51 protein-coding genes, 1 tRNA gene and 1 other annotated feature (1 of these 53 only partly in view) are annotated in these 57,671 nt (G+C 36.2%); of the genes, 47 read left to right on the top strand and 5 right to left on the bottom strand.

What is annotated here, in order from left to right:
* Positions 1 to 257 precede the first annotated feature (257 nt).
* Positions 258 to 401 (bottom strand): hypothetical protein, encoded by a 144-nt coding sequence (locus BMZ04_RS22245; RefSeq protein WP_177184333.1) that lies wholly within the window; start codon positions 399 to 401, stop codon positions 258 to 260.
* Positions 402 to 479: 78 nt separating this feature from the next.
* Between BMZ04_RS22245 and BMZ04_RS05555 the strand changes: the two genes are divergently transcribed.
* Positions 480 to 746 carry a hypothetical protein gene (locus BMZ04_RS05555; protein WP_093266460.1) on the top strand — a complete coding sequence of 89 codons (267 nt, stop codon included), beginning with the start codon at positions 480 to 482 and terminating at the stop codon, positions 744 to 746.
* Between the two features lie 74 nt (positions 747 to 820).
* Here the strand turns inward: BMZ04_RS05555 and BMZ04_RS05550 are convergent, their stop codons facing one another.
* Positions 821 to 1,393: an ECF transporter S component gene (locus BMZ04_RS05550; RefSeq protein ID WP_177184356.1), complete on the bottom strand. Its 573-nt coding sequence runs from the start codon at positions 1,391 to 1,393 to the stop codon at positions 821 to 823.
* A gap of 891 nt (positions 1,394 to 2,284) precedes the next feature.
* On the opposite strand from BMZ04_RS05550, the gene BMZ04_RS05545 reads away from it, so the two are divergent.
* From BMZ04_RS05545 to BMZ04_RS05500, 10 genes are all read left to right on the top strand, one after another.
* On the top strand, positions 2,285 to 3,055 hold the full coding sequence (locus tag BMZ04_RS05545; RefSeq protein ID WP_093266455.1) for a 3-hydroxyacyl-CoA dehydrogenase: 771 nt from the start codon (positions 2,285 to 2,287) through the stop codon (positions 3,053 to 3,055).
* Positions 3,056 to 3,110: 55 nt separating this feature from the next.
* Complete coding sequence (locus tag BMZ04_RS05540) at positions 3,111 to 3,896, top strand: enoyl-CoA hydratase (protein WP_093266452.1); 786 nt, start codon at positions 3,111 to 3,113, stop codon at positions 3,894 to 3,896.
* Positions 3,897 to 4,032: 136 nt separating this feature from the next.
* Entirely contained in the window at positions 4,033 to 4,905 is an 873-nt protein-coding gene (locus tag BMZ04_RS05535; protein WP_093266449.1) for a branched-chain amino acid ABC transporter permease, read from the top strand.
* A 4-nt stretch (positions 4,906 to 4,909) separates the two neighbouring features.
* A complete protein-coding gene (locus BMZ04_RS05530; protein WP_093266446.1) occupies positions 4,910 to 5,872 on the top strand; it encodes a branched-chain amino acid ABC transporter permease in 963 nt (320 codons plus the stop codon).
* Complete coding sequence (locus BMZ04_RS05525) at positions 5,856 to 6,632, top strand: ABC transporter ATP-binding protein (protein WP_093266444.1); 777 nt, start codon at positions 5,856 to 5,858, stop codon at positions 6,630 to 6,632. The genes BMZ04_RS05530 and BMZ04_RS05525 overlap by 17 nt, the downstream gene beginning before the upstream one ends.
* On the top strand, positions 6,616 to 7,320 hold the full coding sequence (locus BMZ04_RS05520; protein ID WP_093266441.1) for an ABC transporter ATP-binding protein: 705 nt from the start codon (positions 6,616 to 6,618) through the stop codon (positions 7,318 to 7,320). Before BMZ04_RS05525 ends, BMZ04_RS05520 begins: the two co-directional genes overlap by 17 nt.
* A 102-nt stretch (positions 7,321 to 7,422) precedes the next feature.
* Positions 7,423 to 8,637 (top strand): ABC transporter substrate-binding protein, encoded by a 1,215-nt coding sequence (locus tag BMZ04_RS05515; RefSeq protein WP_093266438.1) that lies wholly within the window; start codon positions 7,423 to 7,425, stop codon positions 8,635 to 8,637.
* A 170-nt stretch (positions 8,638 to 8,807) separates the two neighbouring features.
* Entirely contained in the window at positions 8,808 to 10,058 is a 1,251-nt protein-coding gene (locus tag BMZ04_RS05510; protein ID WP_177184331.1) for an ABC transporter substrate-binding protein, read from the top strand.
* A gap of 214 nt (positions 10,059 to 10,272) precedes the next feature.
* Positions 10,273 to 11,424 carry a thiolase family protein gene (locus BMZ04_RS05505; RefSeq protein ID WP_093266432.1) on the top strand — a complete coding sequence of 384 codons (1,152 nt, stop codon included), beginning with the start codon at positions 10,273 to 10,275 and terminating at the stop codon, positions 11,422 to 11,424.
* Between the two features lie 55 nt (positions 11,425 to 11,479).
* Positions 11,480 to 12,655, top strand: coding sequence for a CaiB/BaiF CoA transferase family protein (locus BMZ04_RS05500; RefSeq protein WP_093266429.1), 1,176 nt, complete (start codon positions 11,480 to 11,482; stop codon positions 12,653 to 12,655).
* A 550-nt stretch (positions 12,656 to 13,205) separates the two neighbouring features.
* Here the strand turns inward: BMZ04_RS05500 and BMZ04_RS05495 are convergent.
* A complete protein-coding gene (locus BMZ04_RS05495) occupies positions 13,206 to 14,381 on the bottom strand; it encodes an iron-containing alcohol dehydrogenase (protein ID WP_093266426.1) in 1,176 nt (391 codons plus the stop codon).
* Between the two features lie 262 nt (positions 14,382 to 14,643).
* Between BMZ04_RS05495 and BMZ04_RS05490 the strand changes: the two genes are divergently transcribed.
* From BMZ04_RS05490 to BMZ04_RS05305, 35 genes are all read left to right on the top strand, one after another.
* On the top strand, positions 14,644 to 15,597 hold the full coding sequence (locus BMZ04_RS05490; protein ID WP_255367809.1) for an alpha/beta hydrolase: 954 nt from the start codon (positions 14,644 to 14,646) through the stop codon (positions 15,595 to 15,597).
* 549 nt (positions 15,598 to 16,146) lie between these two features.
* Positions 16,147 to 17,232 carry an LLM class flavin-dependent oxidoreductase gene (locus BMZ04_RS05485; protein WP_093266424.1) on the top strand — a complete coding sequence of 362 codons (1,086 nt, stop codon included), beginning with the start codon at positions 16,147 to 16,149 and terminating at the stop codon, positions 17,230 to 17,232.
* Between the two features lie 57 nt (positions 17,233 to 17,289).
* Positions 17,290 to 17,778: a flavin reductase family protein gene (locus tag BMZ04_RS05480; RefSeq protein ID WP_177184330.1), complete on the top strand. Its 489-nt coding sequence runs from the start codon at positions 17,290 to 17,292 to the stop codon at positions 17,776 to 17,778.
* Positions 17,779 to 17,798: 20 nt separating this feature from the next.
* A complete protein-coding gene (locus BMZ04_RS05475) occupies positions 17,799 to 18,152 on the top strand; it encodes a VOC family protein (protein WP_177184329.1) in 354 nt (117 codons plus the stop codon).
* Between the two features lie 138 nt (positions 18,153 to 18,290).
* On the top strand, positions 18,291 to 19,376 hold the full coding sequence (locus tag BMZ04_RS05470) for an LLM class flavin-dependent oxidoreductase (RefSeq protein ID WP_093266417.1): 1,086 nt from the start codon (positions 18,291 to 18,293) through the stop codon (positions 19,374 to 19,376).
* Between the two features lie 25 nt (positions 19,377 to 19,401).
* The gene (locus BMZ04_RS05465; protein WP_093266415.1) at positions 19,402 to 19,800 is read left to right on the top strand and encodes a nuclear transport factor 2 family protein; all 399 of its coding nucleotides are present in this window, start codon (positions 19,402 to 19,404) and stop codon (positions 19,798 to 19,800) included.
* A 265-nt stretch (positions 19,801 to 20,065) separates the two neighbouring features.
* Complete coding sequence (locus tag BMZ04_RS05460) at positions 20,066 to 21,691, top strand: acyl-CoA synthetase (RefSeq protein WP_093266412.1); 1,626 nt, start codon at positions 20,066 to 20,068, stop codon at positions 21,689 to 21,691.
* A gap of 70 nt (positions 21,692 to 21,761) precedes the next feature.
* Positions 21,762 to 22,970 carry an acyl-CoA dehydrogenase family protein gene (locus BMZ04_RS05455; protein WP_093266409.1) on the top strand — a complete coding sequence of 403 codons (1,209 nt, stop codon included), beginning with the start codon at positions 21,762 to 21,764 and terminating at the stop codon, positions 22,968 to 22,970.
* An 18-nt stretch (positions 22,971 to 22,988) separates the two neighbouring features.
* Positions 22,989 to 23,750 carry an SDR family NAD(P)-dependent oxidoreductase gene (locus BMZ04_RS05450; protein ID WP_093266407.1) on the top strand — a complete coding sequence of 254 codons (762 nt, stop codon included), beginning with the start codon at positions 22,989 to 22,991 and terminating at the stop codon, positions 23,748 to 23,750.
* Positions 23,751 to 24,049: 299 nt separating this feature from the next.
* Complete coding sequence (locus BMZ04_RS05445) at positions 24,050 to 24,646, top strand: TetR/AcrR family transcriptional regulator (protein WP_093266404.1); 597 nt, start codon at positions 24,050 to 24,052, stop codon at positions 24,644 to 24,646.
* 181 nt (positions 24,647 to 24,827) lie between these two features.
* Positions 24,828 to 25,895 (top strand): phosphotransferase family protein, encoded by a 1,068-nt coding sequence (locus tag BMZ04_RS05440; RefSeq protein WP_255367808.1) that lies wholly within the window; start codon positions 24,828 to 24,830, stop codon positions 25,893 to 25,895.
* A gap of 233 nt (positions 25,896 to 26,128) precedes the next feature.
* Positions 26,129 to 26,202, top strand: a tRNA-Arg gene (locus BMZ04_RS05435).
* A 756-nt stretch (positions 26,203 to 26,958) separates the two neighbouring features.
* Positions 26,959 to 27,141, top strand: coding sequence for a KGG domain-containing protein (locus BMZ04_RS05425; RefSeq protein ID WP_093266399.1), 183 nt, complete (start codon positions 26,959 to 26,961; stop codon positions 27,139 to 27,141).
* Between the two features lie 221 nt (positions 27,142 to 27,362).
* Positions 27,363 to 28,457 carry a zinc-binding dehydrogenase gene (locus BMZ04_RS05420; RefSeq protein ID WP_255367807.1) on the top strand — a complete coding sequence of 365 codons (1,095 nt, stop codon included), beginning with the start codon at positions 27,363 to 27,365 and terminating at the stop codon, positions 28,455 to 28,457.
* 91 nt (positions 28,458 to 28,548) lie between these two features.
* Positions 28,549 to 29,385, top strand: a complete 837-nt coding sequence (locus tag BMZ04_RS05415) for an AhlS family quorum-quenching N-acyl homoserine lactonase (RefSeq protein WP_093266396.1) — start codon at positions 28,549 to 28,551, stop codon at positions 29,383 to 29,385.
* Positions 29,386 to 29,415: 30 nt separating this feature from the next.
* On the top strand, positions 29,416 to 30,852 hold the full coding sequence (locus BMZ04_RS05410; RefSeq protein ID WP_093266393.1) for an aldehyde dehydrogenase family protein: 1,437 nt from the start codon (positions 29,416 to 29,418) through the stop codon (positions 30,850 to 30,852).
* Between the two features lie 13 nt (positions 30,853 to 30,865).
* Complete coding sequence (locus BMZ04_RS05405; RefSeq protein ID WP_093266390.1) at positions 30,866 to 31,993, top strand: zinc-dependent alcohol dehydrogenase family protein; 1,128 nt, start codon at positions 30,866 to 30,868, stop codon at positions 31,991 to 31,993.
* Positions 31,994 to 32,650: 657 nt separating this feature from the next.
* Positions 32,651 to 32,947 (top strand): KGG domain-containing protein, encoded by a 297-nt coding sequence (locus BMZ04_RS05400; RefSeq protein ID WP_093266388.1) that lies wholly within the window; start codon positions 32,651 to 32,653, stop codon positions 32,945 to 32,947.
* A gap of 1,101 nt (positions 32,948 to 34,048) precedes the next feature.
* Positions 34,049 to 34,606, top strand: coding sequence for an integrase (locus BMZ04_RS05390; RefSeq protein WP_093266383.1), 558 nt, complete (start codon positions 34,049 to 34,051; stop codon positions 34,604 to 34,606).
* Positions 34,607 to 34,810: 204 nt separating this feature from the next.
* Complete coding sequence (locus BMZ04_RS05385; RefSeq protein WP_093266380.1) at positions 34,811 to 35,812, top strand: hypothetical protein; 1,002 nt, start codon at positions 34,811 to 34,813, stop codon at positions 35,810 to 35,812.
* Between the two features lie 123 nt (positions 35,813 to 35,935).
* A complete protein-coding gene (gene tig, locus BMZ04_RS05380) occupies positions 35,936 to 37,216 on the top strand; it encodes a trigger factor (RefSeq protein ID WP_093266377.1) in 1,281 nt (426 codons plus the stop codon).
* A gap of 312 nt (positions 37,217 to 37,528) precedes the next feature.
* The gene (gene clpX, locus BMZ04_RS05375) at positions 37,529 to 38,797 is read left to right on the top strand and encodes an ATP-dependent protease ATP-binding subunit ClpX (protein WP_093266374.1); all 1,269 of its coding nucleotides are present in this window, start codon (positions 37,529 to 37,531) and stop codon (positions 38,795 to 38,797) included.
* Positions 38,798 to 38,974: 177 nt separating this feature from the next.
* Entirely contained in the window at positions 38,975 to 41,299 is a 2,325-nt protein-coding gene (gene lon, locus BMZ04_RS05370; protein WP_093266371.1) for an endopeptidase La, read from the top strand.
* Positions 41,296 to 41,877, top strand: coding sequence for a ribosome biogenesis GTP-binding protein YihA/YsxC (yihA, locus tag BMZ04_RS05365; protein ID WP_093266368.1), 582 nt, complete (start codon positions 41,296 to 41,298; stop codon positions 41,875 to 41,877). Before lon ends, yihA begins: the two co-directional genes overlap by 4 nt.
* Before the next feature lie 279 nt (positions 41,878 to 42,156).
* Positions 42,157 to 43,521, top strand: coding sequence for a glutamyl-tRNA reductase (gene hemA / locus BMZ04_RS05360; RefSeq protein ID WP_093266365.1), 1,365 nt, complete (start codon positions 42,157 to 42,159; stop codon positions 43,519 to 43,521).
* A 145-nt stretch (positions 43,522 to 43,666) separates the two neighbouring features.
* Entirely contained in the window at positions 43,667 to 44,497 is an 831-nt protein-coding gene (gene ccsA / locus BMZ04_RS05355; RefSeq protein WP_093266362.1) for a cytochrome c biogenesis protein CcsA, read from the top strand.
* Positions 44,498 to 44,605: 108 nt separating this feature from the next.
* Positions 44,606 to 45,535 (top strand): hydroxymethylbilane synthase, encoded by a 930-nt coding sequence (gene hemC, locus BMZ04_RS05350; protein WP_093266359.1) that lies wholly within the window; start codon positions 44,606 to 44,608, stop codon positions 45,533 to 45,535.
* Complete coding sequence (locus BMZ04_RS05345; RefSeq protein ID WP_093266357.1) at positions 45,528 to 46,292, top strand: uroporphyrinogen-III synthase; 765 nt, start codon at positions 45,528 to 45,530, stop codon at positions 46,290 to 46,292. Before hemC ends, BMZ04_RS05345 begins: the two co-directional genes overlap by 8 nt.
* Positions 46,289 to 47,272, top strand: a complete 984-nt coding sequence (hemB, locus tag BMZ04_RS05340) for a porphobilinogen synthase (RefSeq protein ID WP_093266355.1) — start codon at positions 46,289 to 46,291, stop codon at positions 47,270 to 47,272. The genes BMZ04_RS05345 and hemB overlap by 4 nt, the downstream gene beginning before the upstream one ends.
* A complete protein-coding gene (gene hemL / locus BMZ04_RS05335; RefSeq protein WP_093266353.1) occupies positions 47,272 to 48,564 on the top strand; it encodes a glutamate-1-semialdehyde 2,1-aminomutase in 1,293 nt (430 codons plus the stop codon). The genes hemB and hemL overlap by 1 nt, the downstream gene beginning before the upstream one ends.
* A 391-nt stretch (positions 48,565 to 48,955) precedes the next feature.
* Complete coding sequence (locus BMZ04_RS05330; RefSeq protein ID WP_093266350.1) at positions 48,956 to 49,714, top strand: GTP cyclohydrolase II; 759 nt, start codon at positions 48,956 to 48,958, stop codon at positions 49,712 to 49,714.
* A complete protein-coding gene (gene ribD / locus BMZ04_RS05325; protein WP_093266348.1) occupies positions 49,707 to 50,813 on the top strand; it encodes a bifunctional diaminohydroxyphosphoribosylaminopyrimidine deaminase/5-amino-6-(5-phosphoribosylamino)uracil reductase RibD in 1,107 nt (368 codons plus the stop codon). Before BMZ04_RS05330 ends, ribD begins: the two co-directional genes overlap by 8 nt.
* Positions 50,810 to 51,388 (top strand): 5' nucleotidase, NT5C type, encoded by a 579-nt coding sequence (locus BMZ04_RS05320; RefSeq protein WP_093266345.1) that lies wholly within the window; start codon positions 50,810 to 50,812, stop codon positions 51,386 to 51,388. The genes ribD and BMZ04_RS05320 overlap by 4 nt, the downstream gene beginning before the upstream one ends.
* 70 nt (positions 51,389 to 51,458) lie before the next feature.
* On the top strand, positions 51,459 to 52,121 hold the full coding sequence (locus BMZ04_RS22240; protein WP_093266343.1) for a hypothetical protein: 663 nt from the start codon (positions 51,459 to 51,461) through the stop codon (positions 52,119 to 52,121).
* 226 nt (positions 52,122 to 52,347) lie between these two features.
* Positions 52,348 to 52,574 (top strand) — a binding site (T-box leader).
* Between the two features lie 45 nt (positions 52,575 to 52,619).
* Entirely contained in the window at positions 52,620 to 55,262 is a 2,643-nt protein-coding gene (locus BMZ04_RS05305) for a valine--tRNA ligase (RefSeq protein ID WP_093266338.1), read from the top strand.
* A gap of 106 nt (positions 55,263 to 55,368) precedes the next feature.
* Here the strand turns inward: BMZ04_RS05305 and BMZ04_RS05300 are convergent, their stop codons facing one another.
* The gene (locus BMZ04_RS05300; RefSeq protein WP_093266335.1) at positions 55,369 to 56,181 is read right to left on the bottom strand and encodes an ATP-grasp domain-containing protein; all 813 of its coding nucleotides are present in this window, start codon (positions 56,179 to 56,181) and stop codon (positions 55,369 to 55,371) included.
* Entirely contained in the window at positions 56,178 to 57,056 is an 879-nt protein-coding gene (locus BMZ04_RS05295; RefSeq protein ID WP_093266332.1) for an ATP-grasp domain-containing protein, read from the bottom strand. Before BMZ04_RS05295 ends, BMZ04_RS05300 begins: the two co-directional genes overlap by 4 nt.
* Positions 57,057 to 57,144: 88 nt before the next feature.
* On the opposite strand from BMZ04_RS05295, the gene BMZ04_RS05290 reads away from it, so the two are divergent.
* Positions 57,145 to 57,671, top strand: the beginning of a protein-coding gene (locus BMZ04_RS05290) for a bifunctional folylpolyglutamate synthase/dihydrofolate synthase (protein ID WP_255367804.1). 697 nt of this gene lie beyond the right edge of the window; only the first 527 of its 1,224 coding nucleotides appear in the window; its start codon is at positions 57,145 to 57,147; its stop codon lies beyond the right edge, outside the window.

The following is a 57,671-nucleotide window of genomic DNA, read 5'->3' as shown; positions in this document are numbered from 1 at the left end:
ATTCAGCAAGTATATTAAACGCTTAATCGAACGTGATATAAACGGTGTAGCGGCGTCTTTCAATGCGCCAGTAAACGATAGTATCGAAATTAGCGACGATGACGTAGGCGGTTTCCTATGATTACCAACGCTAAAATATGACGATATTATTGCGAAAATAAATAGCCTGCGATATACTACGAAAAGGGTAACGGTCAAAGTACGCTCATTGACCGTATCTGTATGCGATAGTATCAACGGTTTATATGACGTGTGGTTTAGCGTCGGTCGGGAGTTCGAATCTCTCCTGGGACGTAATTAAAACTAAAGTAACTAAATAGTATCAGTGGTTTGACGATAGTAGGTATTTCTAAAGGTATTGCAACCTTATCGAAATTTTCCTCAAAAATCGTGGATTCCAAAATCGACCTCCTAAATATATTTAGGAGGTTTTTTTATGAAAAAAAGAGTGGCTTATTTGATGTTACATTTAACAAGAGTTGTTAAGGAAAGTTGAAATAACCCCTAAAGGTACAACTATTGAACAAGCGTTATTAATAATTATTAAACAATTGAAAGTGAACGGCTATCGACCAAGAACACTTAAATGTTACAACGATATTTTTAAGAAATTTCAAGGAATAAATGATAAAACATATCTCGAGGAAATTAATACAAAAACGATTTATAAATGGCTCGATAGCTTGAATATTGCAGCAAAGCTGTTTTTGATTGACCACATGAATCTGGTTAACAATTCAAATTAAAGTAGATAAGAAGATAAAAGTAGGTGAGTCCGCATTACAGTAATATATAGTTCATATTTCAAAATATTTTAAGTTTAAACCATTAACCCGGACCTTTGTTTAGCAATCCATTGTTTCATACTATTAAAAAGGAGTAATGAAATTACCGTAATAATAACACCTTTTAATAAGTTAAATGGTAATATTCCTAAAATAATCATTGTATACAACGCATCCCCAGTAGTAGCTGGTATATTCAAGAAATATGTGTACATTGGTAAGAAAACTACATAATTTAGGAAGCTCATACCGACTGCCATAAATATCGTACCAGCGATTAGTCCGCCAGCAAGACCTTTAGTGTTGCGGTATTTATTAAAGATAAAATAGATTGGTATTACAAATAAAATTCCTGTTGCTAAGTTTGCAATTTCACCAACTGGTAAGCCAGTTGGACTTCCATTTATAAACCAGTGCAATACGTTTTTAATCACCTCAACAGCTATCGCAGCAACAGGACCCATCGTTAGTACAGCTATAACCGCGGGTACTTCACCAAAATCAAATTTTAGGAATCCTGGTAATGCTGGTAACGGGAAGTTAAATTGCATTAAGATTGTTGCGATACTCCCTAATATTGATATTACAAGCATCTTTCGTAATTTAATGTTCTTCACTTGATCCACTCCTTTTTCTATTCACTTCATAAGAGGGAAGGCATGTCTTCGTAATCTGTCAACAAAAACTTCCCAAAACGATGAAGCTTAAAGGAGTTGAAAGATACACTTAAATGAGTAACCTCTTTGTGGACAACCCAAAGAGAAGACCAAAACTTCATCTTCTCCCATCTAGACTTTACTGTCAGCTCCATAATCTCACTAGAACCAGTTTTACAGCTCGCAAACTCGGGAAAATAAATTTCCATTACCACCGGTCGGGAATAATATCTGGCTTATCTAAATTTATATTCAATTACATACCAAGAGTACAATAAAAAGATTATTCTGTAAACTATTTTTTCGTATTTATCAATCGTTCTAGGGTAATTATTTTGGACATAAAATTAATAATTGGACTATGATTTAAAATTCGAAACCAAGTTTAAAAAAACTTGCAAAGTAAAAAAAAGATTGATAGAATACCATTATGATCGGAATTTTCTGATAACTAACTTAATGTTTAAAAGGAGGGGGAATGATAGTGTCATTTTAGCAGTGGAACTTGATATTTAGCGAAAAACATTTTTGAAAATGCTGATTCTTAATATGAGAAGCGGTTAGATGTTAGATTTGCTAGTAGGTTTTATCTTTTTTCTAAAATTGTAAACTCTACCATTTTGTTATTGAATTGTGGATTTCCAAAATACACAATTTTATGTTACTGGGGTGAAAACGGAAGTTTTATTAATATGAATTGGATTTAACAAAAGTACTGTTCAGATGGATGAACGAAGCAAAGCAAAGAATTACATATTAATGTTATTGAAGTGAAGGGATCTAAATTTAATGTTGTTCATGTTGGAATAAAAAAATGCTGAAAAATGAATGGAGAGAAAAATTATGAATATCACAAATAGTATAGCTGTAGTAACTGGAGGAAGTTCAGGATTAGGAGAAGCGGTTGTTACTCTAATTGTAGAAAATGGTGGGAAAGCAGCAATTTTTGATTTGTCCGAGGAAAAAGGTATCTCATTGGTAGAAAAATTTGGCTCAGATAATGTTGTTTTTCTAAAAACGAATGTTTCAAATGAAGCAGATGTTCAGGAAGCTCTCAATCAAACGGTAGAGAAGTTTGGAAGTATTAACGTTTTAGTCAATTGCGCTGGTATTGGTACTCCTCAAAGGGTTGTAGGTAGAGAAGGCGTTCATAGTTTAGAAGATTTTAATAAAACCATTCAAGTAAATCTGGTTGGAACATTTAATGTCATTCGTTTAGCGGCGGAAAAAATGTTTTCTAATACGCCGAATGAAGAGGGTGAGAGAGGGGTTATTATTAACACTGCTTCTGTTGCAGCATTTGAAGGGCAGATTGGTCAAGCTGCTTATAGCGCGTCAAAAGGCGGAATTGTGAGTATGACCTTACCAATTGCTCGTGAATTTGCTAAGCAAGGAATTCGAGTAATGACAATTGCACCAGGTTTAATTGAAACGCCTTTATTTGACACCCTTTCAAAAGAAGCCCGACGTTCACTGGAAGAGACAATACCGTTTCCTTCAAGATTAGGGTATCCTTCCGAATATGCGAAGTTGGTACAAAGCATTGTAGAAAATCCTATGTTAAATGGGGAAACTATTCGTTTAGATGGTGCTATCCGTATGCAACCGAAATAAACTTTGAAAGACGATTAGTAGATGTCAAAACATTCAATTTAAGGAGAGGGAATAAATGGGAGAATTAGTGCGTTTTGAAGTAAAAGATGGAATAGCTACGGTAATCATCGACAATCCACCAATGAATGTATTGAGCAGACAAGTGACAACTGAGTTGGGAAAAGTATTTCATGAAATTGCCGAGGATCCTAAAATAGTCGTGGTTATACTTACAGGAGCAGGCAGTCGTGCATTTATGGCCGGAGCTGATATTAAAGAGTTTCCACAGTTGTTGGACGTAGAAAAAGAAGAATTAAGAGAGAGTCATAGGAAGTCAAATGTAGTATTAAATTTTATTGCTAATTTACCGAAACCCACAATTGCATGTTTAAATGGTTACACTTTCGGCGGCGGTTGTGAACTAGCGTTAGCTTGCGATATCCGCATCGCAGGTGATAAAACGCAACTCGGATTACCAGAAGTTAAATTAGGCCTGTTTCCAGGAGGGGGGGGAACGCAACGATTACCGCGACTTATAGGTGAAGCAAAGGCGAAAGAATTAATGTTTCTTGGTGATCCTATTTTTGCGGATGAGGCGCTTAAAATAGGGCTCGTAAACCAAGTGGTTCCCGAAGGAAAAGGAATGGAAGCGGCTCAATCAATGGCTAAAAAAATTGCGGGTTATTCCTTGGAAGCTCTCAGTAGAATAAAGATAAGTGTGAATGATGGATTAGACCAAACACTTCAAGCTGGATTGGAACTTGAAGCTAATCTATTCGCAGATATTTTTAGCACTGAGGATGCAAGAGAGGGTGTTCAAGCGTTTATAGAGAAGAGATCCCCTATTTTTAAGCATTGCTGATCTAGGTAGGGAAAGATTTTCATGCTTTAGAACATTCTAGACTAGAAAAAATATTGAAGCGTAAATATTAAAGGAGTATAAAAAAGTGTTCTATTTTGTAATGTGAATATTTTACAGAATAAGGAGTTGATACGTTTTGATTGCTCAAATTGTTGTTAGCGGAATAATCTTCGGCTGTATTTATGGTCTTGCAGCATTAGGAATGGTGTTAATTTATAAAACGTCTGACATAGTAAACTTTGCCCAAGGTGAAATGGCGATGATTATAACATTTATAGCCTTTATGTTTATTTCAAAATATGAACTTCCTTATATTGCTTCATTTGCGTTAGCTCTACTATTTGCAGCGTTATTGGGAGCTATAGTCTATATCTTATTTTTGAAACCGATTCAATCTTCCACTCCAATTAGTCTAATTGTATTAACTCTTGGTTTGTATATGATATTTCATGGATTAGCAGGACTGATTTGGGGACATTCACCAACTAGTTTTCCAAGAGCACTGGAAGGTTCACCTTTTCAAATAGGAAGTGTATTTATCACCCCAAATGAAATTTTTGTGGTGATTTTCACAATATGCCTAATGCTCCTACTGTTTGCTTTATTCAGATTTACTAAAATTGGTCTTGCGATGCGAGCAGCTGCACAAGATATGATGGCATCTGAATTAATGGGTATTAAAGTAACGAAAATATTTGTGTTAACTTGGGCACTAGGATCATTACTCGGTGGTGTAGCGGGTATGCTAATCGCACCTACTACCTTTTTACACCCAAGTATGATGGCGGAAGTTCTGATTATGGCATTTGCGGCAGCTGTTTTAGGTGGTTTTGTAAGTATGCCAGGTGCTGTAATCGGAGGAGCAATAATTGGTGTATTTGGAAACTTAGTAAGTTATTTCGTTGGTTCAGAGTTAAGAATTGTTTTCGTTTTCCTATTAATTATCGTCGTACTAATCATCCGTCCCACAGGTTTATTTGGAGGTACACAATACATTAAAAAGGTGTGATAATATGAAAAAAATAATCATCTACACTGTCATTTTATTTATGCTCATGTATCCACTATTAGTAGGATTTTCAAATTATTATTTGACCATATTTTTCATGATGTCAGTCTATGTAATAACAGCTTTAGGATTAAACTTACTTCTAGGTTTCGGTGGACAAGTTTCTGTAGGGCAAGCAGGATTTTTAATGGTTGGTGCATACTCTGTGGCGATTCTTTCAAGTAAAGTAGGTTTGCCGTTTATAGTTACTTTACCTTTAGCAGGAATTATTACTGGAATTGTTGGACTAATTATTGGATTATCCGCGGCTCGTTTAAAAGGACATTTTTTAGCGGTAGTTACATTAGGATTCGGCATATCCGTTCCACAGATCATCCTAAATTGGCAGGGGTTGACTGGTGGATATTCTGGAATGTCTGTCGCTAAACCTACTTTCATTTTTGGTATACACTTTTATTATGTTGTTGTTCTAATTACGTTGTTCATAATTTTTATCATTTATAACCTTGTTAATAGTAGCTTAGGTAGAGCATTTATAGCTATTCGGGATAGTGAGGTTGCAGCTCAATCCATGGGTATTAATGTTCCTTTATATAAACTACTCATGTTTGTAATTAGTTCATTTTTCACCGGTGTAGCGGGTGGTTTATATGCTTATTGGTTTAGCTTCGTAAGCCCCAACGATTTTACATTAGCAACGTCCTTTTTGATTTTAGCAATGGTAGTTGTCGGTGGATTAGCTTCTATTCCAGGTGCTATCATCGGAGCGATGGTTTTATCTTTAATACCTCATTATACGGATCAATTTGTTGGATTAACAAATCTAATTATTGGAGTATTAATGGTTTTCATTATCCTTGTGCGTCCAAACGGACTAGCATCCATTAAAAAGATGTCTTTTAAAAATCTAACTTTTGGTAAGAAAGTAGGTAATAAGGGAGTGATAAAAGATGCTGAAATTGGATGAGGTTACAATCCGCTTTGGTGGAATAACAGCGATTAATCAATTCTCACTAGAAGTACCAGAAGGTCAAATCTATTCGATTATTGGACCAAATGGTGCAGGAAAGACGACACTTTTTAATTGTATAAGTAGATTTTATACACCAGCCTCAGGAAAAATAACATTTGATGGGCACAATTTACTTGAACATAAGAGTCATCAACTAGCTAAAATGCGAATAGCAAGGAGTTTTCAGAATACAGAGCTATTCGGAAAGATGACCGTTCTCGACAACTTACTTACTGGTCTTCATCCATCAATAAAAAAAAATATCTTCACAATTGCACTTAGAACTGGCTCAGTAAGAAATATAGAAAATGAGGCGAGAAAAAGGGCATTTGAAGTTTTGGAAATGCTGGGGATTTCAAATTTAGCAAGCGAATTAGTAGAAAGTTTATCATTTGGATATCAGAAGATGGTTGATATCGGAAGGGCAATTATGATGGATCCAAAACTAATTATGCTAGACGAACCTGTTGCGGGAATGAATAACATAGAAACAGAAGCAGTAACCAATTTAATTGTTCGCTTAAAAGAAGAAATGAATTTTTCAGTTTTACTAATTGAACACGATATGTCTCTAGTGATGAAAATATCGGATTATGTCACAGTAGTTAATTTCGGTCAGAAGATTTCCGAAGGAGTCCCTAAAGATGTCCAAAACGATCCTGTCGTAATTGAAGCTTATTTGGGTGAGGGGGATCTAGATGTTAAAGCTGAATAATATAAGTTTCTATTATGGTAAAATTCATGCATTAAAATCCATTAATCTCGAGATTCCTAAAGGTTCAATTGTTTCTTTACTCGGTGCAAATGGTGCGGGGAAAACAACTACATTAAAAGTTATTTCTCGTTTAATTCAACCATCGGAAGGAACATATGAACTAAATGGTGATTCAATGTTAAAGACATCCTCTAGTAATTTAGTGAAAAAAGGAGTTATTCATTGTCCGGAAAATCGAAGAGTCTTCCCATTACTTTCAGTGGAAGAGAATTTGAATATCGGAGCCTATCTTCGAAAAGATAAGCAGAAAGTGAAAGAAGATTACGAAAAAATATGTATTATGTTTCCTAGATTGAAAGAGCGTTTAAAGCAGGTGGCTGGAACCTTAAGTGGAGGAGAACAGCAGATGTTAGCTATTGGACGTTCACTTATGGGCGCACCAAAGTTATTGTTGTTAGATGAACCATCACTAGGATTAGCTCCGAATATCATTCAAGAGATTTTTAGAACAATTAAGAAAATTAATGTAGAAGGAACAGCGATATTGTTAGTGGAACAAAACGCGCATTTATCCTTAGAAATATCTGATTATTCATATATTTTAGAGAATGGAAGAGTTGCATTACAAGGTACCCCAGAAGAATTAAGGGGAAATAAAGATATTTCTAAACTCTATTTAGGCGTTTAACAGCTTATTTAATAGTTTAAGAGGCACGGTAACTGAAAAAAATAATTATCCGGGGAGGAAGTAAGAATTATTAAAAAATTAAATATTTATTTAGTACTACTTATGGTGTTATTAGTTTTAGCGGCTTGTGGTGGGGAAGGTAATGCAGAAGAATCTACTAATAATAAAAAATCATCAGCTTATGTGCAAGGTATTACAGACACGGAAATTTTGGTCGGGACAACGGGACCTCAAACAGGGCCTGTTGCTGAATATGACAAAGTTCGTAAAGGGATTCAAGCTTATTTCAATTATGTTAATGACAACGGTGGAGTAAAAGGAAGAAAGTTAAAATTAATTGCGTATGATGATCAGTATCAACCGGCCAAAGCCGTTCAAGGAATGCAAAGATTAATTGAAGAAGAAAAAGTCTTTGGAATTATTTTTCCGGTTGGGACTTCTACATTTAGTGCTACAGAAGAATTGTTGAAGGAATCTAAAATACCAGTTGTAGGAATTGGAACAGGGGCAACTAAATTTGTGGACCCTATTAGTCCAAATATTTTTGGAATGCAGTTTAACTATGCAAATGAAGCAAAATTGATGGTTGATTATATTGTGAATCAACTAGGGGCAAAAAAAATTGCAATTGCATACCAAAACGATGATTTTGGAATTGAAACATTAGAAGCTGCTCTAAGTACAATAAAAAAGTTAGATGGCGTAAAAGTTGAAAAAGAAGTTTCATTCCTATCTATAGATCAGGATTATAGTGCTCAGGCACAACAGCTTGTTCAAGCGAAACCAGATGCAATACTTATGTTAGCTACTCCTGTTCCAGCTGCGGCTTTACGTCAAGAAATGTATAAGCTTGGTGCAACAGATATACCCTTCGTTGTATCTCTAACAGGAGGGCAAGACAAAAACCAATTTAATCTTGCTGGTAAAGATGTGTGGGAAGGTGTAATTACCGCAATGCCTTTTGCAAGTTATGAGTCTTCTGATCATGCTGATATTGACAAATACACTGAACAAATAAAAAAAGATTTTACTGAGGAAGATTTAGGTGCACTCACACAATCCGCATGGGGGACGGCACAGGTTTTTGTAGAAGGTCTAAATCGTGTAGAAGGCGATTTAACATGGGAAAGTTATATAAAAGCACTTGAAACACTAGAGAATTGGGAAGGCTCAATTTTTGATAGTATAACTTATACATCTGAGAATCATTATGGAAATACTACGTTAAGGATGGTAGAAGCCAAGAACGGGAATCTTGAACCTATAGGTGGTCCAGTACATTATGATCCGAGTACAGGAAAGGTGACGTATAAATAAAAAGAGTTGAAGGATATATCCCCATATAATTAAAGGGCACAATTAGTAGGAAAAGCTAAGGGGAAATAAAGATATTTCTAAACTCTATTTAGGAGTTTAACAGATTATCTAAAAGTTTAAGAGGCACAGTAACGGTAAAAAAATAATTAATCATGGAGGACGTAATAAATATGAAAAAATTCAATGTGCATTTAGTACTACTCATGATGGTATTAGTTTTAGCGGCTTGTGGTGGGGAAGGGAATGCAAAAGATTCTACTGACAATAAAAAATTATCAGATTATGTGCAAGGTGTAACAGATAAAGAGATTTTAGTTGGATTAACTGGACCACAAACAGGTCCTGTTGCCGAATATGACAAAGTTCGTAAAGGAATTCAAGCTTATTTCAATTATGTTAATGAAAACGGTGGGGTAAAAGGGAAAAAATTGAAACTAATTACGTATGATGATCAGTACCAACCGGCAAAAACTGTTCAAGGAATGCAAAGATTAATAGAAGAAGAAAAAGTTTTTGGGATTATTTACCCAATAGGATCATCGAACATTAGTGCTTCATTAGATTTGTTGAAGGAATCAAAGATACCGGTTGTAGGTCTTGGAACACCTTCATCAAAATTTATTATTCCGCCGATTCCAAATCTATATGGCATGCAGTTTAACGTATCAATTGAAGCAAAAATAATGGTAGATTATATCGCAAATCAATTAGGAGCTAAAAAGATAGCAATCGCCTATCAAAATGATGACTTTGGGATTGAATCATTAAATGCGGCTGTAGATGCAATCAAAGAGCTAGATGCTGAAATAATAGTGGAAAAAGAAGTTTCATTCCTTTCCTCAGATCAGGATTATAGTACTCAGGCACAGCAGCTTGTTCAAGCGAAACCGGATGCAATACTAATGCTAGCAACACCTGTTCCAGCTGCAGCGTTACGTCAAGAGATGCACAAGCTTGGTGCAACGGATATACCATACGTTGTATCAGTAACGGGAGGGCAAGATAAAAATCAATTTAATCTCGCTGGTAAAGATGTGTGGGAAGGTGTAATTACTGCAATACCTTTTGCAAGTTATGAGATTTCTGAATATCCGGATATTGATAAATATACTCAACAGATAAAAAAAGATTTTAATGAGAAGGATTTAGGTGCGCTTACACAAGCTGCATGGGGGACGGCACAGGTTTTTGTAGAAGGTCTCAATCGTATAGAAGGTGATTTAACATGGGAAAGTTACATTAATGCACTTAATTCATTGGATAATTGGGAGGGATCCATTTTTGACAGAATCACGTATACACCTGAAAACCGTTATGGGAATACTACATTACACATGGTAGAAGCTAAGAACGGAAATCTTGAAGAAATAGGAAGACCAATCTATTACGATCCGAATACGGGTGAAATGTCTTATCAATAAGAAGATACGCGGTTTATCCTTCATATTAATAAATGGCGGCAACTTGTAGGCAATGCGCAAACTATGCCACATAAAATGCTTATATTATTTCCAAGGAAATAGTCTTTTTAGAAGTAGGAACACCAGGATTTACAAAAGGTAAGCAATCGTAAAAGAATAGATTAAAAGTCAGCTGAATTGTTCGATATTAAATAAAGTATAGGGGAGATTAATAGTGAGAGAAGCATATATTGTTGAAATGGTTAGAACTCCAGTAGGCCGTAGAAATGGTGTTTTAAGTAGTGTTCGTCCAGATGATTTGGCAGCAGAGGTATTAAAAGAAGTTTTGGTAAGAGCTAATGTTTCTTCAGAAGTTGTAGAGGATGTCATCATGGGGTGTGTTTCCCAAGTAGGCGAACAATCAGGAGATATCGCAAGGGTAGCTGCATTGATTGCTGGATATCCGATTAAAGTCCCAGGAGTAACAATTGACCGACAATGTGGTTCAAGCCAGCAAGCAGTTCACTTTGCCGCTCAAGCAATTATGAGTGGGGATATGGATGTAGTTGTTGCAGCGGGAGTTGAAAGTATGTCAAGGGTTCCGATGTTTTCAAATGTTCAAGGAGCTGAGCTGAGTGAAAATCTGACCTCACAATATGAAATCATAAATCAAGGCTTGTCAGCCGAAAGAATCGCTGAAAAATGGAATTTGAAACGAGATGAACTAGATAAATTTGCATTAGATAGTCACCTTAAAGCACTTAACGCTCAACAAAAAGGGTACTTCAATCGAGAAATTATGCCAATAGAAGTAACTCTACCAGATGGTAAAAAAGAAATAGTGAAAGAAGACCAAGGCCCACGAGCAGAAACAAATCTAGAAGTTTTATCAGGTTTGAAATCGATATTTGTAGAAAATGGTACAGTGCATGCAGGAAATGCCAGTCAGATTAGTGATGGAGCTGCGGCAATTCTATTAATGTCAAGAGAAAAAGCAGAAGAACTGGGTTTGAAATTGCGATTCCGTGTTTTAACACGCACAGTAGTTGGTTCAGATCCGACATTAATGCTTACTGGACCAATTGAAGCGACAAAACAGGCTTTATTGAAAAGTGGATTAACGATTGATGACATTGATATTTTTGAAGTAAATGAAGCTTTTGCAAGTGTACCATTAGTTTGGCTAAAAGAAACCGGGGCTGATCCAAAAAAGTTAAATCCGAATGGAGGGGCAATTGCTTTAGGGCATCCACTTGGTGGTAGCGGTCTAAGATTAATGACTACTATGCTGTATGAATTAGAAAGAACAGGAGGACGGTATGGTTTACAAACAATGTGTGAAGGACATGGAATGGCAAATGCAACAATTATTGAACGGTTAGATTGATGGTAAAACAATAAAGAATTTCTGTTAAAAAGGAAAAAGGGAGGAATAAAATAATATGTCATTACCTTTAGAAAATATCAGAGTGCTAGATTTAACCCGTCTATTGCCAGGTCCGTATTGTACGTTAATGTTGGCTGATTTCGGCGCGGATGTTATTAAAATTGAGGAACCTGGAAATGGTGATTATGCCCGTTGGGAAAAACCGATGATCGATGATGAAGGGGGCGCTATTTTTTATTCATTAAATAGAAACAAGCGTAGTGTTAGTCTCGATCTAAAGTCAGAAAATGGGAAGGAAATATTTTTTGATTTAGTGAAAACAGCAGATGTTTTAGTAGAGTCTTTTCGCCCAGGGGTAATGGAAAGACTAGGATTAGGTTATGAAAAGTTACAAGAGATAAATAAGGGATTAATTTATTGTGCAATTACTGGATTTGGGCAAACAGGCCCTTATTCTAAGTTGCCAGGTCATGACTTGAATTATTTAAGTTACGCAGGATTATTAGATCTCCAAGGAGAGAAAAATGGGAAACCTCTAATCTCTTCTATCCAGATTGCTGACATTGCTGGTGGCGCACAAATGGCCATTAATGGAATTCTACTTGCTTTGTTAGAAAAAAATAAGTCAGGTGAAGGGCAGTTTGTCGATATTTCGATGCTAGATGGTTCCGTGTCTTTAATGCAGACGTTGTTGCCTGAATATCTAGCATCGGGTGAATTACCTAAACGGGGAGAATCCGTATTAAATGGTGGAAGGGCTTGCTATGAGGTCTATAAAACGAAAGATCAACGATTCTTATCTGTAGCTGCCCTAGAACCAAAATTTTGGGTTGAATTCTGTAAAGTAATTGGAGAAGAGTCACTTATAAGTTTGTTGAATGGATCTCAACTAGAACAAGAAAGCATGAAAAGAATAATCCAAGAAATTATTATTGAAAAAACATTAGAAGAATGGGTCGTGATTTTTAAAGATGTGGATACATGTGTAGCCCCTGTATTAAATTTATCGGAAATGATAAGTGATCCGCAAATTATTGAAAGAGAAATCATAACAGATGTTAACTTTCCAAATAGAGAGACGTTAAAACAAGTGGGAATACCTATAAAATTATCAAAAACTCCAGGCGGAATCCGTTCAGCACCTCCTAAACTAGGTGAACATAATGAAGAGATTTTCCTGGAGCTTGGATATTCTGATACTAATAGAAAAAGTTTAAGAATAGGTAATTAATTCGATGAAATTCAAGAAGTCAAAAGAAAATGATGAAGTTTATAAAGTCTTTTAGATGCGCGAAGCTTTTCGCAAACAAAATTGTTTTTGGTGGCTGGGGGGCTGCCTCCTCTCTTTTCCTGCTGTAGTCTCCGCAGTAAAGAAAATCAACTAGCGTCGTGCTCGCCATCAAGAAGGCTTACCATCTATAAACAAATTGTAGATGGTTTCTTCATGATTTCAAACCAAAGGCTGTGCAAACAAATTTGTTAGAATCTATCATCTCTTTTTGTGCACTAATATGAACTTTCCTCATTGTTTCAAGGAGCAGCTTTTTCACATTTGACCCCGAGGGGAGCAGCGCTGGAGTCTGGACGTAAAAGCACTTGTAGAAAGTTACCACAAGTCGTAAATTTTATAGTTTCCTATAATATAAAAAAGCGAATTCCTGAACGATTAGTCGTTCAAGAATTCGCTAGGAAATATTTCATGCACTTTTTCAGTGGCCTCGTTTAAACGGGAGGCTTCTTTTAAAGAGCTGTTAAAATTTTTGAACCTTTTAATTATTTGATCACCAAGCTGCCTCTAAAAGATTTGTAATCTCCATCTTTAGGTTTTTTGTGTCCAAGACAAAGCTATTTTCTTCCCCATGAATATCTAAAAGAATATTTTTCACTACATCAGGAATGCTTTCTTTTGGAACATCAAAATCTCTAAGTCTATGAGGAATACCTAAATCTTTTATTAAATTCCCGATAAGTAGCGATGCCATCTCAGCGTCTTCGCTTAATACTCCAGTTGCTTTTCCTAACGCTTCAGGTATTTGTCCCTGTTGAATATAAGTTCGTGTTAAGAGAAAATTCATAACATGAGGAAGCATTATTGCCGAAGTCATTCCATGAGGTATGTTGAATTGCGCCCCTAATTGATGACCAATACTGTGAGATAAACCTAATTTAATATTGACATCCGAAAATAATGACAGCCATGCCCCTACTTGACATTCTAATCGATAGTCCAAGTTTGCAGGATGTTTCTTAGATAGAGGTAAATTGTAATATAACTTTTTTAATGCTTGCAATGCGAGTCCAGTGTTTACTGGATTTGGAATTGGAGAATAAAGCGTCTCCACTGCATGATCGACAGCACGAATACCTGTAGATAACCAAAGCCACTCTGGTGTATCACTTGTAAAAGTTGGATCTAAAAAGACCTGTTTTGGCGTCATGTTTAAGTGAGAAAACTTATATTTTAAATGATTTTTTCTACTTGTAACACCAGCTATTCCTGTAAATTCAGATGCAGATAATGTTGTAGGAATGGCAAAATGGGGGATATAATTCTGCATCATTATTTTCTTTTTCCGTACATTTTCTGAATACAGATAAAGGTCATTTTCTGATTGAACACCTTCAGATAAAACAAAAGAAAGGATTTTCGCTGCATCAATAGGACTTCCTCCACCACAGCTGATAATAAGATTGGGGTTAAATTCCTTTATGGCAATTAAATCATTCAATAAAACATCATCTGGAACATGTTGTTTTGATACAGTTACTAAGGTTAAGAAATGATTAACTTTTAAAGAATCAATTATGCTTTTGTAGGAATTTGATTTTAACATGCTAGTGGTTGTAACAATTAAAATCCTCTTTACATCTAACTTTTTTAATTCCCTTATTAACTCTTCAGAGACAACATTTTTCCCATAATGAATACGTTCAACAGGAAGATATTGAAAGATCATAAATTTATACCACCCTCTAATTTTTATTATATTACTAATGAAATGAAAAAAATTTGAATTACTTTTTTAAATTTAACCGAGTGTTTAAATTAATTGTAGCAGATAAAAATATACTAATCAATATTATTTTTAATAATCTGAAAACGTTGATTTGTCGAATAATGTTATAATTCAGAAATTTCTAAATTATCTATTGAATTATGTTTTTTATAATTGTATGATGTATTTTGGAACATGAAAGTTAAAAAAGGAGGAAAAGAAAATGGCATATCAACCAGCTGTAAAGAAGATTTTGGATACGATTAATTCATTTGATGGGAAAGCAATTGAAGAAATGACAGTTCAAGAAAATCGTGAGGGTCTACAAGGTTTCTATGAAAGTTTGACAGGAGATTCACAAGAAGTTGGAAAAGTAGAGAATGTAAAAATTCCGGTTGATGGTGGGGAAGAAATTGGCCTACGAATCTATACCCCTGAAGGAAAAGGACCTTTTCCAGTGTTTGTTTATTTCCATGGTGGAGGATGGGCTCTTGGAGATTTGGAAATAATCGACCCAATTCTTCGTTGGGTTACAAATGAAACTAATACTCTTGTTGTATCTGTTGATTATCGTTTAGCTCCAGAATATAAATTTCCAATACCAGCGGAAGATTGTTATGCTGCAACAAAATGGGTATCAGAAAATATTTCACAATATAATGGTAATCCAAAGCAAATTGCTGTTGGCGGTGATAGTGCAGGTGGTAATCTTGCTGCAGTTGTCCCTTTAATGTCCAAAGATCGTGGAGGTCCGAATATTGCTTTACAAGTCCTACTTTATCCGGTAACGAATAATTCCTTTGATACAAAATCTTACTTAGAAAATGGTAAAGGGAACTATTTAGAAACTTCTGCTATGCATTGGTTTAGTAAGCAATATTTCAATAATGAAGAAGATAAATTGAATCCTTATGCCTCTCCATTACTTGCAAAAGATTTGTCAGGATTACCGGCTGCTCTAATTTTTACTGCAGAGTACGATGTCTTGCGCGATGAGGGCGAAGCATATGCAGAAAGATTAAAGGAAGCGGGAGTACCGGTCAATCTTACAAGATTTGATGGACAAATTCATGGATTCTTCTGGATGCCAGTAATCATGGATGACGCAAAAAAAGCGCTAGAAAAAATTAATAACGCTTTCAAGGAACAGTTCTCTGTAACTTTGGAATCTAAATAATAATAAAAAAATGTTAAGTCAATACTTTTTAATGTGACTAAGGATTATTAAGTTTCAAAAACTTAAAATTAAAATAGTGGTATGGTTTCAAAAGAAATCATGCCCCTTTTTTTCTGACTTGGACATGTCTTATATAGATTGAGGCTTTAATTTAGTATCCTATTTTATCACCTATTTAGGAATTAAGTTGCTGTCTTATGGAGTTCGGTTCAATTTAATACTTCAGTTCTTAGTATCATTATTTAAACATAAGTTTAATTATTAGAATACTTTTTTTATTCTAAAAAATATACTTTACATTCAAAAATTGGATGTGTATAATAATTTTGAGTCAAATATTAATTCTTAAAATCATTATTAAAAAAGAAAATAATAAAAGAAGGAGTGTCGATTGGAGAATACTAATAGATTCAAATATTTTACAAATGCAATATTTTCTGAAGGGACAAGTTATAGTATGTAATTATAGCGATCCCCTTTAACTAGATTCACTAGTATCCTATCAAATGTAAAACAACTAAAAATTAAAATGTGAAGGGAAAGATTAATATGGAATTTGGATTATTTTATGTACTTGAATCACCGGATGGAGATTTTAAACGTGCTTATGATGAAATGTTAGGTCAAATTGAATACGCTGAAGAACTAGGTTTCGATTCTGTTTGGGTTGCTGAACATCATTCTAGTTCATACGGTTCAATCCCTTCACCACAGGTTGCCTTGGCTGCAATAGCTGAGCGAACTAAAAAAATCAAAATTGGGAGTCTAGTATCTGTTTTAACTTTAGGTAATCCGATTCGTATTGCAGAGGATTATGCAATGGTTGACGTTATCAGTAATGGACGTTTACAGTTTGGCGTCGGAAGAGGATATCAGCCAGGAGAATTTGAAATATTAGGTGTTGACATGCATGACACTCGTGCACGTTTCAAAGAGGAATTAGAAATAATCAGAGGTCTTTGGACAAACGACACCTTTACGTATAATGGAAAATTCTATCAACTTAACGATGTATCTATAAGACCAACACCTATACAATCACCACCTCCTATTTATGTTGCATCTATTAGTCCGGAAACATTTGATATCGTTGCGGAAATGGGATTAAATGTAACAGCAACTCCTACATTATCAACACTTGATGAACTAAAAGTACAATTGCATGATGCTAGAGAAATATTAATCCAAAAGGGCATGAAACCAGAGGATATTGATTTTCCTGTCAATTTACAAGTACATGTGGCTGAAAATGCTGAAGTAGCTTATGAACGTACGGGTGAGTACTTTAATTGGTATTTTGACAGAGTATCATCGTTAGTTCCAGGTGCAAAAGGAGAAAAAACAGCGAAAGGTTATGAAGCATTTGCGGATGTAGCAAAGAATATGTCCAATATTACATTTGAACAAATGCGACAATCGGGAGTTATTCATGTGGATGGACCTCAAGCATTAATCGAACAAATTGAAGATATGCAAGAGCAGTTTGGCTTGAAGCAACTTAGTACATGGCACCGAGTAGGTGGAATGTCTGACAAACTCGTTAGAGAATCAATGGAAATGATGGCAAAGGAAGTTATTCCATATTTTAAAGAAAAAGAAGCTAATAAAAAGGTTAAAGTGGGAGTAAGTGGATAAAAATTTAATTTTATTGAATCTTTGAAGATGAGTATTAAAGCAGAAAGGAGAAACTGTATGAAAAAAATGGAAATTCAACCCATGGATGACCGTGCTTTTAGAGATATCGTAGGTAACTTTTGCACTGGTGTTACGATAATAACAACAATGAATGGAGATTTACAACCTATTGGTTTCACAGCAAATTCTTTTAGTTCACTTTCGCTCAATCCGAAATTAGTGCTATTCAGTATTGATAAAAATGCTAGCACATATAAAGACTTTATGAATACGGAACATTTTGCTGTCAATATATTATCAACTAATCAACTTGATTTATCAAAACAGTTTTCCAAACGTGGAATTAATCGTTTTGAAGGGGTGAACTTTACCAAAGATGTAACGGGCAGTCCGATATTAAATGGTTCCCTAGCATATTTGGATTGTAAAATTACAAACTTCTATGAAGGTGGTGATCATACTATTGTGATTGGAGAAGTATTATCTGCCGACGCTAGAGAAGAAAAACCACTAGCATTTTTTCAAGGGAAGTATATAGATATTTAATAGATTTGGAGTGTTTGATATTGATTAAAATAAAAAACGTTTTTTATGCGGTTTCAGACGTTAAAAAGACGAGTGAATTTTATCAAAACATATTAGGTTTACAACTTCAATTTATTGATAAAAATCAATGGGCACAATTTAAAGTTAATGGCTTAACGTTCGCTTTGGGAGGCCCGGCTGAAGTTCCCAATGAGATAAAGACAGGTGCTGTCGTAACCTTTGAAGTAGAAGATTTAACGGAAGTTAAGGGAAAATTAGAAAAAACTGGACTCAATGTAAGCGAGATTCGAGACATGGGAAGTCACGGAAAAACGTGCTGGTTTCTTGATCCAGCGGAAAATGTAGTTCAGTTATATCAAGTAAGTAGTATTTGATGTAACAAATCATATCATAAGTGGTATAAGGAAGTAAATCTATCTATATTTTAATAGGCATTTCTTCAATTTTTAAAATGGCTTATATTCTAACGGTTATAAACAACAAAAACTTAAAATGTGAAGGGAAAGATTAATATGGAATTTGGATTATTTTATGTACTTGAATCACCGGATGGAGATTTTAAACGTGCTTATGATGAAATGTTAGGTCAAATTGAATACGCTGAAGAACTAGGTTTCGATTCTGTTTGGGTTGCCGAACATCATTCTAGCTCATACGGTTCAATCCCTTCACCGCAGGTTGCCTTGGCTGCAATAGCTGAGCGAACTAAAAAAATGAAGATTGGAAGCCTTGTATCTGTTTTAACTTTAGGTAATCCGATTCGTCTTGCGGAGGATTACGCAATGGTTGACGTTATAAGTAATGGACGTTTACAGTTTGGCGTCGGAAGAGGGTATCAGCCAGGAGAATTTGAAATATTAGGTGTTGACATGCATAACACTCGTGCACGTTTCAAAGAGGAATTAGAAATAATCAGAGGTCTTTGGACAAACGACTCCTTTACGTATAATGGAGAATTCTATCAACTTAACGATGTATCTATAAGACCAACACCTATACAATCACCACCTCCTATTTATGTTGCATCTATTAGTCCGGAAACATTTGATATCGTTGCGGAGATGGGATTAAATATAACAGCAACCCCAACATTATCAACACTTGATGAACTAAAAGTACAATTGCATGATGCTAGAGAAATATTAATCCAAAAGGGCATGAAACCGGAAGATATTGATTTTCCTATCAATTTACAAGTACATGTGGCTGAAAATGCTGAAGTCGCTTATGAACGTACGGGTGAGTACTTTAAATGGTATTTTGACAGAGTATTATCGTTAGTTCCAGGTGCTAAAGGGGAAAAAGCAGCGAAAGGTTATGAAGCATTTGCGGATGTAGCAAAGAATATGTCCAATATTACATTTGAACAAATGCGACAATCGGGAGTTATTCATGTAGATGGACCTCAAGCATTAATCGAACAAATTGAAGATATGCAAGAGCAGTTTGGCTTGAAGCAACTTAGTACATGGCACCGAGTAGGTGGAATGTCTGACAAACTCGTTAGGGAATCAATGGAAATGATGGCAAAGGAAGTTATCCCATATTTTAAAGAAAAAGAAGCTAAGCAGAAAGATAAAGTTGGCCTATCAAAATAGAAAAATAAAAATTCGGAGGAATTATATGAAAATTGAAGAATCAAACAAACAACTGATTACTAATTTTATGGAAGATTTTTCAACGGGTAATGTAGAGAAAATTTTATCCTATATGACAGATTCCGCGAAGTGGTGGGTCGCTGGAACTATCGAGGGGATATCCGGAGAAAAGGATATGAAAGACTTTCGGGAAATGCTTACAGGACTTTCACAACTTACTAAGGCTGGGGCAATTCGTCTAACTCCACATGCTTGGACTGCAGAAGGAAACCGTGTTGCTGTAGAGACAGAGTCTTACTCAGAACTTAAAAACGGAAGAGTATATAATAATTTTTATCATTTTGTGTTTGAAATTAGAGACGGAAAAATCCAAAAAGTAAAAGAATTTCTCGATACCGAACATACAAGAGCTATTTTTCAATAACTTGTAGTAATTTACTAAAAGATGGTGGAGCGGATCGAGTATCGGTCCTATCCTCTCCACCATAGTCATTGGAACCATTTATATTTTATCTCTGGCATTTGTGATGTTCGATTTTTAAAGAGTTAATTAGTGTTTCTGGTCGCTGAATGTTTCGATGCGAATATTGAACACATTGCTATAACTTAAAAATTTTTTGATAACTCTAGATTTCTATTAGTTCAAAGTATTTTCATATCGAAATTCATTTATTTGAGGTGGGAAGATAATGATTTATCAAGAAATTTTGAATGATTTCTCTTGGGATTCTGTATTGAAAACGTTTGATTGGACACCAAATCAAACGTTTAATATGGCTTTTCAAACTTGCGATCGTTGGGCCGATGACGCGAATCTTGTTGCAATTTACTGGGAAGATGAAGCAGGGAACAAAGAGAAGTGGACATATCAAAAGTTGAAAGAAAAGTCTAACAGGATGGCAAATTTATTACGGTCATTAGGTGTAACAAAAGGGGATCGGATTGCTGGGCTTCTGGGTAAAGACATGGAGCTAATAGTGACAGTATTAGCAGTCTGGAAAATAGGTGCTATATATGTTCCTTTATTCACAGCATTTGGGCCGGAAGCGCTCGAACATCGTTTAAATGATTCAGAATGTAAATTTTTAGTGACTAATAAAGAACAAAAAAAGAAAATCGAAGGAAAAAATATTTCTGTACAAACTATTTTAATAGATGGTCTATTTCAAGGCGAATTAACGTTTATGGAATATGTCGATACTTTTTCAGCTGAATATAAAATAGAGTTTACAAATATTATGGACCCATGTGTTATACAGTATACATCTGGTTCAACCGGCTTAGCTAAAGGCGCAGTATGGGCACATAAAATTCTCGTCAGTATTTATCCATATCAGATTTACGCAGTAGGAACTCAGAAAGAAGATAGATTTTTTGGTGGCGCGGATCTTGGCTGGGCATATGGGCTTATACAATCGACTTTTGCTCCATTAAGTTTTGGTGTGCCAATTCTTATATATAAAGGAAAGTTTAAAACTAAAAAAGTATATCAACTGTTACAGGATTATGAAATTACCAGTTTTGCATATGCTCCTACAGCATACAGGGCAATGATGGCAGAAGGATCAGAACTTGTAAAGCAGTATAAATTTAAAGTGAAAAAATTTAGCAGTGCTGGTGAACCATTAAATGCTGAGGTTGTTCGTTTCTTTAAGAATAATTTTGGAAGAGAAATCTATGACCATTATGGTGCTACTGAGGCAGGTATGATTATCAATAACTATAATGTTACAAACATGGCTGTCAAACCAGGTTCAATGGGATTTCCTTCACCCGGTTATAATGTTGCGTTGTTAGATGCACAAGATAAGGTGGTAGAAAAAGGAATTACTGGAGAAATTGCTGTAGACATGACTGGGTTTCCATACTTTTTTCTGGGTTATTGGAATAATCCTGAGAAAACAAAAGAAAAAATGCGTGGGAAATGGTTGTTGACAGGAGATCTTGCTAAACAAGATGAAGATGGTTACTTTTGGTTTCAAGGTCGTTCTGACGATATTATTTCAAGCGCGGGATACCGCATTGGTCCCTTTGAAGTAGAGAGCAGTTTATTAGAGCATCCGGCTGTTTCGGAAGCAGCTGTTGTAGGTAAGCCTGATGATGCAAAAGGAGAAATTGTAAAAGCCTTTATAGTACTTAATAAACCCTATGAAGCTTCAGCTGATCTGGGAAAAGAGTTGAGCACTTATGTCAAGGAAAAGCTCTCAAAACACCAATATCCAAGAGAAGTAGAGTTTTTGGATAGTCTTCCTAAAACTCAAAGTGGAAAAATCCAACGATTTCTTTTAAAGGAAGTTAATCATGTAATTAAATGATTATTCTTCAGTTGTGATGAAAAAATAAATTATCAATATAAAATATAAAATAAAAAGGAGTTTGAGCACTATGTACAACTTTAGCCCATCTGAGGAACAAAAAGAATTGCTTCTAAGAGCAAAAAAGATTATGGAAGAGGACGTTTATCCTGCAGAAAAATATATTATTCCTGGACAAGGTTTACCATATGATATTTTAAAGCCATTACAGCAAAAGGTAAAAGAGCAAAATTTATGGGCCGCTCACTTGCCGGTACATGCAGGTGGGTTGGGACTAGGAGCTGTATTCCTTGGTCTGTTAAATGAAATTCTTGGAAGTAGTACGATTGGACCGCGCGTATTTGGAACTGCTGCTCCAGATACGGGAAATACAGAGATTCTATTAAATGCTGGTACGGAGGAACAACGTAGAAAATATTTAGACCCACTTGTGAATGATGATATCAGATCGTGTTTTGCATTAACTGAACGTGATGAATCGGGTGCGGATCCTACTGAAATTAAAACAAGTGCTATTAAAGAAGGAAATGACTGGGTTATTAATGGAGAGAAATGGTTTATTAGCCATGCAGGTATGGCATCTTTTGTAATTGTTATGGCAGTGACGAACCCAGATGCTGCTCCTCATGAACGTTCAAGTATGTTTATCGTTGATATAGATCATCCGGGACTAGAAAGAGTGAGGGATATTGCGGTTATGGGAGATTATAGTGAAGGGGGCCATTGGGAATTAAAATTTAATAACTGCCGTGTACCTGCAGACAGTATGCTAGGAAATCCAGGGGAAGGATTTAAATTGGCACAAATGAGACTAGGACCTGGGCGTATTACACATGCTATGCGCTGGCTCGGTGTAATGAACCGGAGTTTTGATCTAATGGTTAACTATGCACTAAAAAGAAAAAGCCGTGGTCAAAGTTTATCAGAATATCAAACAATCCAAAACTTTGTTGCAGATTCTGCAGCGGAAATTGCTTCTGCAAAACTTTTAACACTTCATGCTGCTTGGAAATTAGATCAAGGTGAAGATGCTAGAAAAGAGATATCGTTAATAAAATTTCATGGTGCCAAAATATTGAATGATGTCGTTAGTCGGGCAATACAAGTACACGGATCGTTAGGCTATTCCAAAGATACTCCTTTAGAAGCTTTTTATCGTGAGGCTAGAGCAGCCCATATTTACGATGGCCCAGATGAAGTTCATAGAGTGGTTGTGGCAAAACGTATCTTTAAAGAATATAAAAACCTGAAAGTAGAGCCTAGCTTAGTAAGTAGATAAGAATGGAGGTGTGTTCATGTGGAAAACCATTTTGATTTAACGGGTAAGGTAATATTAGTAACGGGTGGAAGTCGCGGACTTGGTGAACAAATGGTCCGTGATTTCTCTGAACAAGGAGCAGACGTTGTTATAGCAAGCAGGAATTTTGAAAAGTGTGTGTCGTTAAGTGATGAATTGAAAAGCATGGGAAGAAAGGCACTACCTATTAGATGTGATGTTACAAATATTGAAGATATACAAGGAATGTTCCGACAAACATTAGAAAATTTCGGGAAAATAGATATAGTGGTTAATAATGCAGGTGTTAATACGTCAAAACCAGCTCTCGAAGTTACAGAAAAGGATTATGATTTTATTTTTGATATAAATATAAAAGGTTTGTTTTTTTGTAGTCAAGAAGCTGCAAAATATATGGAGAAGCAAGGATATGGGAAAATCATTAATCTAGCATCCGTTGGTGGAATTAAACCCTTAAAAAGAATAGCTTTATATACTGCTAGTAAAGCAGCGGTTATTCATTTAACAAAATCGCTTGCGGCCGAGTGGGCTAGATATGGAATCCATGTTAATGCAATCGCTCCAGGGTTTATCGGTACAGAAATTAATGAAGAAGAGAGAAATGATGAGGAATTAATGGGAAAAATGTTGAAAAAAATACCTTTTAGGAAGTTTGGAGATCCAAAGGATGTTTCCTCGCTAGCACTTTATTTGGCCTCAAAACAAGCTGAATATATAACAGGACAGACCTTTATTGTCGATGGAGGATTTACGATAGAGTAAGCTCTAGGCCTTGGGATTCTGGACTTAAAAATCTTTCTAATTATTAGAGTGAAAGTTAAAAAAAGGATCTTTTTGAAGTAATATATAATTAGTTTTGATGGTAAAACTGAAGTTTTGGGAAATGTCATATTGAAAAATTTGACATCTCTTTTTTTTTTAGAAGCTTTGCAGAATTGATTAGCTTAGCAAATCCTTCATCGAAAAATCTTGTTTTTAAATTTTGATTTGACATTTAAATTTTAAACCATCATAATTTAATTGAATAGTATAAAAATTTATAGGTTTGGGATGATGAAAAAATGACGTTAAGAGAAAAAAAGGTTGCTAAGAAAAAAGAGGATATTTTAAAATCTGCAGCAAGTATCCTAGCGGAAAAGGGATATTTTGGGACGACGATGGAAGAAATTGCAGCAAGCCTTTTAATGACGAAAGGCTCTATTTATTACTACTTCAAGGATAAGCAAGATCTGTTATATCAAAGCCAAAAAGTTCTTTTGGAACAAAGTTTGATTAATATCGAAGAAATTTCAAGAATGGAATTATTATCTCCAAAAGAGAAGTTGGGGAAAGCAATGTTTGTGCATCTTGAATTTCTTATTAGTGAATTATCAACTTTTGCAATGGGTATAAAACCCGAACAAGTCTTTACCGGTGAGTATTTAGAAGAAATCTTAAGGTTAAGAGTTAAATATGCAGATTGTTTTGATGAATTGATAACAGAAGGAATTGAATCTGGTGATTTCAAATCAGTGAATGTGACGATATCTAGAAATATTATATTAGGAGCAATGAACTGGGTTGTTCAATGGTATTCCCCAGAAAAAAAGGGTGATGCGGAAATTGCAGAAATGATTTCTGAATACTTATTACAAATTTTTGTGAAAAATGAAAAATAAATTATTTTAATAGCCAATAGTATGGGAAGCGAAATCCGACCTGACAGATAAGGGTAGAAAAAATTATTGTTTTAATCTAGCAAGTCTCTTTAAAACCAGAGGCTGAAGCTTAAAATATTTTTAATATGAGCGACAGAAATTATTTAGGTATATAAAGATTAATAATAAAGGAGTGATTTTATTGAACTATCATTCAACTGGACAGGAAAATCAAATTCTAACTGGAGATGGTCTTAATCTATTTGCAGTAAAGAAATATCTATCTGAGAATATTGAAAACTTCCCTAATGAGCCGTTAGAAGTTGAACAATTTTCTACAGGGTTATCTAATTTGACTTTTCTTATTCGCAGTGGAAATTGGGAGGCAGTTTTGAGACGACCTCCTAATGGTCCATTACCTCCTAAGGCACATGATATGAAACGTGAATCGGATTTTTTGGAGAAATTACATCCTTATTTTCCGTTTGTTCCAAAACCATATTTACTTTGTCAAAATGAAAGTGTAATTGGAGTTCCATTTTATATTATGGAGCGAAAAATAGGTGTTGTTTTAGATGAAACATTTCCTCCAAATCAAGAAGTTTCAAAGGAGCAACTGCAAAAATTGTCTTACCAAGTTGTAGATACTCTGGCGGAATTACATCAAGTCAATTTTGAAGAAGCAGGTCTTTCGGATTTTGGATATGCTCATGGTTTCCTTGAAAGGCAAGTTCATGGATGGATAAAACGTTATAAACAGGTTGAAACACACCATATTTCTTATTTCGAAAAAGTAAGTAATTGGCTTGTAAATAACATTCCACTAACTTCTGATAGTGCAATAATTCATAATGATTACAAATTAAATAATATGTTACTCTCGTCAGATTTAACTGAAATAAAAGCTGTTTTGGATTGGGAAATTGCGACTATAGGTGATCCGATTTTTGATTTGGCTGGAGCCTTGGCTTATTGGATACAAGAAGATGATCCCGAATCACTTAAAGAAAGTTTACCATCCATTACGGCAACACCTGGATTTATAAGTAGAAATGAATTTTTAAATCAATATGAACTCAAGACTAAAAAAAGTGTTCCTGCGTTAAACTTTTATATGACATTAAATTATTTTAAACTTGCTATTGCTCTACAACAAATTTATTATCGTTGGAAAATTGGTCAATCCGAAGATGAAAGATTTAAAAACTTAGATCAAAGAGTTACTAATTTGATGAAACATGCGTATGAAATGATTAGTAGCAAATTATAAATTTATTTCATATTGTTTGATAATTAAAGGGTACTGCATGTTTACTTATACCCTTTCTTAGACAATTACCTTTCCGTTAATTGATCCGAAGCAGTTCTAAAACACGATATAACAAGTTTAATAGGATGTCTTTATTCATTTGAGAAAAGAAATTCTTGAATTCAGTTGACATTATCTAAATATCGTTATAGACTAAGTATTGTCTTTCCTATCTGTTTGGTGGGGGAGTACTTGTCTCAGTAGCTCAGCTGGATAGAGCAACGCCCTTCTAAGGCGTCGGTCGGGAGTTCGAATCTCTCCTGGGACGTTTCAAGGCTACAATAGTTTCTCAAGAGCCGACAATAAAACGCTTCAAATCCTTATTTCGAAAGGATTTGAAGTGTTTTTTTGTTTGATAGGAAATAGTGAGACTTGGATAAATATTGTGATCCAGTCTAGTTTGAGTTTCTGTCCAATGTAATTGTTTATCATTCCACAAAGCAGGGAAACAGTTTTGTAGGAGGGATACAGATGATAGCAATTACACATATAGGTCTATCGGTACCAGATATTGAGGGAGCTATTAAATGGTACGAAGAAATATTGTATTTTAATTAATAGCAGGTCCTTATTCTTTTAACTCGAAGGATGAAAGCAAACATAACATGACAAATGATTTACTTGGTGACAACATTATAAGAATGAGAAATGCTCATATGATATCGGTGAATCAAGTTGGAATTGAGTTGTTTGAATTTCAAGAACCGCAAAAATGAAGGCTACTTTCATATTTGTTTCTAGCAGATGACATCGAACAACTAGCTGGAAAAATAGAGAATGCTAGTGGGAAAAGATAAAGTGTGATATATGAAACGCTTGGGAAGTAAAGCCTTATTACTTGGTTTACTGTGAAGATTCAAATGGAAATATTATCGAACTTTATAATCATAGTATGGAAACAATGTATGTCAATAAAGATTGAGTAAGAAATATCATAAAAAAATAGGAAATTAATTGTTTATTCCTTTTTTGTGTGGAAATATAAAAAGTAAGCTTGATAAAAATTTAGAGGAGGAATTTTGTAATGGCTAAAAAGCAAAACGATCGCAACAAAAACAGCAACGAAAATATGACTGTCGAAGAAGCGGGACGCAAAGGCGGAGAAGCTACCTCTAAGAATCGTGGTCGCGAATTTTACGAGGAAATTGGTCGTAAGGGTGGAGAAGCCCGTAGTAAACAGCGTGATAATAAATTAGACAAAAATTAAATAGTAAAAGATACAATTTATAACACTAAAAAGACACTCTTTAGTCATGAGAAGCAGACTAAAGAGTGTCTTTTGTTATGAATAAAATTAGGAGTGTTCTCAATTAATGAAATTCCTTAAAAACAAAGAGATATTTGTGTAAGTTTATGAATAGATTAGGAAATAGCCATTCATTGATAATTTGTCTTGGCGATTTTTAATATGATATTGGGGGTTTTTGGTTGAAGGGAAAAGTTGCGGTAATGATAGAACCTGAACAAATGATTTTTGAAGAGTACGATTTACCGAAGGCAGCAAAAGATTCCATATTAGTTCGTGTTATAAGGACGAATGTTTGTGGGTCGGAACTGCATATTTGGAAAGGGTTACATCCTACGAAAAAATCCGGGGTTATGGGACATGAAATGGTAGGTGAAATTGTAGAGCTTGGTGAGGGTGTCACGACCGATTATGCTGGACAACCAGTACATGTGGGTGATCGTATCGCAGCAGCCTATTTTTTAACTTGCAAGAAATGTAAACATTGTTTGCAGGGATATACGAATTTATGTGAAAACGCATATGAGTATTGGAGCAAAGAAGCCCATGAGTATCCTCATTTTCATGGATCATTTGCCACGCATTACTATATTCATCCAGATCAATATTTTTATAAAGTTCCAGATAATGTGCCAGATGAGGTAGCAGCAGGTGCAAACTGTGCCCTGTCACAGGTGTACTTTGGCATTGAAAAATCGGGGTTAAGATATGGAGATACAGTTGTAGTCCAAGGCGCCGGTGGACTTGGTTTGAATGCTACGGCAGTTGCGAAAATGTTTGGAGCTAAAGTTATTGTCATTGACACTGTACCTAATCGTCTTGAGTTAGCAAAAAGATTTGGTGCTGACGAAATAGTGTCAATGGACGAATATAAAACGGTTGAGGAACGTGTAGAGAAAATAATGTTGCTAACAAATGGAATTGGAGCGGATGTTGTAATGGAACTAACTGGAGTTCCTGCAGCGATATCAGAAGGCATTCATCTCATTAAATCAGGGGGGAAATATATTTCGATTGGCAATATTTCTCCTGGCAAATTAACCGAGTTCGATCCAGGGCTAATGACAAGAAAAAATATTTATATACTAGGACTCATTCGGTATGAACCTTGGTATTTATATAAATCATTGAAATTTTTAAGTTTGAACATAAATAAATATCCATTTAGTGAGATTCTCGCTTGTGATTTTACATTAGAGGATCTGTCGAAAGCTTTGGATGCTTCCTTTAATCGTGGAGTGACGCGTGCTTCGATTGGAATTGAACATACCAATTAAAGAATGGCAGGAATAGATTTTATACGGTTTTGTAGAAGAGGCGTTATCTCAATTGAAATAAAAGAAATATAAAATATTGGGGGAATATATAATGTGTAACTCTAAAAAAGTTTACGTACTTGATACAGGTACGATGAAGATGGATAAAAACTATATGATTTCGATGCACAATCCTGCTAGTGTATCTAATCCAAGTCCCGAATCAGAATTTGTGGAGTTTCCGGTTTTCGCTGTATTAATCGATCATCCGGAAGGAAAGATTTTGTTTGATACGGGATGTAACCCAGAAGGTATGGGAGACGATGGACGTTGGCCAGAAGGAATTCAGCAACTTTTCCCAGCGTTTCAAAATGAAGAATGTTATCTAATCAATCGATTAGAACAGTTAAGGGTTCGTCCTGAAGATATAAAATATGTAGTAGCTTCCCACTTACATTTAGATCACGCTGGATGCTTAGAGCTTTTTACAAATGCAGAAATTATCGTACATGATTCAGAATTACAGAATGTCATGAAAACCTTTGCGCTGACTCGAAATATGGGTGCCTATATATGGGGAGATGTGATGGCATGGATTAAGAACGAGCTACGCTGGCGAACTATTAAACCGACAGAAAAAGAAGTGAATTTAGTAGAAGGCATTAAAATTATAAACTTCGGTCCAGGACATGCATATGGGATGCTAGGGTTGCATATTGAATTGCCTGGTACTGGGAGTTTACTTTTAGCTTCAGATGCATTGTACACGGCGGAAAGTTTAGGGCCACCTGTTAAACCACCAGGGATCCTATATGATTCGGTTGGTTACAATTCCACAGTTGAACGTATTAGAAGCTTTGCAGAAGAGAACAACTCGACCATTTGGTTTGGTCATGATGAAAAACAATTTAAAACCTTGATTAAGTCTACTGAGGGATACTACGAATAGTAAAATTATTTTTGGAAAGTAGATGATCATATGTTAATAAACGGGTCTATTATAGCTTCAGAAGAATTGATAGCGGGAGAAAGAGATATAATTGATGTTTTAAATCCATATAATCAAGAAAAAATAGGACATATTTTCTGTGCTACTAAAAACGAAGTAGTTCTAGCGGTGGAAAATGCTCATGAAGTTTTTCAACATACGATGAAGAAAATGCCAGCGCATAAAAGAAGTGAAATCTTAAGAAATACGGCAGATTTGTTAGAAATAAGAAAAGATGCATTTGCGGAACTTCTAACATTGGAAGCAGGTAAACCAATTGTAGAATCGCGAGGTGAAGTCGCTAGAGCGATTCAAGTTTTACATTTTGCCGCAGAGGGTGCGAAAAATCTTCATGGGGAGCAAATAGTACTTAATAATGCAATCGGTGGAGAGCAACAATTTGGTTTTTCTAAGCGCGTTCCATTAGGTGTTGTCGCAGCTATAACGCCTTTTAATTTCCCGTTAAATATGGCATTGCATAAAATTGCTCCTGCAATCGCAGCAGGAAATACAATTGTAATAAAACCAGCGGAAAAAACACCATTTTCTATAGTTGCTTTATATAAATTATTTCATGAGGCGGGGTTACCCTCAGGGGTGCTTAACATTATTCAAGGTACTGGGCAGAAGCTAGTAGAGCCCCTTGTAACACATCCGCTTGTCAAAAAAGTAACCTTCACTGGTAGTGGAGTAGTAGGTTGGGATATCCACGAAATGGCTAAAGGGAAAAAAGTGACGCTTGAATTAGGGTCCAATGCGCCTAATATTATTTTTGGAGATGCGAATATAGATAACGCCGTATCTTCCATACTAATGGGCGGCTTTACATTTGCGGGACAAGCATGTGTTTCGGCACAACGTATTTTTGTTCATCAATCCGTTTATGAGGATTTTTTAAACAAACTAACAGAAAAGGTATCTGATCTAAGAATGGGTGATCCTAAAGAAGAGTCGACCCAGTTAGGACCGATGATTACAGAAGAGGCAGCTGAAAAAGCGGAATCGTGGATTCAAGAGGCTGTTCGATCAGGAGCTATAATTCGTACGGGCGGGAAAAGAAATGGTACTTTCTTAGAACCAACGATTTTAGAAAATGTTAATTTTCAAATGAAAGTTGTTTGTCAGGAAGTTTTTGCTCCAATTATTGCTGTATTGCCTTTTGAAACGGAAGAAGAAGTGATTAATTATGCAAACGATTCACGCTACGGTCTACAAGCAGGGGTATTTACGAATAATATAAACCTTGCAATGCGAATGGCGGAAGATTTAGAAACAGGAGGAGTATGGATTAATGAAGTTTCTGTTAAACGATATGATCATATTCCATACGGTGGTGTGAAAGAAAGTGGTATAGGTAAAGAAGGAATTCATTATGCAATTAAAGAGATGACGGACCTTAAATTTATTGGGATGAAAATTTTATCATAGAGGGGCGAGCTTTGTGAAAGTAAAGTCTGCTATTTTACGTGAATCAGGTGCAAAGAGACCTTATGCATCTAGTAAACCTATCAAAATCGAACAAGTAGATTTAGATTCACCTGGAGCTGGAGAAGTATTAATACAAATAAAAGCCGCGAGTCTATGTCATTCTGATTTATCTGTGATAAATGGAAGCAGACCTCGACCACTTCCTATGGCACTTGGTCATGAAGCTGCTGGGGTAGTTATTGAAACGGGAGAAGGTGTAACCAACTTCCAACCTGGCGACAAAGTTATTTGCGTATTTGTACCTAGTTGCGGTCAATGCATTCCTTGTGCAGAGGGACGACCGGCTTTATGTGAACCGGGTGCACAATCGAATGTAGCAGGCACGCTTCTTGGAGGCGGTATGCGTATTCATAATGGGGAAGAAAGTATCGGACATCATGTGGGAGTTTCCGCATTCTCCGAATATGCGGTCGTTGCGCAGAATTCTTTAGTTAAAGTAGAAAGAGATTTACCATTTGAAAAAATGGCCTTATTTGGTTGTGCAGTAATAACGGGAGTTGGCGCTGTTGTAAATACTGCCGAAGTTACTTTAGGAAGTAAAGTGGCTGTTATTGGACTTGGCGGTATCGGTTTGAGCGCGTTGCTTGGTGCCATTGCAGCAGGGGCTAATGAGGTCATTGCAGTTGACATTAATGAGAAGAAGTTGGAACAAGCTAAAGAGCTTGGTGCAACTGCTACATTTAATTCGAATGATCCGGATGTTGTGGAACAAATACGTGCTTATACAAATGGAGGAGTAGACTATTCATTTGAAACAGCAGGGGTTGTCGCTGCAATGGATGTTGCGTACGGGGTAACGAAGCGTGGAGGAGTAACTACGACAACCGGTTTACCCCACCCTGAACATAAGTTTGCATTTCCTTACGTTACTTTAACCGCTGAAGAACGGACGCTAAAGGGATCATACGTAGGAAGTTGTGTTCCGAAAAGAGATATTCCTAATTATATAAACTTAATGGAGCAAGGACGACTACCAGTTGATCGACTTCTTTCCAATATTATTTCCTTAGAAGAGATCAATGAAGGATTTGATTTACTTGCAACAGGAGATGCCTCGCGTATTATTATTAAAATGGATTGATCAAAGAATAAACCGCATATGTTGATTAACCAAAATTGTTCAGTAAATTGCTTATTAATTGTGTTAGGACACTAGGAGCTTTTGGTTTGCTTAGAACGGAACGAGTTCTACACCATTACCGAAAATTCTTAATGCGTAGGGATGTGACAAGTCGTATCCCTACGCATTTTTTTCGGCAATCATGTGGTAGTAGTTCCTTCGTCGTTATAGCAACTTTCCTATCATAGTATCAATATAATCAGCCTGAACTTTGAAAAAATTAATAGCAAGAAATGCCTGTTAGAAATCGAGAGAGTGCCCGAAATTGCATCTTACGGCACTTCGGCTCTTCGGCTCTTACATAGAAAGCTGCTTTTCTTTCATTATCCAAATCAATGGTACATATCCTTTGAACGACGTAGGTGCATGGCGGATAAATATAACCAACAAGATTTTAATGAAGTAGGATTATTTCGTCCAAAGCGAAACGAAAACGTATAAGTGCAAAATGGGATCCTTTCACAAACTTTGTGAAATTTTTGATGATGAAAGTTAGTTGATCAACAACCGTGAAACAAATGAAAATATGAAATTAGCATGTTTACCTTTATATTAACTGGGAATATAAAGAGTAAGCTTGATTTCAAGCTTTAAAAAATTTAGAGGAGGAATTTATTAATGGCTAACAAGCAGAACAATCGCAACAGAAACAATGATGAAAACATGACTGTCGAAGAAGCGGGACGTAAAGGCGGAGAAGCTACCTCTAATAATCATGTTCGCGAATTTTACGAGGAAATTGGCCGTAAAGGCGGAGAGGCTACTTCCCAAAATCATGATCGTGAATTTTATGAAGAAATCGGGCGAAAGGGTGGAGAGGCTACCTCTAAAAACCATGACCGAGACTTTTATGAAGAAATTGGCTCCAAGGGTGGAGAAGCACGTAGTAAACAACGGAACAATAAAAACAATTAAAAATACAGCATAATGTGAAAATTTACAGTTAAATAGAGCTTTAAGAAAACACTCTTTAGTCGTAGTAGCGACTAAAGAGTGTTTTCTTGTGCTTTAGGAAATTATAAGATCTATGAGCATATGTGGCTACCTTTCGCTTAACAATATAAGGTATGCCACTTCTTATGGATAATCGTCTTAGCAAGTTGAATAAAGTGTCCGCAATGATTTTCGCTACAGGGCGGACGCTTTCCTCGGGGTGAGTGATGAGCCTTCACCGCCGCTTCGCGTACGTTGTGAAGTCTCATCTGTCTCAACAGAGGTACGAAGGCTAAGATCGCCACATCGTGTGGCAAAGCCTTCGTGACCAACATCCTGTTGGCCTCCGCTGGAGTCGCCGCCCTTCCGCGAAAATCAAAGAAGCTTGCTGATTAATTAGTTTCTCGCTTTATAAACCAAAAGTTTTATTAGAATCGAAGTGAAAAATCGATTATTAGCAAGTATCTCGTGAATATTGATCCGGTAAATGGCTAAGAGCAACCAACTGGTGATTGAAAGCAACTAGTTCTATAAGGTAAGCAACCAAATTTGTACGAGAGCAACCAATTTATGTACGGAGGCAATGATTTCCCATATCAAAGAGTTACTTAATAGGAGGCGACCATTCATATTGTGGAAATAAACATTATTTAGCAATTTGTAACAGAGTGAAGCTCATGCTCACTGTTTAATAAGCAATTTTTTTCTTTTAGTGATAGCTGCCACTTTGGGCTTCGTGCAGTGGTTCTAATATTTCTTATTGGTTTGTTTAGCTAAACGCTAATTAGCTAGCATATTTTATTGATTGAAGCGGAAAGCGTCCGCCTGGAGCGGAAATCAACTGCCCCTGCGGTATTCCACTGCACCGCATTATCCCTAATCGGTGTCTTTGTGGATAGCTCCGGAAACCATTTTTTTTCATGAAAAAGAATTCTCTTTAAATTCAGTGCGTCTCTGTTGAATTCAAATTAATATTGTTATATATTTACTCTTGTCGAAAATTTCACGAAAATTATATTTTAGGTTTTAACATATACTAGAAAACGTTTTTTACACCAAGAGCGAGGAGAAGCAGAGACTTACATGAAAAACAAAGACACAGAGAAATATATTCACCAGTTGATTAGTTCTACTATGCACGATGTTTTGATGGACGTTGAACTGAAACAAGATAACTCTGGAATAAATATGAGCTATAATTTTATTGGAAACTATGTTGGGTTTGATATTCACCGTTTGCAAGAAGCAAGTGCTAAAATGCAAATTCCAATTTCTCTAGAATCATATATTAAAATAATTACTATACACGAATTAGGGCATGCAATTGACCGAGATGCGCTTTTAGCTTCATTATCAAGAACGTTGGAGATTTATAACACTAAGAAAAGTCATTCTTTGTATGAGCTATATAACAATGTAGACTTACTTGCCATGCTAATTGAAGAGCATGAAATGAATATTATTTTTGAACAAACTGCTTGGGAGAATGCCAAGATACTTAATAATAAATTCCAAATCGTAGATGAAAGAAGTTTTGAGGCTGTAAAAGCTCATAGCCTTTCAACTTATCTGAATTTATATAAAGAAGATTTACACTTATATGAAGAACTTGTTCCTTCTCAAAGTGTACGAATTGCCTAAAGGCTACTCTCTTCAACTTTATACGTAATAAATTGCCGACTGGATAATGTTTATCCAGTCGTTTTTTTTTATATGCAATTGTCCAATTTAGACGGAATTTAAGATTGATGTTGAAATTTTCAGAAAAAGGTTAGCTGCATATAGTAAAAAAATATAAATTGATATAGTATATAGGTATATTAAAGGCAAAGGCAGGCGAGTAAAATGAAAAAAAAACATGTTCCTAAAACGAAAGAAAATATTATTTTCTTTCCGGGAATGGTTGAAAAGCTATTAGCGGACGGATTAGCGTTTGCGGAAGTAAATAATCATATAGAAGCAGCTAAATGCTTTGATCAAGCTAAGGAACATATTGAACTAGACGACACGATATTAATTGTATACATACTCTCTCTATTAGAAACTAATCGTCAAACAGAAGCGAAAGTGATCTGTGAAAATCTACTTAAGAAAAGATCACCATTGTTCGAACAAATCGTCGAACTTTACTTAACTATCTTACTCGACCTAAAAGCTTATCATGAAGTTGATAGTGTGTTAAATAAATTACTTGTAGATAAAAGGTTTACGAATGAAAGAAAAAAAAATTTCCTACAATTAAAAGAATTGAGTGGGCGACTTGCAATGGAACAGGAAAGTTTTCTTGCCAATGACACGGAGATTATATCCAGTGTTGATAAGGACAGATTTGCAATCGATAATTTTGTAAAACTAAACTTATTGGAGCAAGAAGCATTGTTACAAGAAGCATTTCACATAGAATCAAACGAAGTACTCACCGATATTATTGACATTGCCCAAAGTAAAAAAGTATCTCCAACTGTACAAACGCTTGCATTATTACTCCTAGGAGCAAATGGGGAGACAACTAATATACTAATTGAAAAGTTTGGTGTTAAAAAAATAGTGAATCCAGTTTCACCTCCTAGTCCAAATGCAATGGAACGAATAGAGTTTATTAAAAGGCATATCTATGGTATTTTAGATAAAGACCCTTCCAAATTACAGTTGACGGTAGGATTAGTACATAGCCATGCGTATGCATTATTTCCATTCGATTGGGAAGCATATAGCGATGAAGCAGTTGCACAAGAATATGTAAATTTTGTTGAGACGTTATTTGGAAACGAAAGTGTACAACCAAATGAGTTGTATGAGTTAATTAAGTTATTGGAAGACTCGACACATATAATAGAGGATGAATAATGTTGAAAGTCTATTCAACTATGCTATAATATACAAGTTGTCAATATAATTAGTGAAAACCTGTCCTGTCTTTTATATACAGGCTGCTAAATTATTGTAATTTATTTTTTGGAGGTAGAATATATGTCAGTTAAATGGGAAAAACAAGAAGGTAATAATGGTCTATTAACAATTGAGGTAACTGCGGATGTAGTAGCTAATGGCTTAGACCAAGCATTTAAAAAAGTAGTAAAACAAATTAATGTACCTGGTTTCCGTAAAGGAAAAATGCCACGTCAAATGTTCGAAAAAATGTATGGTGTAGAATCTTTATACCAAGAGGCATTAGATTACATTCTTCCACATGCGTATTCAGCAGCTGTTGATGAAGCTGATATTAATCCAGTGGATCAACCAGAAATCGATATCGTAACAATGGAAAAAGGACAACCTTTAGTATTTACTGCGAAAGTTGTTGTAAAACCAGAAGTTACATTAGGCGATTACAAAGGTTTAGAAGTTACAAAATTAGACGAAACTGTTTCAGATGAAGAAATCGAAGAGCAACTAAAAAGCCAACAAACTCGTTTAGCTGAATTAGTTGTAAAAGAAGATGCAATCGTAGAAGGCGATACTGCTGTAATTGACTTTGAAGGTTTCGTTGATGACGTTGCATTTGAAGGTGGAGCGGGAACAGACTACCCACTAGAAATCGGTTCTAACTCATTCATCCCAGGTTTTGAAGAACAATTAGTAGGTATAAAAACTGGAGAGTCAAAAGACGTAGAAGTAACTTTCCCAGAAGAATACCACGCTGCTGAATTAGCAGGTAAAAAAGCTGTTTTCAAAGTAACTGTAAAAGAAGTTAAAGGTAAAGAACTACCTGAGCTTAACGACGATTTTGCAAAAGAAGTAGATGCTGAAGTAGAAGGTATCGAAGCATTGCGTGCAAAATTAAAAGAAGCAACAACTGAAGAGAAAAAACAATTAGCAGCACAAACACTTCGCGACAATTTAGTAGAAGCAGCTGCAGCTAATGCAACAATTGACATTCCAGAGGCAATGATTGAGTCTGAGACAGATCGTATGCTTCAAGAATTTGGTCAACGTTTAGAACAACAAGGGATGAACCTAGATCTTTATTATCAATTCTCTGGTCAAGACGAAGCAGCTTTACGTGCTCAAATGCAAGAAGATGCAAACAGCCGCGTAAAAGTTTCCTTAACACTTGAAGCAATTGCTGAAAAAGAAGCATTGGAATCTACAGAAGAAGATGTAAATGCAGAACTTGAAAAAATGGCTGCACAATTCAACATGGCCGCTGAAGATATTAAAAAAGCACTTGGTGGTACAGCAGTACTTGAAAACGACATTCGTTTCCAAAAAACAGTTGAATTCTTAGTAGAGAACGCTAAAATTTCATAATTTACTTAGAACAGTGCAAGCGCCTATGTCAAGGGGAGACAGTCTAAGTTCTTTACATCATGTAGCAACGCCGCATAACATGCAGACCTCTGACAGTTGAACCCACGGCGCTAGAGCTGGAAAAAGTATGGGTAACAGAGTTTATACTTTCTTATTCAGACATGATAGCGTTATAATATAAAACAAGGTACAGCAAATGTCTGTGCCTTGTTTTATACCATACATAGGTTACACGGATATAAAACATAAACGTATTATTTGATTACTTAATAAGAATCTTGTAAGATAATTGTTTGAATAGGGGTGAATATTTTGTTCAAATTCAATGATGAAAAAGGGAACTTAAAATGTTCTTTTTGTGGAAAACCACAAGAACAAGTTCGTAAGTTAGTCGCAGGACCAGGTGTCTATATTTGTGACGAATGTATCGACTTATGTTCTGAAATTGTAGAAGAAGAGCTTGGTATCGAAGAAGAAGTAGAGTTTAAAGAAGTTCCAAAACCAAAAGAGATTTTATCTATTTTAGATGAATATGTAATTGGGCAGGAAAGAGCAAAAAAATCACTTGCAGTTGCAGTGTACAACCATTACAAACGCATCAATTCAAATAGCGTAATCGATGAAGTAGAATTATCTAAATCAAATATCGTACTGATCGGACCTACTGGTAGTGGTAAAACATTGCTAGCACAAACATTAGCACGTATTTTGAACGTACCATTTGCTATTGCAGATGCGACTTCTTTAACGGAAGCGGGCTATGTTGGGGAAGATGTCGAAAATATTCTTTTAAAACTTATTCAGTCTGCGGATTATGATATTGAAAAAGCAGAAAAAGGTATTATTTATATCGATGAAATAGATAAAGTAGCACGCAAATCTGAAAATCCTTCTATTACTAGAGACGTTTCAGGTGAAGGTGTTCAACAAGCGCTACTTAAAATATTAGAAGGTACCGTTGCTAGTGTTCCACCACAAGGTGGTCGTAAGCATCCACATCAAGAGTTCATACAAATTGATACAACGAATATTTTATTTGTCGTTGGTGGTGCATTTGACGGAATCGAACAAATTATTAAACGCCGTCTAGGTGAGAAAGTAATTGGTTTCGGTGCTGATCCAAACAAAGTGGAAATAGAAGCAGGTTCTGTACTTAGTCAGTTAATTCCAGAAGATTTATTGAAATTCGGGCTAATTCCAGAGTTTATCGGTCGTTTACCGGTACTTGCAAGCTTAGAACAGTTAGACAATGAAGCGCTTGTACAAATCTTAACGGAGCCTAAAAATGCTCTTGTGAAGCAATATCAAAAAATGATCGAATTAGATAATGTAAAACTAACATTTGAAGATGATGCATTAATTGAAATTGCGAAAGAAGCGATTGAACGTAAAACTGGGGCTCGTGGTCTCCGTTCTATTATTGAAAATATCATGTTAGACGTGATGTACGAGTTACCATCGCGCGAAGATATTGTTGAGTGTGTAATCACGAAAGAATCTATTACAGATAAAGCACGTCCAAAACTTTTGTTAGAGGATGGCACTGAAGTAGAAAAAGATAACGAAAAAACATCTGCATAACTTGATGTTGATGATATAAGCTGGCTTCCAACCTGCGCGTGCTTAGCGCAAGCAAGGATGTCAGCTTTTTCTTCTTACGTTTCCTTTTGGAGAAAATAGGGAAGAGCGGAATAGAAGGATTGAACCGTATTTTTATCGTACGATTCGGACAGAATAAGTTGGAGGTGACTTCCCGAAATGGCAAACAAAAATATGACATACTATCCAGTATTACCTCTTAGAGGGTTATTAGTATTTCCTACGATGATTCTTCATGTCGATGTAGGGCGTGAACGTTCCATCGCGGCTTTAAACGAAGCGATGTTACGTGAAGAAAAGTTGTTTTTATCTGCACAAAGAGATATGGCTATAGAACAACCAATCATGGAAGATTTATATGATGTTGGTGTGATTGCAACTGTAAAACAAATGGTGAAGCTCCCAAATGGAACGATGCGTGTGTTAGTAGAAGGATTGCAACGTGCGATTTGGGATGATTATAAAAAAACAGATACGTTTGATGAAGTAACTGTTTCTGCATATATTGAACCAGAAAAAGCAGATCAGGAAGACGAAGCGCTTATGCGTACGTTACTACATAATTTTGAAAATTATTCAAAAGTATCCAAAAACGTATCAGAAGAAACATATAATTCCGTAATAGATATCGAGGAACCTGGGCGATTAGCAGATATGGTTGCATCCCATTTACCTTTAAAAATTTCCGGAAAACAAGAAATTTTAGAAATAATGGATGTAAAAGAGCGGTTAGAAGTATTGATTGCACGATTATTCAATGAGCAGGAAATACTCAATCTAGAACAGAAGATTAATACACGTGTCAAACAAGCAATGGAACGAACACAAAAAGAGTTTTACCTTCGTGAGCAAATGAAAGCGATTCAAACCGAGCTTGGAGAAAAAGAAGGTAAAACTGGTGAAGTAGTAGAGTTGAAAAAACGTATTGAAGAAGCGGGACTACCTGAAACGACTAAAAAAAATGTGTTAAAAGAATTAAATCGTTACGAAAAATTACCATCTCAGGCGCCCGAAAGCGGAGTGATTCGGAATTATATCGATTGGATTGTATCTATTCCTTGGTCAAAATCAACAGAAGATCAATTAGATATTAAACGTTCTGAAGAGATATTAAATCGAGACCATGAAGGATTAGAGACTGTAAAAGAAAGAATTTTAGAATATTTAGCCGTTCGCCAATTAACGAAATCATTGCGTGGACCAATCCTTTGTTTAGCAGGACCTCCTGGGGTGGGAAAAACTTCACTTGCGAAGTCTATTGCTGAATCATTAGGCCGTAATTTTGTTCGGATTTCATTAGGTGGGGTACGCGACGAATCAGAAATTCGTGGGCACCGTCGAACCTATGTAGGTTCAATGCCAGGACGCATCATTCAAGGGATGAAAAAAGCAGGTACGATCAACCCACTATTTTTGTTAGATGAAATTGATAAAATGTCAAATGACTTTAGAGGAGACCCTTCTGCTGCTATGCTAGAAGTGTTAGATCCGGAACAAAATAATACATTTAGTGATCATTATATAGAAGAAACATATGATTTATCTAATGTGTTATTTATTGCTACCGCGAATGATTTAAGTACAATTCCTGGTCCATTACGAGATCGAATGGAAATTATTACCCTTGCCGGATATACGGAAATGGAAAAGCTTTCGATTGCTAAAAATCATCTACTACCAAAGCAAATAAAAGAGCATGGATTAACAAAATCTCAGCTTCAATTGAAAGATGATGCGATTATAGATATTATCCGACATTTTACACGAGAAGCAGGGGTAAGGGGTTTAAATCGTGTACTAGCAAATGTTTGCAGAAAAGCAGCACTCCAAATCGTTTCCGGAGACAAAAAAAGAATAACTATTTCAACGAAAAATTTAGAAGATACAATCGGCAAACGAAAATTCAGATTCGGCCTTGCAGAAACAGAAAACCAGATAGGTGTAGCAACAGGGCTAGCTTATACAACGGTTGGTGGCGATACTTTGCAAATTGAAGTATCTTTATCTGCAGGAAGTGGAAAACTTCAACTAACTGGGAAGCTCGGGGATGTTATGAAAGAATCTGCTCAAACAGCGTTATCCTATGTCCGCTCCAAAGCGGAGGTATTTGGTATTGATGCATCATTCCACGAAAACAAAGATATCCATATACATGTACCAGAAGGAGCAGTTCCGAAAGATGGACCGTCAGCGGGAATTACAATTGTTACAGCACTTGTATCCGCTTTGTCAAAACGTCCAATCAAACGAGAAATTGGAATGACGGGAGAAGTAACACTAAGAGGAAGAGTATTACCAATTGGTGGATTAAAAGAAAAAACATTAAGTGCACATCGCGCGGGGTTAACAACGATTATTTGCCCAAAAGACAATGAGCGTGATATTGAAGATATTCCAGAAAGTGTTCGTGAAGTATTAACATTTCATTTTGTTTCCGATGCTCAAGAGGTGCTTCAATTAGCATTGGAGGAGACAAAAAAATGAAAATCAATAACGTCGAGCTACTTATAAGTGCTGTAAGACCAGCGCAATATCCAGAAGGAGGCTTACCAGAATTCGCGTTAGCAGGACGTTCGAATGTTGGTAAATCGTCTTTTATCAATAAAATGATTGGTCGAAAAAGTATGGCGCGCATTTCATCTAAGCCAGGAAAAACACAAACGCTAAATTTTTATAAATTAGAGGAAGATTTACTTTTTGTGGATGTACCTGGGTACGGTTATGCCAAAGTATCAAAGACAGAACGTGCAGCATGGGGGAAAATGATTGAGACATATTTCACCTCTCGCGATGTTTTAAAAGCAGTCGTGCTACTTGTAGATTTACGTCATCCTCCAACAGCGGATGATTGCATGATGTATGACTTTTTAAAGCATTATAATATTCCATGTATTGTAGTTGCGACAAAAGCAGATAAAATCCCTAAAGGTAAATGGGACAAGCATAAAAAGATAGTCAAAGAGGAACTGCAGATGGAAAAAGGCGATCCACTTGTCGTATTCTCATCTGAAACAGGTTTAGGTTACGATACTGCCTGGGCTGAGATTGAAAGTAGAATGTAATTTTCTATTAGAACAGTCAGATTGTATAGTTAGTTAAAAAAGATTATGTAGGGTAATATATCTCTACATAATCTTTTTTCTGCAGTTTTCTATTCGCTAATTTTCTGCATATTTCGCATTCAAGCTATTGCCTTGTAAATGGCCAAGTTGTTTGTTAATATTATTTTATAATCATTCTAATTAAGATTTCATAGCTTGTTCACAAATGATTAATAACCTGCGGAAAAGCTATGCTATAATAGGGCTAATGAAATGAACGTGAAAGGGAGACATGATTCCATGCATACAATCGTGGTAGGTGTCAATTATCGTACTGCTCCAGTTGAAATTCGAGAAAAGCTATCATTTGTCGAAACAGAGCTTCCGAATGCAATGCGAGCATTACAAGGGCAAAAAAGCATACTCGAAAATGTCATTGTATCTACTTGTAACCGTACAGAAATATACGCGACAGTAGATCAATTACATACAGGCAAATATTATGTTAAGCAATTTTTAGCAAATTGGTTTGATATTCCTTTAGAAGACTTATCTAACTATTTATTTATCCATGAAGACAATGAAGCAAATAATCATTTGTTCCGAGTTACTGCAGGGATAGATTCGATGGTACTTGGGGAAACACAAATACTTGGCCAAGTGAGAAAAAGCTTTCTAAATGGTCAAGAAAATGGGACAACCGGAACCGTTTTCAATCAATTATTTAAACAAGCTGTTACATTTGCAAAGCGTGCACATTCAGAAACAGCTATTGGTGAAAATGCAGTTTCCGTTTCTTATGCAGCAGTGGAGCTTGGAAAGAAAATTTTCGGTACGTTAAAACATAAACATGTAGTCATTTTAGGTGCTGGAAAAATGGGAGAGCTTGCCATCCAAAACTTGCACGGAAGTGGTGCAGAAAAAGTAACGGTTATTAACCGTACTTTTGAAAAAGCGAAAGAGCTTGCTGAGAAATTCGAAGGAAATGCAAAACCGATGGACGAGCTACAATGTGCTCTGTTGGAAGCAGATATTCTAATCAGTTCAACAGGTGCAACAGACTTTGTAATTGACTTCGAATTAATGCAGTTTGTGGAACGATTACGTAAAGGTAAACCACTTTTTATGGTAGATATCGCGGTACCACGTGATCTAGACCCAAGAATTGGTGATTTGCCAAATGTCTTTTTATATGATATTGATGATTTACAAGGAATTGTTGAAGCAAATTTAGCAGAACGTGAACGAGCAGCTGGTCAGATAAACCAGATGATCGGAACCGAAATGGAACAATTTAATGATTGGATCGCAACGCTTGGAGTTGTCCCAATTATTTCGGCACTTCGTCAAAAAGCAAACAGAATACAATCTGAAACAATGGTTTCTATTGAAAACAAAATGCCAAATTTAACTGATCGTGAGCGGAAAATTTTAAATAAGCACACGAAATCTATTATTAATCAGCTGTTGAAAGAGCCAATTTTGCAAGTGAAGGAATTATCCACAGCAAAAGAATCAGTAGAACAACTGCAATTATTCCAACAAATATTTGGAATTGAAGAAGACGTACAAAAGGAAATTATCGACCAAGCAGAAAAAGCGAAAATTAACTTAAAACAATCTATTATCCAATCCCAAAATTTAAAAGAAAACTTATCATTTTAAAGAAGTAAAAGGAGGCGTTTTATATCTATATGGAAACTAATAGATATATAAGACGCCTTTTTGATATGTAGGTATAAAGGTAAAAACTTTTTTACTCAGTATCGATCCAGCTCCAGCGCATTTCTTATGTAAAGGGAGATTTGATATGGCAGATTTGACGATGACAAGGCTACACGAGATAATGGTCGTCCTCCAATCCGTTAGTCTTGTTTTTTATTTTATCGATTATTTAAATAAAGATCGTCATGCACACCGAATTGCGGTGCGGCTGCTCTCAATTGTTTGGATATTGCAAACGGTATTTTTAGTGTTGTATATAATTGAAACAAAGCGATTTCCAATTTTATCTTTGTTTGAGGGGATATATTTTTATGCATGGTTAATCATTCTATTATCCTTAGTTTTGCAACTTATATTCCGCTTAGATTTACCCGCATTCTTTTTGAATGTGATTGGGTTTATCTTTATGACGATTCATACCTTTGCACCAAATCAGATTGAACAGTCTGCAGTTGGTGATACACTGCGATCTGAGTTATTATTTATTCATATTACATTTGCTTTAATGGCATATGTCGCTTTTTCTTTATCATTTGTTTTTTCGACATTATACTTGATTTTATATCGTGTGCTAAAAAAGAAGAAATGGACCAAGCAATTTTCTAGATTGCCATCCTTAAAACAAGCAGAAACAGGGATGACATTATCTATTTTAGTAGGAGTTCCTCTGTTGTTTGTAAGTTTAGTTCTTGGGTTAGAATGGGCATATGTATCCCTGGATGTATTTTCTATCGCTGATTTTAAGATAGTAAGTTCTTTCTTCCTATTAGTTATATATGTTGTCGTCTTAGTAATAAAAAAACAAGCAAAGTTTATTGGTACAAACTATGCTTGGGTTCATATATATGCATTTTTATTTGTTTTGATCAATTTTTTATTAGGTAGTCAATTCTCAGAATTTCATTTATGGTATTAATTTTATTCAGCAGGGGTTAAAACATACGTACTTCCTGCAGGTATAATCACAATTCAAAATTTGGAAGCAATTACGCATTGACGTAATTGATAGAAAGGTAGCGAAATTATGCGTAAAATTATTGTAGGTTCAAGAAGAAGTAAGTTAGCTTTAACACAAACAAATTGGTTTATACAACAAATGAAAGATATGGGTGCTCCTTTTGAATTTGAAGTAAAAGAGATTGTTACAAAAGGAGACCAAATTTTAGATGTGACGTTATCTAAAGTTGGTGGAAAAGGTCTTTTTGTAAAAGAAATTGAACAAGCATTATACGACAAAGAAATCGACTTTGCAGTACATAGTATGAAAGATATGCCTTCGGTGCTGCCACCGGGGCTAGTGATGGGATGTACGCCAAAACGAGTAGATGAACGAGATGCATTTATTTCTACGAATCACGTAAAATTTGCAGATTTACCATCAGGAGCAGTAGTTGGAACGAGTAGCTTAAGAAGAAGCGCTCAACTACTTTTAATGCGTTCAGATATCGAGATTAAATGGATTCGTGGAAATGTGGATACGAGACTACAAAAGCTAAAAGATGGTGAATATGATGCGATTATTTTAGCTGCAGCGGGACTTAAGCGCCTTGGTTGGAGTGACGAAGTAGTGACAGAATATTTGTCACAAGAAGATTGTGTTCCGGCGGTAGGGCAAGGGTCTTTAGCAATTGAATGTCGCGAAGATGATGCAGAGTTACTTGCAGAGCTTGCTAAGCTTTCGGATAAAGAAACTTGGGATGCTGTACATGCAGAGCGTGCGTTTTTAGCTGCAATGGATGGTGGATGCCAAGTGCCCATAGCAGGACATGCGGTTATTAATGGAAATGAAATTACAATGACAGGACTAGTTGCAGCTCCGGATGCGTCTGTAGTGTATAAAGAGGTAGTAACTGGGACGGATGCTGAAACAGTGGGAAGAGAAGTAGCGCGCCTAGTTACAGAACAAGGAGCGTATGATTTAATCCAACAAGTAAAGGCAGATTTAAATGTCTAATCAGCATCCTTTACAAGACGAGCATGTCATTTTTACTGGGATACTAAGATCATCTGAAGCAATCGATTTGACGTTACGATTAGGAGGTAATCCAGTAATTACTCCTTTAATAACTACACAGGAAATTGTTTCGATAGATGATAAACAGAAATTACTTGCTTGTTACGAGTATGATTGGTTCATTTTTACGAGTCAAAGCAGCGTCCATGCATTTTATTCGAAAATAAAAAAATTTGATATAAACGCATCTACATTTAAAGCGAAAATTGCAGTAGTTGGTTCAAAAACTGCATGTGCAATAGAAAGTTTAGGCTTTCACGTAAGTTTTACACCTACCGTTTTTAGTGCTGATGTATTTGTGAAAGAATTTCCTGCAGTTTCTGCAGCACATGAAAATTGTTTGTTTTTCAAAGGGGACCTAGCAAAAAAAACGATTATTGATGGGCTTCCAAACGTAATAGATACATGGACAATATACGAGACAGTAGAAGTAGATGAGAATACAGAACAAGTTCGCGCACTTCTGGAAAGTGGTGAGGGCTGTTCGATTATTTTTACAAGTCCATCTACCGCGAATGTATTTCATAAAAGTGTAGGAGTCCATACAGGTTATGATCGATTCACAATATGTACAATTGGTCATATTACGAAAAAATATTTAGAATCATTAGGTGCGACTGTGCAAGTCATGCCAGAAACGTATACATTATTAGATGTAGTTAATGAGTTAGCGAAATGGAAAGGAAGAGTGCAATGACAGAATTAGTATTTCAACGTCACCGTCGTTTAAGAAAAACAGCTGGTTTAAGATCAATGGTTAAAGAAACGTATTTACATAAAGAAGATTTAATCTACCCAATATTCGTTATCGATGGGGAAAATATCAAAAATCCAGTAGCTTCAATGCCTGGTGTTTTTCAATTTTCGTTAGATCGTTTAGAAGAAGAAGTAGATGAAGTTGCTTCATTAGGTATTCCTTCCGTTATATTATTCGGTATTCCGGCGGAAAAAGATGCTGTTGGAACGCAAGCGTATCACGATCACGGTATTGTTCAAAAAGCAATTCGTCTTATAAAAGAACGCCATCCTCAAATAGTAATCATTGCAGACACATGTCTTTGTGAATTTACGGATCATGGGCATTGTGGTGTAGTAGATGCAGAGGAGCGAATTTTAAATGATCCTTCTCTGGACCTATTAGCAAAAACGGCAATTAGCCAAGCTGAAGCTGGTGCAGATATTATTGCACCTTCGAACATGATGGACGGCTTCGTTACTGCAATTCGTCACGGTTTAGATAGTGCTGGATTTGCGGATGTGCCAATTATGTCCTATGCGGTGAAATATGCATCCGCGTACTACGGTCCATTTCGTGAAGCTGCAGACGGTGCACCAAAATTCGGAGACCGTAAAACGTATCAAATGGATTATTCAAATCGTATGGAAGCTATTCGTGAAGCGTCGTCTGATATTGAGGAAGGTGCGGATATGCTAATCGTGAAGCCGGCACTTGCCTACTTAGACATTATTCGTGATGTGAAGAATAACTTCGATGCACCAATCGTTGCTTATAACGTGAGTGGCGAATATGCGATGGTTAAAGCAGCTGCGATTAATGGCTGGATTAATGAAAAAGAGACGGTACTTGAAACGTTAACAGGAATGAAACGTGCGGGAGCAGATATGATTTTAACGTATCATGCTAAAGATGTAGCACGTTGGTTGGAGGAGAAATAATGACGAAATCATATGACTTATCTAAACAAGCGTTTACAGAAGCGAAAGAATTAATGCCAGGCGGCGTAAATAGTCCGGTACGTGCATTTAAATCTGTAGACATGGATCCTATTTTCATGGCAAGTGGTAAAGGCGCTATTTTAACAGATATTGATGGCAATGAATATATCGACTATGTATTATCATGGGGTCCACTAATTTTAGGTCATACAGAACCGAATGTAGTAAAGGCTATCCAAAACGTTGCGGAAACTGGTACTAGCTTTGGGGCTTCTACTTTAATCGAGAACAAATTGGCCAAACTCGTAATGGAACGAGTTCCGTCTATTGAAATGGTGCGAATGGTTTCTTCTGGTACAGAAGCAACGATGAGTGCACTTCGATTAGCACGAGGATTTACAGGAAGAAATAAAATATTGAAATTTGAAGGTTGTTATCACGGTCATGGTGATAGCCTGCTTATTAAAGCCGGTTCTGGAGTTGCTACGCTAGGTTTGCCAGATAGTCCTGGTGTTCCCGAGTCAATCGCAAAAAACACGATTGCGGTACCTTATAATGATTTAGAGAGTGTGCGTCATGTATTTGAGAACTTTGGTGATGATTTAGCAGCTGTTATTGTGGAACCTGTAGCAGGAAATATGGGAGTTGTTCCACCAGTAGAAGGCTTTTTAGAAACTCTTCGCGAGTTAACAGAACAAAATGGAACAGTATTAATTTTTGATGAAGTAATGACTGGATTCCGTGTTGGTTATAATTGCGCACAAGGATATTTTGGCATTACTCCAGATTTAACTTGTTTAGGAAAAGTAATCGGTGGTGGACTACCGGTTGGTGCTTTTGGTGGAAAACGTGAAATTATGGAACTGATTGCTCCGAGTGGACCTGTTTATCAAGCTGGAACACTTTCAGGGAACCCACTTGCAATGACAGCTGGATATGAAACGCTTTCTCGTTTAAATGAAGAAACCTATGAATACTTTGTGAAGCTAGGCGACTTGCTAGAAAAAGGTTTCCGTGAAGCCGCAACAAAATATAATATTCCACACACAGTGAATCGTGCGGGTTCTATGATTGGCTTCTTCTTAACAAACGAAGACGTGATTAATTTTGATACAGCGAAAACGTCTGATTTAGAACTTTTCGCTAAATATTTCCGACTAATGGCAGAAGAAGGAATTTATTTACCACCTTCTCAATATGAAGGCTTGTTCTTATCAAGTGCACATACAGAAGCACATATCGAAAAAACAGTACAAGCATTCCATACAGTGTTTGAAAAATTAGCAAAATAACAACTAGGGGCCTTGTTTCTGACAAGGCTTTTTTTATCTTAGAGGAAATAATGAAGTTGATGGTACGCCAACATATAAGCGAGCTTCTTTGAATTTCGCGGAAGGGCGGCTACTCCAGCGGAGGCCAACAGAATGTTGGCCCGAGGAGATTGAAGCCGTGCTCGCGGAAAGCGTCCGCCTGGAGCGGAAATCAACTGCCCTTGCGGTATTCCACTGCGACGCATTTTCCCTATAATGAACACAGTTATTTAGGATCGTCTGACGTTAATGTTTTTAGTTCTCCTTATTTGACATAATTCAATTACTAAAATATAATTGCTTACGAAAAGTAATCTATAAAGAATACTATAGATGAAAACGCAATTTAGTTATAAGAAAAGAGGAATTTAATATGGTTAATATACAAACCGTTACAAATGATGCCATTAATGTTCTAAAAGATAAAATACAAATACTTAAAGCTGCAGAAGGTTCTATCTATTTAGTTGGTCCGATTCGCCTACCTGTGAATTTACACGGAGAAACAGTTATTTTCAAATGGTATTGCTGGTTAAATAGCAAGGAAGAAACAGAGGATATCGGGCAAATCATAGACAACTTATCTTCTTCAAATTTAGCTGAATATCAACAATCGAGTGTACTGGTGTATGGCGATTTCCATTCGGATGAAGAAGCGTTAATCCGTATGCATTCTATTTGTCATACAGGCGATATTTTCGGAAGCAAACGATGTGATTGTGGCTTCCAATTGAAACAATCGATGCAAATGATTGTGGACAATGGTTCAGGTGCTTTATTTTATTTAGCGAATCATGAAGGTAGAGGAATTGGTTTATTTAGTAAAGCGATGGCTTATATCCTTCAAGAAAATGGTTCAGATACAGTAGAAGCAAACGAAAAACTAGGTTTTGTTGATGATTCACGAAATTATAGTGATGCAATAGAAGTACTAAAAGCATTGCGATCTAAACCAGTAACGTTAATCACGAATAATCCGAAAAAGTTAACAGCATTGCAAGACGCTGGGTTAGTTGTTTCTGGTCGTACACCTTTATGGGGCGATGTTTCGGAACATAATGAGCGTTACCTACAAACGAAAATCCGCCGCTCAGGACACCTGGAGGAAGTAGGTACATTCCTACATGACTAATCATGCATTCTATATGAATCTTGCGCTTCAAAATGCGCAAGCGATGAAAGGACAAACTGATCCGAATCCACTCGTTGGAGCAGTGATTGTTAATGATAATCGTATTGTTGGTGTGGGTGCACATATGAAGGCGGGGGAACCCCATGCAGAAATTCATGCGATTCGAATGGCGGGGGACCAAACAAAAGGGGCAACCATCTATGTAACCCTCGAGCCTTGTTCTCATCACGGTCGTACTGGCCCATGTGCAGAGGCAATCGTAAACGCGGGAATACAAACAGTAGTTATTGCGACGCTGGATCCTAATCCCGTGGTATCGGGACGAGGAGTCAAAATCTTGGAAGATGCAGGTATTGACGTAATCGTTGGCGTGGAAGAAGAAGCTTCTCGCAAGATGAACGAAGTGTTTAATAAATTCATCGTGGAAAACAAACCATTCGTAACTCTAAAATCGGGCATTACGCTAGATGGTAAAATTGCTTCTCATACAGGTCATAGTAAATGGATTACTTCAGAAGAGGCAAGACATGATGTGCACCATTTACGCAATGAACATATGGCAATATTAGTAGGGGTTAACACAGTAATTGCAGACAATCCTGAGTTAACGACACGAATTCCAAATGGTCGAAATCCACTTCGAGTTGTACTGGATTCTTCCTTAAAAATACCGCTTGAATCGAAATTGGTAACAGATAAGCTAGCAGATACGTGGATTTTCACTAGTGCCGATTATGACGAAGAAAAGAAAATTGCTTTAGAAAAATTTGGGGTTTCTATTTTCCATACTTCAGGTCCAAAGCATGTAGATCCACTTGAAGTCGTAACCATTTTAGGCGAAAAATCGATCTCTTCTTTACTAATAGAAGGTGGAGGTACGATTAATGCTGCATTTATGGAAAACGAGTTAATCGATAAGGCGATCATTTATATTGCCCCAAAATTAATTGGTGGCAAAGATGCCCCTTCATTTATGGAAGGTACCGGTATCGAAAGTATGAATGACGCAGTAGAACTAATGGATACAGACATTGTAAAAATCGGTAAAGATTTTAAGTTCGTCGGCTATCCAGTTTATAAAAGAGGGATAATAGAATGAGATTTGGATTTGATATTGACGATACATTGATCAACCTTCGTGAGCACGCTTTCCAGGTTTATAATAAAAAATTAAATCAAAACATAGCGCTTGAAATTTTTCATGCTATAAAAAAAGTTGAAATACATGAACCTTTTGGTATGTCTGCAGAGGAAGGCTCTCGAATGTGGAACAGCTCTTTGGAAGAAATATATTATACAAACTGTCCACCTTATCCTAATGCAGTGGAATTGTTACAGCAATTAACGAAAGAAGGACATGAAATTTTCTATATTACCGCTCGTCCACCTGAACACCGGGAGCGAACAAAACAATGGCTGCTGGACCAAGGATTTCCGGTTCAAGATGAAAAATTCTATTGTGGAATGAAAGATCAAGAAAAAGTCGATATTATTCAAAAGTTGCAGTTAGATTATTATTTCGATGATAAACCGGATGTATTGAACACACTAACTAACTGTGAAACGAAAGTATTTGTTAAAACACAATCCTATAACAAGCATTTAACGATTCCGAGATTTTCGGATTGGTCCGAATGGAAGCAGCTAATAGGGGAACCTAACAATTCAAGATGACTTCAAATGAAACGTTGTTCTATTCTTACCTAATTTTTCATAAGTTGTCCTATATGAAGGAGGATGACAAATGGTGAAAAACTGGGATGTAAAAGAGCAGTTTCTTTTTCCTGCAAGCTTTGGTGTACCAAAACTAATAAGATCGGTGGCAGTTACTCCACAATTTGAAAAAAAAGAAACAGAAGAATCGATCCAAATAGTGGGGATCTATCATATTACCTGTCATGTTGAGTTCGAAGAAGGTGAACATGCACATCATGCTACGAGTGAAATTACACAAATTGAAGATTTAGATGTACAAGGTGAAGTAGGATACTTTGAATATGCCGTACCGATGACTGTAGAGATTGCGAAAGATAAAATAAAGGCAGGCAGTTCACCTACTTTGAACGTTCAACATGTAAATGCAAAGACAACAGAGCATGCAGCGATTGAAATTGCATGGTCTGTTCATTGCGAATTTGAAGGTCCCAATGACAAAGAAGTACAGCTTGAAATTGAGATTGAAAAGAAAATAGAATTAAAACCGGTACTGGAAGAAAAAGAAACAAAAGAAGTTAAAGAAAAAGTAACAAAAGTAGTTAAAGAAAAAGATACAGCAGAAACGAAAGAAAACGAAAATACAAAAAGAGATGAGTCTGAACTTCAATTCATTATGGATTTAGCTGATGGCTACTCCAAAGTTTCGTATCCATCAAATTATGTCTCTATAAAACAGAAAACAGATGCATAGTAAAAAAGCTAGTAATATGATGTCCCAAGTGGTTGGGATGATTAATACACGTATTACTTGAAAACCACAAATAGGAATAATAATACCTTTACAATAAAAGCGTGTTCTGCGCAACCAATCAGGTAGCATATAAGGGTTATAACCTCTTCTTTTCATGATATTCTCCTTTCACGAGACTTGACTTGACGACATATGATAAGATTAGGTACAATATTTACAACTAAATAATGATGCAATGAATGGGAAGAGTAAAATGACTTGGTTATCAAAAGAAAGGAAACAATTTGCTGAAATGTTTCTGTTAATCACCATTTGAAGGTAGCCCGTGAGCAGCATTTGTGAACTAATAGTAGCAAATGCCGGTTTGAAGCCGTTATCGAATTGAGAGCGTGATGCGCATTTTGGCATCTGCGAATAAAGGTGGTACCGCGAACAAACTCCTTCGTCCTTTAATGACGTTAGGAGTTTTTTTATATTCTTTTTTAGGAGGACAATAATATGACAAACGAAACAACGATGCCCACGAAGTACGATCCACAGTCGATTGAAAAAGGTCGGTATGAATGGTGGCTGGAAGGAAAATTCTTCGAAGCACACCCGGAAAGTGACAAAAAACCTTATACAATCGTAATTCCACCGCCAAACGTAACCGGCAAATTACATTTAGGTCACGCTTGGGATACTACTCTACAAGATATTCTTACACGTATGAAACGTATGCAGGGATACGACGCACTTTGGTTACCTGGTATGGACCATGCAGGTATTGCTACACAAGCAAAAGTGGAAGAAAAGCTACGTTCGGAAAATATTTCTCGCTATGATCTAGGGCGTGAAAAATTTGTCGAAGAAACATGGAAATGGAAAGAAGAATATGCTGGACATATCCGTGCGCAATGGGCAAAACTTGGTCTTGGTCTAGACTATACACGTGAGCGTTTCACTTTAGACGAAGGCTTATCGAACGCTGTAAAAGAAGTTTTCGTAAAGCTTTACAATAAAGGACTCATCTATCGTGGTGAATATATTATTAACTGGGATCCTGCAACAAAAACAGCTCTTTCCGATATCGAAGTAATTCATAAAGATGTACAGGGTGCATTCTATCATATGCACTACCCCCTAACGGATGGTACTGGTTTTATTGATGTTGCAACAACTAGACCAGAAACAATGCTTGGTGATACTGCAGTAGCAGTACATCCTGAAGATGAACGCTATAAACATTTAATTGGTAAAACAGTTAAGCTACCTATCGTTGGCCGTGAAATTCCGATCGTTGGAGACGACTACGTAGATATGGAATTTGGTAGTGGAGCAGTGAAAATTACACCTGCACATGACCCGAATGACTTTGAGATTGGAAATCGTCATAATTTAGAACGAATTTTAGTTATGAATGAAGACGGTACAATGAATAATAATGCAGCATCTTATGACGGGATGGATCGTTTTGATTGCCGTAAACAAATCGTAAAAGATTTACAAGATGCAGGTGTTTTATTCAAAATTGAAGAACATCTTCACTCTGTTGGACATTCAGAGCGTAGTGGAGCGGTTGTAGAGCCGTATCTATCTTTACAATGGTTCGTTAAAATGCAACCACTTGCAGAAGAAGCAGTTAAGTTACAACAAGCGGAAGAAAAAGTAAACTTCGTACCTGATCGCTTTGAAAAAACATATCTAAATTGGATGGAAAATATTCATGATTGGTGTATTTCTCGCCAATTATGGTGGGGACATCGAATTCCTGCTTGGTACCATAAAGAAACAGGCGAAGTATATGTTGGACACGAAGCTCCAGCCGACGCTGAAAACTGGAATCAAGACGAAGACGTGCTAGATACTTGGTTCTCATCTGCACTATGGCCATTCTCAACACTCGGCTGGCCAAATGCTGAAAATGAAGAGTTTAAAAAATATTATCCAACGAATGCACTTGTAACTGGTTATGATATTATATTCTTCTGGGTTTCTCGTATGATTTTCCAAGGAGTCGAATTTACAGGAACTCGTCCATTTGACGATGTTTTAATACATGGACTTGTTCGCGCAGAAGATGGACGTAAAATGTCTAAATCGCTTGGAAACGGTATAGATCCAATGGACGTTATCGACCAATACGGTGCCGATTCTCTACGATATTTCTTAAGTACTGGTTCATCTCCAGGGCAAGATTTACGCTATTCTACAGAAAAAGTAGAAGCAGTTTGGAACTTTGCCAATAAAATTTGGAATGCATCTCGTTTTGCATTGATGAATATGGACGGTTTGAAATTTGAAGAAATCAATCTAGATGGCAAAAAATCAGTTGCAGATGCATGGATTTTAACTCGTCTAAACGAAACAATCGAGCAAGTAACAAGACTTTCTGATAAATATGAGTTTGGCGAAGTAGGGCGTGCGTTATATAACTTCATTTGGGATGATTTCTGTGACTGGTATATTGAAATGTCTAAGCTCCCATTAAATGGGGACGATGAAGAAGCGAAGAAAATGACTCGCTCTGTATTAGCATATGTTTTAGATAATACAATGAGACTTCTACATCCATTCATGCCATTCATCACAGAAGAAATATGGCAAAACCTTCCTCACGAAGGAGAGTCCATTACAGTAGCTGCTTGGCCAACTGTGAATGAAGCCCTTTCCAATAAAGAAGAAGCAGCTAGCATGAAATTACTTGCAGAAATCATTCGTTCTGTACGTAATATCCGCTCAGAAGTACAAACGCCTATGAGCAAAAAAGTGCCTTTATATATTTCTGCAAAAGACGCAGAAACACTGGCAGTACTAGAAGCAAACGCAAAATATTTAGAGCGCTTCTGTAATCCAGAACCACTTGTAATCGGGCAAGATTTAGAAGCACCTGGTCAATCGATGTCTGCTGTCGTAACTGGAGCAGTTTTATATCTTCCGCTTCAAGGATTAATCGATATTGATGCAGAAAAAGCTCGTTTAGAAAAAGAATTAGAAAAATGGGCAAAAGAAGTGAAGCTAGTTCAAGGAAAACTATCGAATGAACGCTTCGTATCTAAGGCACCAGAAGCAGTTGTTGCAGAAGAACGTGCTAAAGAACAAGATTATTTAGAAAAACACGCAACTGTGTTAAAACGTTTGGAAGAACTGAAAAATCTTTAAATAAAAAAGAGTTAGCGGACGTGAAAATGTGTCCGCTGACTCTTTTTTTAATAGAAAATTTGATTATTTATAAATAAATCCCATTAAAAAAGAGTGCAGCCAATTGTCAATCGGCGCACTCTGTTTCTATTAATTTTTTCTTTATATAATTCATAATCGGTATAGCAATATCTTGTCCAGTAGTTGCGAAATAGGATCTGGCTCCAACTGGATCTTCGATTTCATTGAACAGCCAATTTCCATCTGGGAGTAAAAGAAAGTCTATTCCGATGTAATCACTTTTCAACGCTTTGGAAATTTTTTGTACATCTGCAATTTGTTGTTTATTTAATATATATTTTTCGACCGTACCTCCAAGTGTGAAATTAGATTTAAAGCTATTTTCAGCACCGATGCGTTTAACTGCACCTACTATTTCTTCGCCTAACATAAACACGCGGACATCCGTCGCATTTGTTTCGATATACGTTTGTGCAATGATCGTTTGGGATTCGTGTTTTTCTAGGAAGACTACAGCATCTTCTTTTGCTTGAACGAGTTCTACTTGTGTACCGCCATACCCATCAACCGTTTTTAACACGGTTGGATATTCTCCAATATCAGAAGTACTGTTTATTTTCTTAGTCGGCACAGCATCTATTCCTAGAAGCTGTATGAGTTGAATAGCTTTTAATTTGTCGTTAGCTATTACATTAACTTCTGCACGATTAAACATTGGTATTCCACGTTGCTCTAGTTTCTTAGCGAGTTTTGGATTCCTTGCTCTAAAAAAGATGAAATCAGCTTCTGGTATTGTAGGATTTTGATCATCTATAACAGTTAGAGTAAGTCCAAGGCTATTTGCAACTGCTATTAACCGATCTATAAAACTTCTATTTCGTTCTATTTCTTTTAGTTCATATATTAATAATCCATTCATATCGTAACCGCTCCAACTTTAGAAAGTATATAACTAATCATATAGTCTCCTACATTGATACCGGTCACATTGTAGATATTGCGGATATGCGCAACTCCATTTACTTCACATACTAAAGGCTCTTCATCATCCCCGAATAATAAATCGACACCTGCAAATTCAGCATTTAATGCATCAGCAGCTTGAATAGCTACTTCTTTTTGTCTTTCTGTCAATATAATGGGAGAAGCAGTCCCGCCATTGGTTATATTAGCACGGAAGTCTGTTTCAGAATGGCGATGCATGCAAGCCACAACTTGTCGGCCCACAACATTTACCCGTATATCACGTCCACGACTATTCTCGATAAATTGTTGAAATACGTATTCAATCCCTCTAAGCTCTTCTACTTTCTCGTAAAATTGTTCTCTTGTTTCGATTAAATATACACGCATTCCAAATGATCCATGTGCTTCTTTTATAATCATAGGAAGCTTTAATGTTTCAATAACTTGTTCATAATAACCTGTATGCATAATCGAAAAATCGGGATACACTTTCGGTGCAACAATCGTTATGGGCATTGGTACATGCGCTTGAGCTAAAGCGATATATTGCTGTGCTTTATTGTCACAAATCTCAATGACACTCGGATCATTAAAAACAGGTATACCTTGATTTTTTAAATATTTCGCAAGCAATATATCTTTATCAAGAAAGACGACAAAATCGGGTCTTGTTGGTAAATATTGCTGGACATTCATAAGCAGCTCATAGTTTTTCACTAATGTAGCTTCGATTCCTTGTTTTTCCGCTGCTTCTTGAAGGAGGAGCGCTTGGTCGATAAATTTATCATGAGTAAGACTACCGTTGTATACAATCCAACATGTTTGCATAATGAAAGACCCCTTCGATTGCGTGTTATAATAGTGTTCATAAGAAGTTTAGCACGAAAAGAACAAAGGCGAAAGTAGGGTGAGGTACGTGGAAATAACAAATTTTAATATGTACAAAAAAAAGTGGAATATAGAAAGTGAAACAGTGATAAAACCGGGACTAGAGTCTATACAAAAAGCATTAGGAAAACTCGGAAATCCACAAAATAAGCATCGGGTTATTCATGTGGCTGGTACAAATGGAAAAGGTTCTACCATTGCCTTTTTAAGTACGCTTGCCAAAGAACATGGTCTTTCTTATGGAACTTTTACTTCGCCAAGTATAGTGGATGTACATGATCAGATCCAACTTAATGGACAAAATGTAACGGAGCAACAGATGGACGAGGCATTCCGAAAAATGCAAGAGGCAGGACTAAGTGGGATGTTAACTGATTTTGAATTATTAACGGTTGTTGCATTTCTAGTTTTTGAAGGAATACAATTAGATCTAGTTTTTATCGAGACGGGCATGGGAGGGAGATTGGATAGTACCAATGTTATGGAACGATCTATCGCAGTGATTCCTAGTATATCCATTGATCATACAAGTTTCTTAGGAGATACAATCGAAAA

Source organism: Psychrobacillus sp. OK032, from assembly GCF_900111345.1.
GTDB lineage: Bacteria > Bacillota > Bacilli > Bacillales_A > Planococcaceae > Psychrobacillus.
This window is presented reverse-complemented; position numbering and strand designations above follow the sequence as displayed.

Bases quoted from the DNA above. Each gene is read 5' to 3' on its own strand.
- BMZ04_RS05545 (WP_093266455.1), top strand. From the start codon at position 2,285: ATGAATATCACAAATAGTATAGCTGTAGTAACTGGAGGAAGTTCAGGA.
- BMZ04_RS05540 (WP_093266452.1), top strand. From the start codon at position 3,111: ATGGGAGAATTAGTGCGTTTTGAAGTAAAAGATGGAATAGCTACGGTA.
- BMZ04_RS05530 (WP_093266446.1), top strand. From the start codon at position 4,910: ATGAAAAAAATAATCATCTACACTGTCATTTTATTTATGCTCATGTAT.
- BMZ04_RS05525 (WP_093266444.1), top strand. From the start codon at position 5,856: ATGCTGAAATTGGATGAGGTTACAATCCGCTTTGGTGGAATAACAGCG.
- BMZ04_RS05520 (WP_093266441.1), top strand. From the start codon at position 6,616: ATGTTAAAGCTGAATAATATAAGTTTCTATTATGGTAAAATTCATGCA.
- BMZ04_RS05515 (WP_093266438.1), top strand. From the start codon at position 7,423: ATGGTGTTATTAGTTTTAGCGGCTTGTGGTGGGGAAGGTAATGCAGAA.
- BMZ04_RS05510 (WP_177184331.1), top strand. From the start codon at position 8,808: ATGAAAAAATTCAATGTGCATTTAGTACTACTCATGATGGTATTAGTT.
- BMZ04_RS05500 (WP_093266429.1), top strand. From the start codon at position 11,480: ATGTCATTACCTTTAGAAAATATCAGAGTGCTAGATTTAACCCGTCTA.
- BMZ04_RS05495 (WP_093266426.1), bottom strand. From the start codon at position 14,381: ATGATCTTTCAATATCTTCCTGTTGAACGTATTCATTATGGGAAAAAT.
- BMZ04_RS05490 (WP_255367809.1), top strand. From the start codon at position 14,644: ATGGCATATCAACCAGCTGTAAAGAAGATTTTGGATACGATTAATTCA.
- BMZ04_RS05485 (WP_093266424.1), top strand. From the start codon at position 16,147: ATGGAATTTGGATTATTTTATGTACTTGAATCACCGGATGGAGATTTT.
- BMZ04_RS05480 (WP_177184330.1), top strand. From the start codon at position 17,290: ATGAAAAAAATGGAAATTCAACCCATGGATGACCGTGCTTTTAGAGAT.
- BMZ04_RS05470 (WP_093266417.1), top strand. From the start codon at position 18,291: ATGGAATTTGGATTATTTTATGTACTTGAATCACCGGATGGAGATTTT.
- BMZ04_RS05465 (WP_093266415.1), top strand. From the start codon at position 19,402: ATGAAAATTGAAGAATCAAACAAACAACTGATTACTAATTTTATGGAA.
- BMZ04_RS05460 (WP_093266412.1), top strand. From the start codon at position 20,066: ATGATTTATCAAGAAATTTTGAATGATTTCTCTTGGGATTCTGTATTG.
- BMZ04_RS05455 (WP_093266409.1), top strand. From the start codon at position 21,762: ATGTACAACTTTAGCCCATCTGAGGAACAAAAAGAATTGCTTCTAAGA.
- BMZ04_RS05445 (WP_093266404.1), top strand. From the start codon at position 24,050: ATGACGTTAAGAGAAAAAAAGGTTGCTAAGAAAAAAGAGGATATTTTA.
- BMZ04_RS05425 (WP_093266399.1), top strand. From the start codon at position 26,959: ATGGCTAAAAAGCAAAACGATCGCAACAAAAACAGCAACGAAAATATG.
- BMZ04_RS05415 (WP_093266396.1), top strand. From the start codon at position 28,549: ATGTGTAACTCTAAAAAAGTTTACGTACTTGATACAGGTACGATGAAG.
- BMZ04_RS05410 (WP_093266393.1), top strand. From the start codon at position 29,416: ATGTTAATAAACGGGTCTATTATAGCTTCAGAAGAATTGATAGCGGGA.
- BMZ04_RS05400 (WP_093266388.1), top strand. From the start codon at position 32,651: ATGGCTAACAAGCAGAACAATCGCAACAGAAACAATGATGAAAACATG.
- BMZ04_RS05390 (WP_093266383.1), top strand. From the start codon at position 34,049: ATGAAAAACAAAGACACAGAGAAATATATTCACCAGTTGATTAGTTCT.
- BMZ04_RS05385 (WP_093266380.1), top strand. From the start codon at position 34,811: ATGAAAAAAAAACATGTTCCTAAAACGAAAGAAAATATTATTTTCTTT.
- tig (WP_093266377.1), top strand. From the start codon at position 35,936: ATGTCAGTTAAATGGGAAAAACAAGAAGGTAATAATGGTCTATTAACA.
- lon (WP_093266371.1), top strand. From the start codon at position 38,975: ATGGCAAACAAAAATATGACATACTATCCAGTATTACCTCTTAGAGGG.
- yihA (WP_093266368.1), top strand. From the start codon at position 41,296: ATGAAAATCAATAACGTCGAGCTACTTATAAGTGCTGTAAGACCAGCG.
- hemA (WP_093266365.1), top strand. From the start codon at position 42,157: ATGCATACAATCGTGGTAGGTGTCAATTATCGTACTGCTCCAGTTGAA.
- ccsA (WP_093266362.1), top strand. From the start codon at position 43,667: ATGGCAGATTTGACGATGACAAGGCTACACGAGATAATGGTCGTCCTC.
- hemC (WP_093266359.1), top strand. From the start codon at position 44,606: ATGCGTAAAATTATTGTAGGTTCAAGAAGAAGTAAGTTAGCTTTAACA.
- BMZ04_RS05345 (WP_093266357.1), top strand. From the start codon at position 45,528: ATGTCTAATCAGCATCCTTTACAAGACGAGCATGTCATTTTTACTGGG.
- hemB (WP_093266355.1), top strand. From the start codon at position 46,289: ATGACAGAATTAGTATTTCAACGTCACCGTCGTTTAAGAAAAACAGCT.
- hemL (WP_093266353.1), top strand. From the start codon at position 47,272: ATGACGAAATCATATGACTTATCTAAACAAGCGTTTACAGAAGCGAAA.
- BMZ04_RS05330 (WP_093266350.1), top strand. From the start codon at position 48,956: ATGGTTAATATACAAACCGTTACAAATGATGCCATTAATGTTCTAAAA.
- ribD (WP_093266348.1), top strand. From the start codon at position 49,707: ATGACTAATCATGCATTCTATATGAATCTTGCGCTTCAAAATGCGCAA.
- BMZ04_RS05320 (WP_093266345.1), top strand. From the start codon at position 50,810: ATGAGATTTGGATTTGATATTGACGATACATTGATCAACCTTCGTGAG.
- BMZ04_RS22240 (WP_093266343.1), top strand. From the start codon at position 51,459: ATGGTGAAAAACTGGGATGTAAAAGAGCAGTTTCTTTTTCCTGCAAGC.
- BMZ04_RS05305 (WP_093266338.1), top strand. From the start codon at position 52,620: ATGACAAACGAAACAACGATGCCCACGAAGTACGATCCACAGTCGATT.
- BMZ04_RS05300 (WP_093266335.1), bottom strand. From the start codon at position 56,181: ATGAATGGATTATTAATATATGAACTAAAAGAAATAGAACGAAATAGA.
- BMZ04_RS05295 (WP_093266332.1), bottom strand. From the start codon at position 57,056: ATGCAAACATGTTGGATTGTATACAACGGTAGTCTTACTCATGATAAA.